This window comes from Xanthobacter agilis, from assembly GCF_021730435.1.
In the GTDB taxonomy this organism is placed as follows: Bacteria; Pseudomonadota; Alphaproteobacteria; order Rhizobiales; family Xanthobacteraceae; genus Xanthobacter; species Xanthobacter agilis.
On the sequence record NZ_JABWGX010000009.1, the window covers coordinates 115,343 to 162,794 of the forward strand.

Annotated in this window: 42 protein-coding genes (1 of these 42 only partly in view); 15 read left to right on the forward strand and 27 right to left on the reverse strand. The window is 67.7% G+C overall.

The features are described 5' to 3' along the window. Positions 1 to 276: the final stretch of a plasma-membrane proton-efflux P-type ATPase gene (locus HUW53_RS08810; RefSeq protein ID WP_237345380.1), read on the forward strand. 2,334 nt of this gene lie to the left of the window's left edge; the window shows 276 of its 2,610 coding nt (coding positions 2,335–2,610); its start codon lies off the left edge, out of view; it ends in the stop codon at positions 274 to 276. A 266-nt stretch (positions 277 to 542) separates the two neighbouring features. Here HUW53_RS08810 and HUW53_RS08815 read toward each other — a convergent pair whose 3' ends face one another. Further along, positions 543 to 2,816 carry a heavy metal translocating P-type ATPase gene (locus tag HUW53_RS08815; protein WP_237345381.1) on the reverse strand — a complete coding sequence of 758 codons (2,274 nt, stop codon included), beginning with the start codon at positions 2,814 to 2,816 and terminating at the stop codon, positions 543 to 545. A 72-nt stretch (positions 2,817 to 2,888) separates the two neighbouring features. Between HUW53_RS08815 and HUW53_RS08820 the strand changes: the two genes are divergently transcribed. Beyond that, positions 2,889 to 3,353 carry a MerR family transcriptional regulator gene (locus tag HUW53_RS08820; RefSeq protein ID WP_237345382.1) on the forward strand — a complete coding sequence of 155 codons (465 nt, stop codon included), beginning with the start codon at positions 2,889 to 2,891 and terminating at the stop codon, positions 3,351 to 3,353. A gap of 185 nt (positions 3,354 to 3,538) precedes the next feature. Beyond that, a complete protein-coding gene (chrA, locus tag HUW53_RS08825; RefSeq protein ID WP_237345383.1) occupies positions 3,539 to 4,771 on the forward strand; it encodes a chromate efflux transporter in 1,233 nt (410 codons plus the stop codon). A 28-nt stretch (positions 4,772 to 4,799) separates the two neighbouring features. Here chrA and HUW53_RS08830 read toward each other — a convergent pair whose 3' ends face one another. The 13 genes from HUW53_RS08830 to HUW53_RS08890 form a co-directional block, all read right to left on the reverse strand. Beyond that, a complete protein-coding gene (locus HUW53_RS08830) occupies positions 4,800 to 5,504 on the reverse strand; it encodes a nitroreductase (protein ID WP_237345384.1) in 705 nt (234 codons plus the stop codon). A gap of 146 nt (positions 5,505 to 5,650) precedes the next feature. Beyond that, entirely contained in the window at positions 5,651 to 6,955 is a 1,305-nt protein-coding gene (gene gabT, locus HUW53_RS08835) for a 4-aminobutyrate--2-oxoglutarate transaminase (protein WP_370877846.1), read from the reverse strand. A 143-nt stretch (positions 6,956 to 7,098) separates the two neighbouring features. After that, the gene (locus HUW53_RS08840; protein WP_237345386.1) at positions 7,099 to 8,529 is read right to left on the reverse strand and encodes a sigma 54-interacting transcriptional regulator; all 1,431 of its coding nucleotides are present in this window, start codon (positions 8,527 to 8,529) and stop codon (positions 7,099 to 7,101) included. Beyond that, entirely contained in the window at positions 8,526 to 9,752 is a 1,227-nt protein-coding gene (locus HUW53_RS08845) for a PAS domain-containing protein (RefSeq protein WP_237345387.1), read from the reverse strand. Before HUW53_RS08845 ends, HUW53_RS08840 begins: the two co-directional genes overlap by 4 nt. Positions 9,753 to 9,770: 18 nt before the next feature. Continuing rightward, the gene (locus HUW53_RS08850; protein ID WP_237345388.1) at positions 9,771 to 10,538 is read right to left on the reverse strand and encodes a gamma-glutamyl-gamma-aminobutyrate hydrolase family protein; all 768 of its coding nucleotides are present in this window, start codon (positions 10,536 to 10,538) and stop codon (positions 9,771 to 9,773) included. Next, a complete protein-coding gene (locus HUW53_RS08855; protein ID WP_237345389.1) occupies positions 10,538 to 11,299 on the reverse strand; it encodes a type 1 glutamine amidotransferase in 762 nt (253 codons plus the stop codon). The genes HUW53_RS08850 and HUW53_RS08855 overlap by 1 nt, the downstream gene beginning before the upstream one ends. A 94-nt stretch (positions 11,300 to 11,393) precedes the next feature. Further along, positions 11,394 to 12,914, reverse strand: coding sequence for an APC family permease (locus HUW53_RS08860; RefSeq protein WP_237345390.1), 1,521 nt, complete (start codon positions 12,912 to 12,914; stop codon positions 11,394 to 11,396). Positions 12,915 to 13,176: 262 nt separating this feature from the next. Then, positions 13,177 to 14,697, reverse strand: a complete 1,521-nt coding sequence (locus tag HUW53_RS08865; protein ID WP_237345391.1) for an aldehyde dehydrogenase family protein — start codon at positions 14,695 to 14,697, stop codon at positions 13,177 to 13,179. A 252-nt stretch (positions 14,698 to 14,949) separates the two neighbouring features. Further along, positions 14,950 to 16,437: a glutamine synthetase family protein gene (locus tag HUW53_RS08870; protein WP_237345392.1), complete on the reverse strand. Its 1,488-nt coding sequence runs from the start codon at positions 16,435 to 16,437 to the stop codon at positions 14,950 to 14,952. Between the two features lie 51 nt (positions 16,438 to 16,488). Continuing rightward, a complete protein-coding gene (locus HUW53_RS08875) occupies positions 16,489 to 17,808 on the reverse strand; it encodes a glutamine synthetase (protein WP_237345393.1) in 1,320 nt (439 codons plus the stop codon). 57 nt (positions 17,809 to 17,865) lie between these two features. Beyond that, on the reverse strand, positions 17,866 to 19,080 hold the full coding sequence (locus HUW53_RS08880) for an NAD(P)/FAD-dependent oxidoreductase (RefSeq protein ID WP_237345394.1): 1,215 nt from the start codon (positions 19,078 to 19,080) through the stop codon (positions 17,866 to 17,868). Between the two features lie 3 nt (positions 19,081 to 19,083). Then, on the reverse strand, positions 19,084 to 19,254 hold the full coding sequence (locus HUW53_RS08885; RefSeq protein ID WP_237345395.1) for a ferredoxin: 171 nt from the start codon (positions 19,252 to 19,254) through the stop codon (positions 19,084 to 19,086). Between the two features lie 60 nt (positions 19,255 to 19,314). Further along, positions 19,315 to 20,529: a cytochrome P450 gene (locus tag HUW53_RS08890; protein WP_237345396.1), complete on the reverse strand. Its 1,215-nt coding sequence runs from the start codon at positions 20,527 to 20,529 to the stop codon at positions 19,315 to 19,317. A 438-nt stretch (positions 20,530 to 20,967) separates the two neighbouring features. On the opposite strand from HUW53_RS08890, the gene HUW53_RS08895 reads away from it, so the two are divergent. The 9 genes from HUW53_RS08895 (at position 20,968) to HUW53_RS08935 (ending at position 28,174) form a co-directional block, all read left to right on the forward strand. Then, positions 20,968 to 21,723, forward strand: a complete 756-nt coding sequence (locus HUW53_RS08895) for an IclR family transcriptional regulator (RefSeq protein ID WP_237345397.1) — start codon at positions 20,968 to 20,970, stop codon at positions 21,721 to 21,723. Next, entirely contained in the window at positions 21,720 to 22,220 is a 501-nt protein-coding gene (locus HUW53_RS08900; RefSeq protein WP_237345398.1) for a TRAP transporter small permease, read from the forward strand. The genes HUW53_RS08895 and HUW53_RS08900 overlap by 4 nt, the downstream gene beginning before the upstream one ends. 97 nt (positions 22,221 to 22,317) lie before the next feature. Beyond that, a complete protein-coding gene (locus HUW53_RS08905; protein WP_237345399.1) occupies positions 22,318 to 23,604 on the forward strand; it encodes a TRAP transporter large permease in 1,287 nt (428 codons plus the stop codon). A gap of 23 nt (positions 23,605 to 23,627) precedes the next feature. After that, on the forward strand, positions 23,628 to 23,993 hold the full coding sequence (locus HUW53_RS08910; RefSeq protein ID WP_237345400.1) for a cupin domain-containing protein: 366 nt from the start codon (positions 23,628 to 23,630) through the stop codon (positions 23,991 to 23,993). 33 nt (positions 23,994 to 24,026) lie between these two features. Next, a complete protein-coding gene (locus tag HUW53_RS08915; protein ID WP_237345401.1) occupies positions 24,027 to 25,061 on the forward strand; it encodes a TRAP transporter substrate-binding protein in 1,035 nt (344 codons plus the stop codon). 81 nt (positions 25,062 to 25,142) lie between these two features. After that, positions 25,143 to 25,613, forward strand: coding sequence for a MaoC family dehydratase (locus HUW53_RS08920; RefSeq protein ID WP_237345402.1), 471 nt, complete (start codon positions 25,143 to 25,145; stop codon positions 25,611 to 25,613). Continuing rightward, positions 25,610 to 26,491, forward strand: coding sequence for an HpcH/HpaI aldolase/citrate lyase family protein (locus HUW53_RS08925; protein ID WP_237345403.1), 882 nt, complete (start codon positions 25,610 to 25,612; stop codon positions 26,489 to 26,491). Before HUW53_RS08920 ends, HUW53_RS08925 begins: the two co-directional genes overlap by 4 nt. Beyond that, a complete protein-coding gene (locus HUW53_RS08930) occupies positions 26,488 to 27,693 on the forward strand; it encodes a CaiB/BaiF CoA transferase family protein (RefSeq protein ID WP_237345404.1) in 1,206 nt (401 codons plus the stop codon). Before HUW53_RS08925 ends, HUW53_RS08930 begins: the two co-directional genes overlap by 4 nt. A 1-nt stretch (position 27,694) precedes the next feature. Next, a complete protein-coding gene (locus HUW53_RS08935) occupies positions 27,695 to 28,174 on the forward strand; it encodes a MaoC family dehydratase (protein WP_237345405.1) in 480 nt (159 codons plus the stop codon). Between the two features lie 66 nt (positions 28,175 to 28,240). On the opposite strand, the gene HUW53_RS08940 is transcribed toward HUW53_RS08935, so the two are convergent. The 9 genes from HUW53_RS08940 to HUW53_RS22060 all read right to left on the reverse strand — a co-directional run bounded on the left by HUW53_RS08940 (position 28,241) and on the right by HUW53_RS22060 (position 37,013). Next, complete coding sequence (locus HUW53_RS08940) at positions 28,241 to 29,008, reverse strand: TrmB family transcriptional regulator (protein WP_237345406.1); 768 nt, start codon at positions 29,006 to 29,008, stop codon at positions 28,241 to 28,243. 92 nt (positions 29,009 to 29,100) lie between these two features. Then, positions 29,101 to 30,027, reverse strand: a complete 927-nt coding sequence (locus HUW53_RS08945) for a carbon-nitrogen hydrolase family protein (RefSeq protein ID WP_272904135.1) — start codon at positions 30,025 to 30,027, stop codon at positions 29,101 to 29,103. Between the two features lie 35 nt (positions 30,028 to 30,062). Next, complete coding sequence (locus tag HUW53_RS08950) at positions 30,063 to 30,767, reverse strand: ABC transporter ATP-binding protein (protein ID WP_237345407.1); 705 nt, start codon at positions 30,765 to 30,767, stop codon at positions 30,063 to 30,065. Continuing rightward, the gene (locus HUW53_RS08955) at positions 30,760 to 31,500 is read right to left on the reverse strand and encodes an ABC transporter ATP-binding protein (protein WP_237345408.1); all 741 of its coding nucleotides are present in this window, start codon (positions 31,498 to 31,500) and stop codon (positions 30,760 to 30,762) included. The genes HUW53_RS08950 and HUW53_RS08955 overlap by 8 nt, the downstream gene beginning before the upstream one ends. A gap of 3 nt (positions 31,501 to 31,503) precedes the next feature. Then, positions 31,504 to 32,499 (reverse strand): branched-chain amino acid ABC transporter permease, encoded by a 996-nt coding sequence (locus HUW53_RS08960; RefSeq protein ID WP_237345409.1) that lies wholly within the window; start codon positions 32,497 to 32,499, stop codon positions 31,504 to 31,506. 3 nt (positions 32,500 to 32,502) lie between these two features. Next, the gene (locus HUW53_RS08965) at positions 32,503 to 33,354 is read right to left on the reverse strand and encodes a branched-chain amino acid ABC transporter permease (protein ID WP_237345410.1); all 852 of its coding nucleotides are present in this window, start codon (positions 33,352 to 33,354) and stop codon (positions 32,503 to 32,505) included. 161 nt (positions 33,355 to 33,515) lie between these two features. Next, on the reverse strand, positions 33,516 to 34,736 hold the full coding sequence (locus HUW53_RS08970) for an ABC transporter substrate-binding protein (RefSeq protein ID WP_237345411.1): 1,221 nt from the start codon (positions 34,734 to 34,736) through the stop codon (positions 33,516 to 33,518). 675 nt (positions 34,737 to 35,411) lie between these two features. Further along, positions 35,412 to 36,761: an NAD(P)/FAD-dependent oxidoreductase gene (locus HUW53_RS08975; protein ID WP_237345412.1), complete on the reverse strand. Its 1,350-nt coding sequence runs from the start codon at positions 36,759 to 36,761 to the stop codon at positions 35,412 to 35,414. 66 nt (positions 36,762 to 36,827) lie between these two features. Continuing rightward, entirely contained in the window at positions 36,828 to 37,013 is a 186-nt protein-coding gene (locus tag HUW53_RS22060) for a diguanylate cyclase domain-containing protein (protein ID WP_370877849.1), read from the reverse strand. Here HUW53_RS22060 and HUW53_RS08980 point away from each other — a divergent pair. From HUW53_RS08980 to HUW53_RS08985, 3 genes are all read left to right on the forward strand, one after another. Beyond that, the gene (locus tag HUW53_RS08980; protein WP_237345413.1) at positions 36,924 to 37,229 is read left to right on the forward strand and encodes a hypothetical protein; all 306 of its coding nucleotides are present in this window, start codon (positions 36,924 to 36,926) and stop codon (positions 37,227 to 37,229) included. The two genes, HUW53_RS22060 and HUW53_RS08980, sit on opposite strands and share 90 nt — an antisense overlap. After that, complete coding sequence (locus HUW53_RS22065; RefSeq protein WP_370877847.1) at positions 37,178 to 37,372, forward strand: hypothetical protein; 195 nt, start codon at positions 37,178 to 37,180, stop codon at positions 37,370 to 37,372. Before HUW53_RS08980 ends, HUW53_RS22065 begins: the two co-directional genes overlap by 52 nt. Before the next feature lie 1,067 nt (positions 37,373 to 38,439). Then, positions 38,440 to 40,107, forward strand: a complete 1,668-nt coding sequence (locus HUW53_RS08985; protein WP_237345414.1) for a methyl-accepting chemotaxis protein — start codon at positions 38,440 to 38,442, stop codon at positions 40,105 to 40,107. Between the two features lie 651 nt (positions 40,108 to 40,758). Here the strand turns inward: HUW53_RS08985 and HUW53_RS08990 are convergent. From HUW53_RS08990 to HUW53_RS09005, 4 genes are all read right to left on the reverse strand, one after another. Further along, entirely contained in the window at positions 40,759 to 42,372 is a 1,614-nt protein-coding gene (locus HUW53_RS08990; protein ID WP_237345415.1) for a methyl-accepting chemotaxis protein, read from the reverse strand. Between the two features lie 405 nt (positions 42,373 to 42,777). Then, on the reverse strand, positions 42,778 to 44,343 hold the full coding sequence (locus tag HUW53_RS08995; RefSeq protein ID WP_237345416.1) for an HlyD family type I secretion periplasmic adaptor subunit: 1,566 nt from the start codon (positions 44,341 to 44,343) through the stop codon (positions 42,778 to 42,780). Continuing rightward, on the reverse strand, positions 44,340 to 46,511 hold the full coding sequence (locus HUW53_RS09000; protein WP_237345417.1) for a type I secretion system permease/ATPase: 2,172 nt from the start codon (positions 46,509 to 46,511) through the stop codon (positions 44,340 to 44,342). Before HUW53_RS09000 ends, HUW53_RS08995 begins: the two co-directional genes overlap by 4 nt. Before the next feature lie 97 nt (positions 46,512 to 46,608). Then, a partial coding sequence (locus HUW53_RS09005) for a glycosyltransferase (RefSeq protein WP_237345418.1) occupies positions 46,609 to 47,452 on the reverse strand: 844 nt, incomplete at its 5' end.

The window sequence follows — 47,452 nt, forward strand, 5'->3', positions numbered from 1 at the left end:
TCGCGCGTTCAGGGCACGCTGTTCCTGCCGCCCTATCCGAGCTGGCAGGTGCTGACGGCGGTGATGGGCACGCAGGTCTTCGCGATCGTGATGTGCGCCTATGGCTGGTTCATGCCGGCGCTGCCGTGGCTGCTGATCGGCGTGGTGTGGGGCTATTGCCTGGTATGGACGCTCATCATGGACGTGGTGAAGCTGCTCTACTTCCGGGCGGTTGCCTATCGCGACCGGCAGATGAGCGCCATCAACGCCTCCATCGGTCAGGTGATGCCGGGCTGACCTCGTGACGCCGGTTGCCGCCGGCGTCACATGAGACATGCGAAGGCCGGCGGATGCTTTCGCCGGCCTTTTGCGTTGATGGACGTGGTGCGCCCTGTGGGGCCATGTTGCGCGTCCAAGCTGGCGGAAGCGTCGGCAGATCCGCCGGGCCGGAGGTCAGCGGGCCGATCGGACGCCACCACGCGTGCTGCGTTCCTCGCGAGCCTTTGGTCAAACGCGCGGGGTGTTTTCGCGGGCCTGTCGGGCACGGACCGAGGGCGATGGCGTCACTGCGGGCGGAAGCGAAGCAGGCGCAAGGCGTTCAAGGTCACGAGCACGGTCGCTCCGGTATCGGCGAGGATCGCTGGCCACAGGCCGGTGATGCCGGCGACGGTGGTTACCAGGAACACCGCCTTCAGTCCCAGGGCGATGGTGATGTTCTGGTGGATGTTGCCCATGGTCCGACGCGACAGGGCGATCATGTCCGGGATGTCCTGCACCCGTGCGTGGAGCGCGGCGGCATCGGCGGTCTCCAGCGCCACGTCGGTGCCGTCGCCCATGGCGATGCCGATGTCGGCGCTGGCCAGGGCCGGGGCATCGTTGATGCCGTCGCCGACCTTCGCCACCATGGCGCCGCGCGCCTTCAGGTCGCTCACGACGCGCTGCTTGTCGGCCGGCAGCAGTTCGGCGGCGACGGCGATGCCCAGGCGCGCGCCGATGGCGTCCGCCGTGCGCCGGTTGTCGCCGGTGAGCATCAGCGTGGTGATGTGCGCCGCCGTCAGGGCCTTGATCGCGGCCGCGGCGTCGGGGCGCGGCTCGTCGCGCAGGGCGATGGCGCCCGCCAATGTGCGCTCGACCACCAGCAGCGACACGGTCTTGCCGTCCGCATTCAGCGCCGCCACATGCTGCATGTCGGCCTCGCTCACGGGCACAAGCTCTGCCGCCGCGGCCGGAGCGCCGAGGAACACGACCCGCCCCTCCACCCGAGCGGTGACGCCCTTGCCGCCGTGGGCCCTGGCATCTTCCGCCGGCGGCACGGCGATGGCCTGCGCCGCCGCGTGCGCCACGATGGCGCGGGCCAGCGGGTGGCTCGATCCGGTCTCGACGGCGGCGGCAAGGCGCAGCACCTCGCCAGCCGGCAGGGCGAGGGCCATGATGTCCGTCACCTCGGGCTTGCCCGCCGTGAGGGTGCCGGTCTTGTCGAAGCAGACGGTAGTCACCTTGCGGAATGTTTCCAGCACCGCCCCGCCCTTCATGAGCAGGCCGCGCCGCGCGCCCGCAGAGAGGCCGGCGGCGATGGCGGCCGGCGTGGAGATGACCAGCGCGCACGGGCAGCCGATGAGCAGGATGGCGAGGCCCTTGTAGACCCATTCCGCCCAGGGGGCGCCAAAGGCGAGAGGCGGCACCACGGCCACCAGGGCGCCAACCGCCAGCACGGCCGGCGTGTAATAGCGCGCGAATTGGTCGATGAAGCGTTCGGTGGGGGCCTTCTTCTCCTGCGCTTCCTCCACCAGCCGCACCACGCGGGCGATGGTGTTGTCGGAGGCGGTGGCCGTCACTTGGACCCGCAGGGCGGCTTCCCCATTGACGGTTCCGGCGAAGACGACGGCGTCCACGCCCTTGCGCACCGGGGTGCTCTCGCCGGTCACAGGCGCTTCGTCGATGGCGCTGTCACCGGCGATGATGATGCCATCGGCCGGAATGCGGTCGCCAGGGCGCACCAGGATGGTGGCGCCCACGGCGAGGCTGTCGGCACTCACCGCCCGGACGGCGCCGTCGTGCTCCACCCATGCCGTCTTGGGCACGAGGTCGGAGAGGGCGGAGATGGAGGCGCGGGCCCGGCCGGCGGCGACCCCTTCCAGCAGTTCGCCCACCAGGAACAGGAACACCACGGCGGCGGCTTCCTCCGCCGCGCCGATGGCCACCGCGCCCACCGCCGCGATGGTCATGAGCATCTCGATGGTGAAGGGCATGCCGTCCACGGCGGCGGCGAAGGCGCGCCGGGCGATGGGCGCGAGCCCCACCAGCATGGCGAGGATGAACAGCGGGGTATCGAGCCGCGGCAGCAACAGTCCCGCGCCAAACGCCGCGCCCAAGGCGAGACCGCTCAGCAGGGTGAGCCGCGCCTTGGCCGAGCGCCACCAGGGGCCATCCATCGGAGCGCGGCTGTGGTTGTCCTCCGTGGCGGTGGAGGTCGCGGGGCCGTGCGCGGGGGCGTGGCTGCCGCAGCAGGCATCCCCAGGGTGCGCGTCGTGGCTGTCGCCATGGTCATCGTGATGGTCAAGACCGGCGCAATGGGCGTGAGCCTTCTGCGCCGGGTGCGCCGCGCCGCCCTGCGGAGCGATCGGAGCGATGGCATAGCCGAGGGTGCCGAGGCGCTGTTCCAGCTTTGCGATGTCGGTTTCCGGCTCATGATGCAGCGTCATCGTGCCGGCGGTCACGGACACGGATACGTCGGTGACGCCGGTGATGCGCCGCGCGGCACCGTCGATCTTGGCTGCGCAGGAGGCGCAGTCCATCCCTGTCACACGAAATCGGCTCTGCACAATGGGAGCGTTCATGATGCACCCCTTTCCCATAGGTCGCGGGCACCCTACATGCTCTAGTCACTAGAGGAGCAAGGGGGCAGGAAAATGAGCGTGGGCGTGTCCATTGGCGTGGCGGCCAAGGCGAGCGGGGTGAAGGTGCCCACCGTCCGCTTCTACGAGCAGATCGGGCTGATGCCGCCCATGGTGCGTACCGACGGCAACCGGCGCCTCTATGGGCCTGCTGACGTGAAGCGGCTGACCTTTATCCGCCATGCGCGGGAACTGGGGTTCGAGATCGATGCCATCCGCGAGCTTCTGCAACTTCAGGATCAACCCAACCAGTCCTGCGCGGTGGCGGATGACATCGCGCGGGGCCGGCTTGGCGAGGTGCGCCGGCGCATTGCGAGCCTCAGGGCGCTGGAGGCGGAGCTGGAGCGGATGGTGGGTGAATGCAGCCACGGTCGCGTGGCGGAATGCCGTGTCATCGAAGTGCTGGCGGACCATTGCGAATGCCGCTTTCACGCCCATGAGGCGGATGGAGCTGAGGCGGATGGAGCTGAAGGGGGCTGATTGAGCCACGCGCACCATAGGGGGTGATACCGGGATCCCGCGCTGTCGCACCCCGGGGAGAGGGGCGTCGATTTTTATAGTCGTATATCGTTATCGAATAACGATATAGTGGGGCTCCACGCAACGGACCTGTGGGCGGGGCTTTCTTCCGTCCGCGGACCCGCGCCGTTGGAGGAGCCTGTGTCATGTGCCGCGAGCGTGCCGTCGTCGGGCGCCAGCCGGGGGCCTGCGTCGCAGGTTCCGTGGTCGAGGTGTTCCGCGTCTTTCTGAAGCTCGGCCTGACGTCGTTCGGCGGTCCCATTGCTCATATCGGCTATTTCCGCGACGAACTGGTGCTGAAGCGGCGCTGGCTCGGCGAAGCTGCCTTTGCCGATCTCGTGGCCCTGTGCCAGTTCCTGCCTGGGCCGGCGTCGAGCCAGCTCGGCTTTGCGCTTGGCCTGCTGCGGGCCGGGGGGCTTTGGGGCGGGCTGGCCGCATGGCTGGGCTTCACGCTGCCCTCGGCCCTGGTGCTGCTGGCGTTCGGCCTCGGCGCCGCGGCCAGCGGCGGCGCTTGGGCGCAGGGGGCGCTGCACGGGTTGAAGCTGGTGGCGGTGGCGGTGGTGGCCCAGGCGGTGTGGGGCATGGCGCGCAATCTCGCGCCCGACCGGGCGCGGGCCGCGATCGCCCTTGGCGGGGTGCTTCTGGTGGTGTTCCTCGGCGGAGCGATGGGGCAGCTGGCGGCCATCCTGCTCGGCGCGCTTGCGGGAACCTTCCTGTGCCGCGACCCTGCCGCTCCGACCACCGGCGGGTTCGATGTCCCGCTGTCCCGTGGGCTTGGGCGTGCGTCGCTGGTGCTGTTCGTGGTGCTGCTGGTGGCGCCGCCGGTCCTCGTCGCCGCCGGCGCCGGACAAAGCGTGGCGCTGTTCGAGGCCTTCTATCGCTCGGGGGCCTTGGTGTTCGGTGGCGGCCATGTGGTGCTGCCGCTGCTTCAGGCGGCGGTGGTCACGCCGGGGTGGGTGAGCACCGAGGCGTTCCTGTCCGGCTACGGCCTCGCGCAGGCGGTGCCCGGCCCGCTCTTCACTTTTGCCGCTTATCTCGGCGCGATCATGGGGCCGGCGCCCCACGGCGTCCTCGGCGCGGTTATCGCTCTGGTGGCGGTGTTTCTGCCCGGCCTGCTGCTGGTGGCGGGCCTGCTGCCATTCTGGAGTGTGCTGCATCGGCGTCCGGCGGCTCGGGCCGCCATGCGCGGGGCCAATGCGGCTGTGGTCGGCATCCTGGGCGCCGCGCTTTACGATCCGGTGTGGACCGGCGCGGTCTTCATGCCGGCGGATTTCGCCGTCGCTCTCTGCGGCTTCCTGCTGCTCACCCGCTGGCACGCACCGCCGGTGGCGGTGGTGCTGCTGCTGGTGGGCGCCGGTGTGCTGCGGGCGCTGGTCTGATGGGGGCGATCCTCAGGCGAGGCGGTCCTCAGGCGAGGCTGTCCACGAAGCGGGTGAACCCCTCCACCGGCTCGCGTTCGGTGACGAATGTGTTCTCCGGCGCCGTGGGGTCCGCATGGCCCAACGCCATGCCGCACACGAGCATCTGAGTGTCGGGCATGGCCAGCCGGCGCGCGATGACGCGAGCATAGGTGTTGAACGCGGCCTGCGGGCAGGTGTCGAGGCCGAAGGCGCGCGCCGCGATCATGATGTTCTCCAGGAACATGCCGTAGTCCAGCCACGACCCGAGCTCCATGTCGCGATCGATGGTGAAGATCAGCCCCACCGGCGCATCGAAGAACAGGAAGTTGCGGGCATGCTGGGCATTCATGCGACCGGTGTCGCCACGGCCGATGCCCAGCGCGCCGTAAAGGTCCCAGCCCACCTTGCGGCGGCGGGCGAGATAGGGCTCGCGCCAGGCCCGCGGGTAATAAGTGTAGTCCGGCGCGCCGGGGTCGCCGGCAAGCGAGAGGGCATGGAGTTCGCCCGTCAGCGTCTTCAGCGGCGCTCCGGTGAGCACCAGCACTTGCCAGGGCTGGATATTGGAGCCGCTCGGTGCCCGCGCCGCCAGCTCCAGGATGGCAACGATGGTCTCCCGTGGAACCTCTGTCGGCAGGAAGGCGCGAACGGAACGGCGCGTGCGCAGGGCGCCGGATGCCGAAAGGGGCGGTTCGGGTGTGGCGGGCGCGTGCATCTCTTGGGGTATCCTCCCGTTTTCGGCCTCAGGGGCCGAAGGGAGACTGCCGAATTCCGCGCGCGCTTGAAAGGGGAGTGGTATTGATTTGCTGTCATGCGGGGCCGGCTGGGGCGCCCGGGCGGCGTGGGCCCGGGCGCCGCGCATCAGGCGGCCGCCTTGGTGCGGACCAGCTCCAGCACCGATTGGCGCAGGATGGCGAGGCCCTGGTCCAGCGTCTCGTCCGCGATGGTGAGGGGCATCAGCAGGCGGATGCCGTTGCCGTTGACGCCGCAGGTGAGGAGGATCAATCCCTTCTCGGCGGCCGAGACGACGAGCTTCTTGGCGAGGGCGGCGGCGGGGGCGCCGGTGGCCGGGTCGACGATATCGACCGCGATCATGGCGCCGAGGCCGCGCAGGTTCGCCACCGGGCTGCCTTCGGGCGCCATCAGCTCGCTGGTGATGAAGCCCCGCACCTTGCCGCCGATGGCCTCGGCGCGGGCGGCAAGCCCCTCTTCCTCGATCACGTCGAGGGTGGCGAGGGCCGCCGCGCAGGACACCGGGTGGCCGCCGTAGGTGCTGCCCAATCCGCCGACATCAAGGTGATCCATCACGTCGGCGCGACCAATCACGCCAGCCAGCGGGAAGCCGCCGCCCACCGACTTGGCGATGGACATCAGGTCGGGTGCGACGCCCGCATGCTCGGTGGCGAACATCCGGCCGGTGCGCGCGAAGCCCGTCTGCACCTCGTCAACCATCAGCAGCATGCCGTGCGCGTCGCACAAGCCGCGCAGCCATTGCAGGAATTCGGCGGGCGCCGGGTGGAAGCCGCCCTCGCCCTGCACCGGCTCGATGAGGATGGCGGCAACCCGCTCCGGGTCCACCTGATATTTGAACAGCGCCTCAAGACCAGCTTGCGCCTCGGCGACGCTCACACCCGCGGCGACGGCAGGGTAGGGGGCATGATAGACATCCGCCAGCAGAGGTCCGAAGCCCTTCTTGTAGGGCGCCACCTTGCCGGTGAGGGCGGTGGTGGCGATGGTGCGGCCGTGGAAGGCGCCCTGGAAGGCGATGACGGCCGGTCGGCCGGTGTAAGCGCGGGCGATCTTCACCCCATTCTCGACCGCTTCGGCGCCGGAATTGACCAGGAGCGTCTTGGCTGGCCCGGCCATGGGGGCGAGCGCGTTCAGCCGTTCGCACAGCCGCACATAGAGCTCGTAAGGGGCCACCTGGAACGAGGTGTGGGTGAACAGATCGAGCTGGGCGCGCGCGGCGGCGATCACTCTTGGATGGCAGTGGCCGACCGCGAGAACCGCGATGCCTCCGGCGAAATCGATGAAGGAGCGGCCTTCCACGTCCCACAAGGTGGAGTTGACGGCGCGCTCGGCGAAGACGGGACAGGCGTGCCCCACGCCCCGCGGCACGGCGGCGTTGCGCCGCGCAAAAAGATCATCGGTCCGGCTCAAGGTCATCCCCTTCTGGGTCTGGTTAGATGATCTGTCTTGCGCAATTTCCGTGCCAGAAATGAATGTCTTGGATTCTGCGCCATATCCGTCCGAAACAGGCCAAATGCTGCATGAATGCAGCACATCTTTCGGCACGAACGCATCAATACCTATTCCCGTGGCCGCGTGGTCTTGCGCACCAGGGTGGCGATATCCACGCCCAGCCGGCGGGCGGCCTCCCGTTTCGATCCGTAGCGGTCGAGGGCACGGCGGATCACATCATCCTCGAAGGCGCGGGTCAGCTCCCTCAAGGTGGCGCCGTCTTCGCCCGCGGGGAGGGCTGGAGCCGCGTCCTCGTGCTGCCGAGGGCGAACGCTGGCGCCGGTGTTGAGGCTTTCGGGGAGATGAATGGGCTCGGCCAGTTCGTCGGCCACGATGTCGAGATATTCCACGATGCTGCGCAGCTCACGCAGATTGCCGGGAAAATCGTGGGCGAGAATGGCGGCCCGGCAGGCGGGAGAAAGCCGCAGCGGCCGTCCGCGTTCACGATTTGCGCGGACCAGGAGGGCGTCCAGGATCTCCTCCTGGTCGGCCCGCGCCCGCAACGGGGGGATGTGCACCGGGAAGGTGGCGAGGCGGAAATAGAGGTCCTTTCGGAAGCTGCCCTCCTGCATCATGCGGCCAAGATCGCGGTTGGTGGCGGCCACCACATGGGTGTCGACCTTCTTGCTGACCGCGGAGCCCACCGATTGGATGGTTCCATCCTCCAGGAACTTCAATAGCTTGGCTTGGCTTGCCAGGGGAATTTCCCCGACCTCGTCGAGGAATAGCGTGCCGCCGCCCGCGCTTTCGATGAAGCCGCGCTTGCCGGCCTGGAGCGCGCCGGTGAAGGCGCCGCGCTCATAGCCGAACATCTCGGATTCAAACAGAGTTTCGGGGATGCTGCCGCAATTGACGTGCACGAACGGCCGTCCGCCGGTTCCTCCGGCGGCATGGATGAATTTGGCGACGGCGGTCTTGCCGACACCGGATTCGCCCAGCAGCAGGATGCGGAAGCGCCGCGCATAGGCGCGCTGGGCACGGCCGATCTGGTCCTTGAGATCAGGCGGGAAGGAGAGCTCGCCCTGCGCTTCCACTTCGGCGCGCCCCACGGTGCGGCTCTGCGCGCCGCGGCGGGCGCGGTCCCAGCCATCGGGGTCGTTCAGCCAATAGAGCGAAAAGCCGCGCAGTTCTCCATCGACGCTCAGGACGCGTCGGAGCGCCTGATAGACGCGGCCGGAGCCGCGCGCCCGCACGCTGCCCTGGGACTGGCCGCGCTCGGTCGCGGCCAGAAAGTCGTCCATGTCCAGGTTGGACTGCTGCAGGAAGGTGGCGAGCGGCAGCCGGCCGGGCAGCGGACCGCTGCCGGCCAGCTTTTCGGCCGAGCGGTTGGAGAAAACCACGGCCTCTTCCGGGTTCACGATGATGAGGGGGCCGGGCAGGAGGTTGGCGAAGGCCCGGAACTCCGCCGATGCGAGAAAGGCGTCGAAGGCCTCCCGCTCGACCAATACGCCGTCCCGGAGGATGACACGAAAGGATTGAAGCTCCGAAGGGTCGCTCACGTCTCCGCCGCCTCCCGTGCGCCATTGCGGCGGCGGCGGACCGGGCCGTCGGCCGGCGTCTTTCCGGCCTTGGCGGCGCTGGCGTCGAGGGGCCGCACCACCAGCACGTTCCAGAGGCTATCGCCGGTGCCGGGCACCTGGCGCCAGTGCAGGCGCAGCGCGCCGCCGCCGGTGGAGAGGCTGCGCCAGCCCCGGTCCGGGGTCGTGCCGGTCGCCATGGCCTTGCGCACCTTCAGGGCCAGGCGTCGCTCCATCGTCTCGCCGCTGCCATGGGCCGCGACGAAGGCTAGGTTGCGAATGACCACCGCGCCGTCGCCATCAAGGACGATCACGGCATCGGGCACCGCGTCGAACACCCGCCGCAGGGAGCCGAGGCGCTCGGCGCTGTCGGTCTCGCTCTGCCTTTGATCGGTGACGTCACGGCAGTTGCCCCACAATCGCCGCAGGAAGCCATCGACGATCTCGGCCCGCACATCGTTGCGGATGTAGACCGGGGTGCCATCGTGGCGGGAATCGATGCTGAGCGCGTCGTCGATCTCGTAATTGGCGTCGATGATCTGATTCACGAAGCGCTCGTTGGCGGCGCTGCGCGGCCATTGCAGGCGCACGTCGCGGCTGTTGAGGTCCATGTCGTCGGGCAGTTCGTAGAGGCGGGCCATGGGCGTGTTGCACATGCGCCAGACCGATTGGTTCTCGAACACCTGGCGGATCACCTCCGCCTTGGGCTGGGTGGTGTCCACCGGCTCCAGGAACACGATGGCCCAGTGGGCTTCGGTGGCGTTCCGCACGATGGCACCGAGCAGCCGGGCGTCGTCCTCCAACTCCTGGTGCTTCAGGCCCACCGCCCCGAAGTCCATCTTGGTGAGAGCGAGCGCAGTGCGTCCGTGCCAGGTCACATATCGCGGCTGCGCCAGGGTCCTCAGGCTGCGTCCCCCGCGTCCCACCAGCGTCAGCTCGCAGGCCGGCAGGTGGCCGCCATCGGCGGCATGGCGCAGCAGCGCCGCGACGGTATCGGCGGAGTCGGGCGTGTAGAGGGCGTCGATGGGCAGGCCCGCGATCAGGTCCGCGGGCAGGCCGACGGCGCGGTTCTGCCGTTCGTTGGCCCACAGCAACCGTCCGTCCTCCCCCACCACGTCGATCAGCAGATCGTCCAGGCTCTCCTGGGCGAGGGCGAAGGCCTGGCGCTCGTCCTCCATGAGCTGCAGGCCAGCCGGCTCGGGCATTCCATCTTGTCCTTACGTTCAGGTGGCGCCGCACGGCGCCGGGGTCGTCCGCCGCCGCCTCCGGTCCGCCGCCGCCGCGCCAAAGGCGGCGAAGAGGCGGGCGCCGGGGGGCGACAGCTCGGGACGATACTCCGGATGCCATTGCACGCCCACTGCGAATGGATGGTCGCTCACGCGCACCGCTTCCGGCGTGCCGTCGGGTGCCTTCGCCTCCACGGAAAGGCGCCGGCCGATGCGGGCGAGGCCCTGGTAATGAAGGGAATTCACCGCGAACCGCGCGCTGCCGAACACGTCGATGAGCGGCGAGCCGGGAACCAGCTCCACGTCGTGGAAGGGGGCGTATTGACGGTCCGTGGGGGCGTCCTCCGGGGCATGGTGGAGCATGCGGCCGGGCACGGCGCGCAGCTCCGGCTCCAGGGTGCCGCCTTGCGCCACGTTCAGCTCTTGGAAGCCGCGACAGATGAACAGGGCCGGCACATCCGCGGCGATGATGGCCTGGATCAAAGGCAGGGACAGGTCGTCGCGCGCCGGATCGAACGGGCCGGGCGCCTGGGGCGGCCCGCCCCACCGGTCGGGGTGGACGTTGGAGGGGCTGCCGGTGAACAGGAAGCCATCGAATGCCGAAACCACGGCGCCGATGTCGTCGCGGGCGATGACCGCGGTGAGGAGGGTTGGCAGGCCGCCGGCGAAGGCATGCACCGCCCGGGCGTATTTGTCGCCGACGATATGGTGGGGCAGGCCGGACAGGTCCCGGAGGTCGCCGACCAAAGCGATGAGCGGGCGCATCAGGCCCGCTCCGCGCGATCGGCACCGGTGTCGTCGACAAGGCCGGCGAAGCGCAGGAAATTGAGGACCATTCGTTCGCAGCCGGGAATGAAGCTGTAGGCGGAAGCCTGCGCGGGATCGATCACCAGCAGGCAGGTGGCCATGCGGTCGGCGGTGGATTCCGGGTGGAACTGCACCGAGAGCCAGCCGCCGCCATGGTCGATGGCGGCGGCTGGCAGGCCGGGCCGGGTGGCGAGGATCACCGCGCCGGGCGGCGGCTCGACCACACTGTCGAAATTGCCGAAAAAGAACGGCGATGCGTCGTCGAAGCCCGTGAACAGGGGGTGGCGGATGCCGGCCTCGGTGCGGGTCACCGGCAGCGAGCCCACATGTGGGGTGGGGGCGCGCTCCACCCGGCCGCCGAGCACGGTGGCCATGATCTGGTGTCCGCCGCAGATGCCGAACAGGGGTTTGCCGGTGGCGCGCCACTCCTTGAGAAAGGCGGCGATGGCCTGCTGCCAGGGATGGCCGTCGCCGACCGAGGCGAAGCTGCCCCCCAGCACCACCGCATCAATGGCGTCGAGGTCGTCGGGCAGGGGCTCGCCTTCGTGGGCGCGGACCGCGCGGACATTCAGGGCGTCGCCGACGCCGAGGCTGTCCAGCATGGCCTTGAAGGGGATCGTCTCGTCGTCCTCCCCCTGCACGCGGCGCCAGATCGCCTTGTCGTAGGTGCCGGCGGCGGCGAACTGGGAAATGAACAGAAGGGTGGGGCGCGTCATCATGGGGCTCCTGCGGGGCGGCGCCCGCAAGGGCGCGTCCCGCTGCAACACGGTCGGGGGCAGAGCGGCGGAGGCGCGGGCGCCTCCGCCGGGGATGTCAGGTCGGTTGGGACACGGCGGCGTCGCCCGCCGGGGCGGCGTTGAGCTTCCAGGCGTCGGCATAGGGCGCCGTGCCGCGCTCGTGCGAGCGGAACAGCAGCATGTAGGTGAGCCCCACCCCCAGCACGACCGCCACCGTCAGCGGGGTCCCGTAGTTGACGTACCAGGCGGCATCGGGCGAGCGCGGCCACATCAGGTTGATGATGGCGCCCAAGCCATAGGCCAGGGCGGCGAGGTTCACCGGAAGGCCGAAGGCGCCGAGGCTGAACTTGCCGGTGGGCACCCAGCCGCGCGAGCGGGCGTGCAGCGCACCCAGCACCACCATCTGGAACGACAGGTAAATGCCGATCACGGCGAAGCCGATGATGGTGGTCAGCGCATCCTGGACGAACAGGCCGAGGCAGACGATGGCGGACGGGATCACCCCGGCCATCACCAGCGCCGCCGACGGCACATGGTGGCCCGTTGACAGGCGGGCAAGCACGCTGGAGCCGAAGATCATCTTGTCGCGGGCGTAGGCGAAGATGAGGCGGCTGACCGCCGCCTGCAGCGACAGCACGCAGGAGATGAAGGAGACCATCACCACCACGATCACCGCCTTCGAGCCGATCGGGCCGAAGGAGGAGAGCAGGATTTCGCCGAGCGGATCGGTGACCTTGCCGGAGATGACGGCGCCGATGTCCGGCACCGCCAGGATCAGCGCGTAGCAGACGAACGCGGAGGCGCCGACGCCGATATAGATGGTCATGCGCATGGCCTTGGGGATGCGCCGGCCGGGATCGGGCGTTTCCTCCGCCACGTCGCCGCACGCCTCGAAGCCGTAGCAGGAGAACAGGCCCACCAGGGCGGCGGTGAGGAAAGCCGGCAGGTAGGAGCCGCCGCCCTCGACGCCGAGGGTGTCGAACACCACGCCCCACGGCTGCTCGCGGTGGAACATGAGCAGATAGACCCCCACCACCAGGGCGCCGACCAATTCGCAGATGAAGCCGAACATGGCCACCCGCGCCAGCAGCTTGGTGCCCATGAGGTTGAGCGCCGTGGACGCGGCGACCAGCGCCAGGGCGATCAGGGTGGTGGCGGTGGGCGTCACCTCAAATCCCAGCAGCAGGGCGAGGAACGGGCCTGCCCCCACCGCCACGGCGGCGATGGTGGTGAACAGCGCCCAGGCGTAGGTCCATCCCGCAAGCCAGGCCCAGCGCCGGCCGACCAAGCGGCGTGCCCAGGGATAGAGGCCGCCGGAGATGGGAAATTCGGACACCACCTCACCGAAGATGAGCGCGACCAGGAACTGGCCGAAGCCGGCGATGAAATAGGCCCACAGCATGGGCGGTCCGCCGGCGGCAAGGCCGAACGCGAACACCGAATAAACGCCCACCACCGGCGACAGATAGGTGAAGCCCAGGGCGAAATTCTCCCACAGCGACATGCTGCGGTCGAATTTCGATGTATAGCCCAGGGCTCGAAGTTGTTGCTCGTCTTCGGACAAGGTCGATGCAGCAGAGTTTGTTGCGTGACTCACGGTTGTTCCCCTCTTTGATTTTAACCGTTCCGTCCGGCGCGGTGAGCTGCGCCCACGCCCTGAAGCGGGAGTGGGGCGGCCGCCGTCGCCGTGGCCCGTCGTTGCGGAGCGTTGCCGCGCGACAGGGCCGAATGCTTGTGGGCGCAAGGTTTATGCCAGTGGAAAGTCCTTTTGTTTTTCAATATGAAAATGGAATACTTTTCATATCAGTGATGCGCGGATGCAGCGTTGCTGCGGCGTCGCCGCAGCACGGTCGCGATGGTCAGGCGAGGCTCATCCACACCGATTTGGTCTGGGTGTAGTGGGTCAGCGCCTCCAGGCATTTGTCGCGCCCGTTGCCGGAGCGCTTGAAGCCGCCCCATGGGGCGGTGGCGTCATAGTCGAAATAGGTGTTGATCCAGACCATGCCGGCGGCCACCTCGCGGGCGAAGCGGTGGGCCTTCCTGAGGTCCTGTGTCCAGATGGAGGCGGCGAGGCCAAAATCGGTGTCGTTGGCGACCGAGATGGCGTGCTCCAGGTTCTTCACCGGGATCACGGCCGTCACCGGGCCGAAGATTTCCTCGCGGGCGATGGTCATGGCATTGTCCACGCCCGTGAACAGGGTGGGCTCCACGTAGCAGCCGGCGTTGAGATCGCGCGGGATGCCGCCGCCGAACGCGAGGCTGGCGCCCTCCTGGCGGCCGCTCTCGATGAAGGAGAGCACCTTTTGCTGATGCCCCGCGTCCACCAGGGGCCCCATGGTGGTGGCGGGATCGAGCGGGTCGCCCGGACAGAACAGGGCGCGGGTGGTTGCGGTGAACTTTTCAACGAAGGCGTCGTGGATCGCCTCTTCCACCAGCAGGCGGGAGCCGGCGGCGCAGACCTCGCCCTGGTTGGCGTAGCTGCCGATGACGGCGTTGCGCACGGCGGTGTCGAGATCGCAATCCGCGAGCACGATCTGCGGGGACTTGCCGCCGCATTCGAGCGTCACCTGCTTCAGGTTGGAACGGCCGGCATATTCCAGGATGAGCCCGCCGACGGCCCCGGAGCCGGTAAAGCCGATCTTGTCCACGTCGCCGTGGAGCGCCAGCGCCTGGCCCACCTCCTCGCCGAACCCGGTGATCACGTTGAACACCCCGTCCGGCCCCCCGGCTTCGCTGAACAGGCGCGCCAGCAGCAGGGCGGAGAGCGAGCTTTGCTCAGCCGGCTTCAGCACCACGCTGTTGCCGGTGGCCAGCGCCGGGCCGAGCTTCCAGCACGCCATCATCAGCGGGTAGTTCCACGGCACGATGAGGCCCACCACGCCCAGGGGCTCGCGCAGGATGTAATGGAAGGCCTCCTGCGCCGTGTTGGTGACCGCACCCTCCATCTTGTCGATGGCCTCGGCGGCGAAGCGCAGGTTGGTGACGGCGCAGGGAATATCGAAGCCGGTGAGCGAGGACACCGGCTTGCCGATCTCCAGGGCGTCGAGCAGCGCGAATGCGCCGGCGTGGGCTTCGATGAGATCGGCGAAGCGCTGCAGCACCGCCATGCGCGCGCGTGGCGCCCGGCGCGACCAGGACCCGGACCGGAAGGCTCGGCGCGCGGCGGCAACGGCGACGTTCAGATCCGATTGCGAGCCCCGCGCGATCTCCGCCAGCGGCGCGCCGGTGGCGGGATTGACGGTGGTGAAGGTGCGCCCGTCGGCGGCGGGCCGGAATGCGCCGTCGATGAACAGGCGCGTGTCCAACGAGAGGGTCTTGGCGCGGGCGTGCCAGTCCTCGGCGGACCATGTCGCGACGGGCTTGGGGGAAGAGGTGCTCACGGGCGGGCATCCTGGCTTGGGGCGGGCGGAGGAGGGGGGAGGCCGCCCCGCGCGGGGCGTCCGGTCGCGGCCGGGAGCGGCGCCCGCTCGAACCAGCCGACGGGCGCCGCTCCAGCTGATCGAGATGGCGCGCGTGTCTCGCCGCGCCGGCATCCGCTTCGCGCGAAGACGCGTGGGAACGACATCCGCTCCAAGCGCTTGCGTTTCCACATGTTCTTCACGTGAACCGGACGCCGCTTCGCTTGAAAATCTCTAGGGGAAGTGATGCATGTAGCGGTTCAGATCCCAGTCGGTGACTTCCTTCAGGAACCGCCGCCAGTCGTCCCGCTTGAGCTTGTCGTAGAGCTCGTAGAGGCGGCCGGGCATGGCCTTCAGGATGAGATCGTCGGCCTTCAGGGCCTCCAGCGCCTCATGCAGGTCGAGGGGGATGGAGGGGATGGTCTCGGTGCCCGCCTTCATCACCTCCACCACGTTGCGGCTTTCCGGCGCGCCGGGGTCGATTTTGTTCTCGATGCCGTCGTCCATGGCCTTCAGCAGGGCGCTGCAGAACAGGTGCTGGTTCACCATGGCGTCCACGGCGCGGAACTCGAAGCGGTCCGGGGCCGAGATGCGGATGGAGCAGGAGCGGTTCTGCAGGCCCCAGTTGGCGCCGACCGGCGCCCACAGGCCAAGGTCGGCGAAGCGGCGGTAGGAGTTGACGGTGGTGGCCCCCAGCGCGGTGAGGGCGCCGATGTGTTTCAGCGCGCCCCCGAGCACATGATGTCCCAGCTCGGTCGGCAGCCAGCCGCCTTCAGTGTTCTCGAACGCATTCACGCCGCCCTTGGTGTAGGTGAACACCTCGTCCATACCGGGCAGCTCGCCTTTCACCAGCGGCACCAGGCGCCGTTCGCCACCGGTCCAGACCGAGCAATTGTGATGGCAGCCGTTGGCGGGCACGCCCATCATGGGCTTGGCCATGAAGCAGGCGACAAGTCCGTGCTGGCGCGCCACCTCGGCGCAGATCTGCCGGTAGGTGGTGAGGCGGTCACAGGTGGCGAGTGCGTCGTCGAACGCGAAGTTGAGCTCCAAAAGGCCGGGCGCGTCCTCGACGTCCCCCTGGATCATGTCGAGGCCCATGGCCTGGGCGTATTCGTACACCTGCATCCACACCGGGCGGACCGACTCGAACTGGTCGATGTGGTAGGCGCTGGCCTTGGTGATGCCCTCATAGGGGCGCTTGGCATCGCCGGTGGGGCGCAGCCACAGCATTTCCGGTTCCATGCCCACGCGCAGGTGCAGGCCGTCGTGCTTCAGGCGGAACTCGCGGTCGAAGCGCTTCAGGTTGCCGCGGGTGTCGCATTCGTAATAAGCCCCAGGGGTCTTGGGGTCCTCGAGGCCGTAGAACAGGGTGCAGAACACCCGCGCCACTTTCTTCTCCCAGGGGAGCTGGCAGAAGGTCTCCGGGTCGGGCAGGGCGAGGCACTCCCCGTCATTGGCGGAGAAGCCGATGAGGGTGCCGGTGATGTCCACCGTGAGGTCGGCCACCCCGCCGATCCAGGTCTGGATGCCCTTTTTCGCATTCTGTTCCCAGTGCCGGGCCGGCACCGCCTTGCCCAGCACCCGGCCGGTGATGGTGACATATTGGTAGTAGATGTATTCGACGCCGAGGCGATCGATCTTTTCGCGCACGCGGGCGACCCGCTCCTGTCGCAACGGGTCGGAGATTTCCCGAAAGACGTCGGTTTCCTGAAAGTGTTTCACGGTTCTTGACCCTCTGGTTATTTGGCTTTTTTTTGGTTTTTGCGGCGGCCATCAGCCTTCCAGGTAGCGCTCCACCTCCTGGGCGCTTACCGCGCGGGCGAGGCTTGCGTCTTCCACGGCGCAAATCTTCGCGAAATGCTCCACGAACCGGGTGCCGAACAGGCGCTTGGCATGGGCGCTGGCGGCGAGCCGCTCAGAGGCATCGCCGAGGTTGCGCGGCAGGCGAAGGGCGCCTTCCGGAATGTCGTCCGGCCCGTTGTCGGGGCTTGCCGGCGGGGGTTCGAGCTTGTCTTCGATGCCGTCGAGGCCGGAGCCCAGCATCAGGGCAAGGGCGAGATAGGGGTTGCAATCGGTGCCCGGCAGGCGGAACTCCAGCCGCGCGCTCGCTTCGGCGGAGGGCACCGAGCGCACCGCGGTGGTGAAGGTGAACTCGGCCCAGCTCACCGACTTCGGAGCCCACGAGCCGGGCGCGAAGCGGCGATAGGCATTCACGGTATGGGCACACAGGGCGAAGGCGTCCGGCACGGTGCGCGTCATGCCGCCGATGAAGGCGCGGGCGGCGGCGTTGGTGGTCGCGGCGGGGTCCGCGAACAGGTTGCGGCCGCTGGCCTTGTCCCAGAGCGAAAGGTGGATGTGGCCACCGATGCCGGGGTATCCGGCGCCCAGATACGGCATGAAGCTGGCGGTCTTGCGATGGCGCCGCGCATGGGCGCGGGTGGCGAGGCGGAAGAAGGCGGCGTCGTCGGCGGCCTTCAGGGGCTCCACCGCCCCCAACGTGGCCTCGAAGCAGCCGGGGCCGAGTTCTCCCCCCACCGAGAACAGCGCGATGTCGGTGGCGCGCAGGGTGGCCTCCAGGCCGGCGACAAAATCGCCGTGATTGGCGGCGGTCTGGCCGGACCAGCATTTGTTATCCGGCGCGAACGAGCGCAGCTCGGCGAAGCGCGTCGCGCGCAAGCTGTCCGCCGTCTCCTCCAGCACCAGGAACTCGAATTCGAAGGCGGCCCGCACCTCGAGCCCGAGCGCCGCCGCGCGCTCGACCTGGGCTCGCAGCACGGCCCGAGGCATCAGGGCCTTGGAAGGGCCGGACAGCTCCATGATGATGGCAGCGGCGCGCGGCTCGAACGGGTAGCGGCGCAGGGAGGCGGTGTCGACGGACACATCCTCGGTGAGATAGGGGCCGGCGCCGAACAGGGCGTCGGCGGAATCCCACAGCGCGATCACGTTGGCGAAGCGCGGCTCCCGGGCCCAGGCCAGGAAGGAATCGCGGGGCAGGCGCCGTTCACGAAAGACGCCGGAATGGTCGAACTGGCCGACATGGATCGTGTCGATCCCGTCCTCGTCCAGTTTCAGGGCAAGCTTCTCCGGTCCCATGAGGATCTCCCACTGGGTTAAAGGCTGTGTCGGAAGGGCGGCGCGCGGCCGCCCGCATCAGGCGTCGAGAAAGGCGCGGTGGCGCAGGGCGCGGCCCGGCGGCAGGGCGATGGCGAGCACGGCCACCGGCCGCCCGGCGCGCCGGTATCCGATCGCCACGCCGCGTTCGATGGTCTGCGGCGTGTCGAGCGCGCCTTCCAGCACCTCGATCCCGTCGGCGATGGCCGGCAGGCCGAACGACTGGATGCGCAGGCCGTGCTGGTCGCTCCAGAACGAGGGCAGGGGCCGGAACTCCGCCTCGGGCGGGGGCGCGCCGTTCAGGGTGGCCACCACCGTTTCGGCGGCCCGGCGGGCGGTCTGGCCCGGCACGCACCAATGCTCCACCCGGCGCGGCTCGGCGTCATAGAGCGGATTGGGGAAGCGGGCGACGTCGCCGATGCCGTAGAGGTCGCCGCGGCCTTCCACCCGCATGTGGTTGTCGCACAGGAGGCCGTTGGAAAGGTCGAGGCCCTGGCCCCGCAGCCAATCCACATTGGCAGAAGAGCCGATGGCCTCCACCAGCACATCCGCTTCCAGCTCGGTGCCATCGCTGAGCCTGACCCCCTTCAGCGTGCCGCTTCTGTCGCAGATGAGTTCCAAGACGCCCACCTTGGTGCGGAAGCGCACGCCGCGGGCGGTGTGCAGGCGCTGCAGGGCGGCGCCCACCTCGGCGCCGATGGCGCGGGCCATGGGCGCGCCTTGCGGTTCCACCACCGTCACGGAGCAGCCGAGCTTGGCTGCGGTGGCGGCAGCCTCGCAGCCGATGAAGCCGGCGCCAACCACCACCACGGCGTGCTCCGGCCGGAGCGCCTGGCGGAGCGCCGCCGCATCCTCCAGCGTCCGCAGGACGAAGCGTTGCCGGTCGCCGCCGGGGAACGGCAGGCGGCGGGGCGTGAGGCCGGTCGCCACCATCAGCGCGTCATAGGGCAGCGTGCTGCCATCCGAGAGGTGGACCAGGCGCGTGCCGAGATCGGCGGCGACGGCGGGGGTGCCGAGGCGCCAGTGTGCGGCGGCGACCTCTGGCTTCAGGCGGAAGGCGGTCTTGGCGAAGGCATCGGGGATGTCGCCAAGGTCTTCCAGCAGCTCCTTGGAGAGCGGCGGACGGTTGTAGGGCGGGTGCCGTTCGGCACCGACGATGGTCACCTGGCCGGGGGCGAGGCCAAGGCTGGTGAGCGCTTCGGCGGCCCGAAGGCCGCCCAGGGATGCCCCCACGACGACGACGCGCGGAGCCATGCCTCAGCCCTCAAGGGTGATGGCTTGCTCCGGGCATACGTCGGCGGCATCCTCCGCCTGCTGGCGGAGGCTGTCGTCGATCGTCTCGACCCACTTGAGGCTTCCGTCCTCGGCGAACGAGAAAAGGTCCGGCGCCGCGATGACGCACTGGCCATGGTATTGGCACTTCTTCATATCCACGCACATGCGCATGGCACTTCCCCTCAGCTTCTGGATGGCAGGCTTGTTCTTGATTCAGACTTCGGGGTCGAAGGCGATCGGCAGGCTGATCGCCCCGGTATTGCCGCTGTCGGGCAGCCATTTCGGCTCGCCGCCGAGGCGCATGTTCTTCAGCCGCCGGGCAAGGATGGCGAGGGCCTCGGTCATGTCGCCGCGGGCGATGAAGTGGCCGAGGCAGTGATGGGCGCCGCCGCCGAAGCCGAAGTGGGGCTTGCGTTCGGCGGTAATGTCGAAGCCGGCGTCGGGGAACGCGCGCGGGTCGGAGCAGGCCGCCTGGCTGAACAGGTGCAGCGTGGTGCCCTTGGCGATGTCGATGCCTTCATAGCTGAAGTCGGTGACCGCCTCGCGCGTGACCCAGGTGATGGTGGGACGCACCCGCATCACCTCCTCCACCGCCGCGCGGCCAAGCTCCGGCTGCGCCGCCAGCAACGCCCACTGGGCCGGGTGCTGGAGGAACATGTCGATGGCGAGGCCAAGCTGATTGCGGGTGGTGTCGATGCCGCCGAAGATGGCGAGCACCACCATGTCGACCATCTCCTGGTCGGATAAGGCCTGCTGGTCCTCCTGATTGGTCTTGATGAGCAGACTGAGGAAATCGGTGCCGAGATCGCGGGCGCGGCGATCGGCAATGAGGTTGGCCGCATAGTCGAACAGCTTCTGGGTGGCGGCGTCGATGCGTGGAATGTCCTGCTTGAAGGTCACGCCGAGGGCGAGGCCCATGTCGGCGGCGATATCGGCAAGTTCGCGCCACACCTCATGGGGCAGGCCGAGCAGCGTGCAGATGACGCGCGTGGCATAGGGCTCGGCGAAATCCGCCATGAATTCGCAGGAATCCTTCTTGGCGAAGGTGTCGATGAGCTCATTGGCGAGGACGGCGAAGGCCGGCTGGAGGCTGGTGACCAGCTTCGGCGAGAAGGCCGGATTGGCGAGGCGCCGCAGCCGGGCATGGTCGGAGCCCTCCTGGCTCAGGAGCATGCGGCTCCACCAATCGGCGAACTTGCCGGTGGCGTCATTCATGGCCGGCCAAGCGTAACTGCCCTGGCGCAGGCGGGGGTCGCGCATCAGCTTCTGCACTTCGTCATAGCGCAGCACCGCGATGCCGTAGGGCGTGCGGGCGCACCAGCTCTGCTCGCGCGCGTCCGCAACTTCCGGGGACCGAATGGAAAAGGCCGGATCCTTCACATCGAGAAATGGAAGGTCTTCGACCCGCGTTGCCAAAGTCATCGTCATATCCCGCTCCGTCTTCTTGTTGATGAGGGAATGGCAACAACCATGCCAGGGCTGAGCGGGAGCCTTAATGGATTGTAAAATAACGATAAAAAAATTCGGGTATGGCGAGCGGTCGGCGGAATGGGCGGGTGTTGATGCGCCAACTCATCGCAAGGCGCTGCACCTTCGCAGCGACGGTGGAATGGCCGCAGCGCAGCATCTGTCCCGGTGTTGGCGGCGGCATGGAAATTCGGCCAGTGGCGCGTTCAAGGGTCCGCCTCTTCGGTCTTTGATGCAAAAATGAATATGTGCTGCATGAACGCATCGTGGCGATGCTGCTCCCGTGGGGAAGCCGGTCGGCGGGCGGCGGCATGCGCCGCAGTGCAAACATCCATTGGTGTTGCGCTGCAATATAATACCCCTCTTGACTCTTTCGTTCGCATATCTGAAAAAAAGTTCATGATTGTGAAACAGGCTGAAAACCTCCTCGCCATTCTTGAGCTGTTCGCAAAGGTGCGGCGGCCGCGCACGCTGTCGCAGATCAGCGAGGCGCTGGCGCTGCCGAAATCCTCCACCTTCAACCTGTTGGAGACGCTGGAGGCGGGTGGCTTCATCCACGAAATGCGCCTGTGGGGGGGCTATTACCCCACCCGGCGCCTGCTGGCCCTGGCCCAGGACATCGCCGAGAACGATCCGTTCATCGATCGGCTGCGACCGGTGCTCACCTGGCTCCAGGAGCAGACCGGCGAGACGGTTCTGCTGGCCCATCGTTCCGATGCCGAGATCGTCTATCTGGACGCCTTGGAGAGCCGCCATCCGGTGCGCTACTTCGCCCAGGCCGGGGAGCGCCGGCCGATCCAGGTGACATCGGCCGGCAAGGCCATTTTGAGCTGCTACACGCCGGAGGAGCGGGCGCGGCTCTACGCCTCGCTGCCGTTCCAGAAGTATCGCGACGCGACCCTGCCGGATGCCGCCGCGGTGGAGGCCGACATCGTCGCCTCGGCCGAGCGCGGCTGGTTTGAGAACCTGTCGGAGTTCACCGCCGACGTGCTCGGCGTGGGCATGCCGCTGGTGCTCGACGGCGAACGCCTCGCGGTCTCGGTGGCGGGCCCGAACTACCGGCTCATGGACAAGCGGGCCGAGACCGCCGCGCGCATAGCCGAGGCCATCGACAAGATCCGCTCGAGCTTCGAAGGACAGGGAGACGCCCCGTGATTTTGGCAGTATCCCGGGCGCTCGCCCGGTTTGAAAAGGTCTTGCTGACCATCGCCGCCGCCTTTCTGTTCGCGATGATGCTGATCGTCTTCGCGGACGTGGGGCTACGCTATCTCTTCAACAGTCCGCTCGGCTTTTCCTATGACCTGATATCGCTCTACCTGATGGTTGGGGTATTCTTCTTCAGCCTGTCGAATACCCTGCGCCATGACGAGCATGTGCGGGTGGACATTCTCTATCTGCAGGCGCCGCCGGTGCTGCGCCGCCTGTTCGACCGCATCACCTATGCCTTGTCGGCGATCCTGTTCGCGGTGGTGCTGTGGACCGGCCTTCTGCGGGCCATCGCCAGCACGGCGCAACTCGAAGTGATGGCGACCTTGATCCCCTGGCCGATCTGGCTGGCCTATTGGATCGTGCCCATCGGCACCGCGCCGATCCTGCTGCTGTGCGTGCTCAGGGTGCTCCATCCGGAAATCAAGAGCGAGCATCACCTGTGACCTTCCGGCGCCCGGTGCGCCGGGGCCGATGCGAGCGCCGCGGCTCCGTCGCGATGCTCGCGGACCCAATAGAACCAAGAACAGTCGAGGAAACGCCATGACATCGGTCCTGGTCATCGGGTTTTTATTCGCGCTGCTGGCCATCGGCACGCCGGTGGGGTTTGCGCTCGCCATCGCCGGCGCGACCGGCCTGCTCGCCATCGCCGGAACGACGGCCGTGGTTGGCGTGCTGGAGACGACGCCGTTTTCCGTCACCAATTCCTATGAACTCATCGCCATCCCCATGTTCATCCTCATGGCGGAACTGGTGGTGGCGAGCGGCATTGCCGATGGTCTGTTCCATGCCATGTCGGTTTGGATCGGACGGGTGCGCGGCGGGCTCGCGGTGGCAACCGCGCTGGCCGGCGCCGGCTTCGGCGCCATCTCCGGATCGAGCACGGCGGCGGCCGCGGCGCTGTCCGCCACCTCCATTCCCGCCATGATGCGGGCTGGCTACGAACCGCGCTTCTCCTGCGGCGTGGTGGCCATTTCCGGCACGCTGGCGATGCTCATTCCCCCGTCGATCGCGCTGGTGCTGTACGGCATCATCGCCGAGGTCTCCATCGCCGACCTGCTGATCGGCGGTGTCATTCCAGGTCTCCTGGTCACGGCGGCCATCATCGCCACGGTCTATGTCCTCATCTGGCGGGACCCCGCGCTGGCGCCGGCCGGTCGCAGCTACACATGGCGCGAAAAGGCGGCGGCGGTGCGGGAGGTGGGGCCCATGCTGGCGCTGCTGCTGATCGTCACCGGGGTGATCTATCTCGGCATCGCGACGCCCACCGAGGCGGCGGCGCTCGGCGCTTTTGGCGCACTGATGCTCACGGCGGCGCTCGGCAAGCTCACCTGGCCCACACTGGTGGCGGTGCTCACCCGCGCCGCGCGGGCGACCTGCATGATCTTGATGATCGTCATCGGCGCCAGCATCTTCGGCTTCTTCCTCACCCTCACCCAGGTGACCCAGAGCACCGTGATCTTCGTGACCTCCCTTGATGTCTCGCCTTATGTGGTCATGGCCTTGATCGTGGCCATCTACATCGTGCTCGGCTGCTTCATGGACCAGCTCGCCATCCTGATCCTGACGGTGCCCATCGCGGTGCCGGCCATCAAGGCGCTGGGGTTCGATCCGGTGTGGTTCGGCGTGATCGTGGTGGTGACGGCGGAGGTGGGCATGATCACGCCGCCGCTCGGGCTCAACGTGTTCGTGGTCTCGCGCTACAGCGGGCGGCCCCTGAGCGAGATTTTTTCCGGCATCACGCCCCACGTCATCGCCCACATCATCGTCATCGGGCTGCTCATCGCCTTCCCGGCGCTGGTGCTGTGGCTGCCGGGCACCATGAAATAACGCAAGAACTGGAGGAACGCCCGATGGCGACACGCCGATACCTGGTCCGTGAAAGCGAGGTTGAAACCTATTCTCCCGCCAATCATTCGGGCACCGTGAACCGTCGCCTTATCAGCCGCGAAACGGTGGGTGCCGAGCAGGTGGAAGTGCTGCTAGGCACCATCGAGAAGGGGGCCGGCGCCCATCCCCACCATCACGATGGCATCGAGCAGGTTTGCTATGTGCTCGCCGGGGAGGCGACCGCCGAGGTGGATGGCCAGACCCTGCATCTTGGCCCTGGCGATGTCTGCTTCTTTCCCGCCGGCAAGGACCATGTCTTCACCGCCGCGAGCGAGGCGCCCGTGCGCGTGCTCGTCATCTATGCCCCGCCCTACGCCGAGAAGGTCTGAGCCCATCAGGCCCCGACATTTGGAGGAAACCCCATGACCCGTCGATTGCGCCGCTCTGTTCCGTTGGCCGCCGCCGTCTTTGCCGCCGCTCTGGTCTCCGCCCAGGCGGCGGAGGTGTCGCTGAAGCTGGCGGATTCCCTGCCCGCCGGCCATTCCATCACCAAGAAGGCGACCCAATACTTCTTTGACCGCGCCAAGACTTTGTCCGGCGGCAAGGTCGAGTTCCAGCACTTCCCGGCTGAGCAGCTCGGTAAGGCGAAAGACCTTTTGACCGTCACCCAGACCGGTCTTGCCGACATCGGCTACATCGTGCCGAGCTATGTGTCGGAGAAGATGCCGCTGGGCGCCGTTGCAGAGCTGCCAGGCGGCTTCAACTCCTCCTGCGAGGGGGCGAAGGCGTTCTGGGCCCTGGCGAAGCCGGGTGGCCTGCTGGACACCTTGGAATTCAAGCCCAATGGCGTGCGCGTGCTCTATGTGGTGGCGCTTTCGCCCTATCAGGCCATCTTTTCCGAGAAGGCCGGCTTCAAGAGCTTCGAGGATTTCAAGGGCCGCAAGATCCGCTCCAATCCCGGCCCGATGGAGCTTGCCCTGCGGGATCTCGGCGCGGTGCCGATCCGCATGACGCCGCCGGAAATCTTCGACGCCATGACCAAGGGCACCATCGACGGCGCCCTTCTGCCCTACACCTCCACCTTCTCCTATGGCCTCAACGCGGTGGTGAAGTCGGTCACCGTGGGCCAGAACTTCGGCACCGTGGGCATCACCTATTCCATCAACGCCAGCAAATGGGCGAGCCTGCCGAGGGATGTGCAGGAGGCGCTCACCAAGGCCGGCGACGAGACCGTGGGCCACGCCTGCGCCCAGTTCGACCAGGAAGAAGCGGAACTCGCCACCAGGCTCAAGGACACGGGCACGCTGATGGTCACCTTCACACCCGAGCAGGAGAAGGTGCTGGAAGCTAATTTCGCCAGCGTGTCCAAGGACTGGGCGCAGAATCTCGAAAAGCGCGGCAAGCCCGCCGACAAGGTGCTCGCGGCCTTTCGCGCCGCTATCGCCGCGCAGCGCTGAGACATCGCGCAAGGTGGATCGAACGGGCGCGGGCGACGGCCCGCCCGCGCCGGATTTCCTCTGTGTTCAGGATTTGCGTCCATGGCGGGGCTCTATTTCGAAGACTTCGTGCCGGGGCGGGTGATGCCCCACGCCATCACCCGCACGGTGACCGAATACGACAACATGATGTTCAGTTGTCTCACGATGAATCCGCAGCCGCTGCACATCGACCGGCACTTCGCGGCCAAGACCGAGTTTGGCCAGCCGCTGGTGAACAGCCTGTTCACCCTCGGCCTCATGATCGGCATCACGGTCGCCGACACCACGCTCGGCACCACCATCGCCAATCTTGGCATGAGCGACGTGCGCTTCCCCAAGCCGGTGTTCCAGGGCGATTCCCTGCGGGTCGAGACCATGGTGGTCACGAAGCGCGAGAGCCGCTCGCGTCCCGAGGCCGGCCTCGTGGAGTTCGAGCATCGCGCCTTCAACCAGGATGGCGCCGAGGTGGCCGTGTGCCGCCGCCAGGCGCTGATGCGCAAGCGTCCGGTTCAGGCGAGCATCCCGGCATGAGCACCTGGCCCCGCTCCTACCTGTTCGTGCCCGGCGACGCGCCGGAGAAGATGGCCAAGGCCGCCGCCGGCCTCGCCGATGCGCTCATTCTCGATCTTGAGGATTCGGTTGCTCCGGCGCGCAAGGACGCGGCGCTTGCGGCGGTGTGCGCTTTTCTTTCAGCCCGCGTGGACGGGGTGGGGCCGCGCTTTTATGTGCGGCTCAACGGCACCGATCCAGAGCGCGCGCTGAAGGAGCTGACCGCCCTGCCGCTTCGGGCCGTCCGCGGCCTCGTCTGGCCCAAGCTGTCCGCCGTGCGCCAGCTCGATCCCGTGGCCTACGGGCTCGATGCCCTGGAGGCCCGCGACGGCCTGCCGAAGGGCGCCGTCGGCATCATCGGCATCGTCACCGAGACCGCTGCCGCGCTCCTCAACGGCGCGGACCTTGGGCGGGGGCATTCGCGCCTTCAGGGCTACACCTGGGGCATGGAGGATCTGTCCGCCGACATCGGCCGCGCGCCGCTGCCGGGGGCGACAGACGCCGGCGCGGCCTTGGCGGAGCAGGCGCGTCTGTTCTGCCTGCTCACCGCGCGCGCCGCGGGGATCGCCGCCATCGATGCGGTGGATCCGGACTTCCGCACGCCCGATCGGCTGGCGGCGGATACCGCCCGCGCGCGGGAGCTGGGCTTCACCGCCCGCATGGCCATCCACCCGGCGCAGATCACGCCTATCCATCAGGGGCTTGCGCCCGATGCCGTAACCCTCGACTGGGCGCGGCGGGTGCTGGAGCTGGCGGCGGCGCATCCCGGCGCCAGCGCCTTTCAGCTCGACGGCCGCATGGTGGACCGCCCCCACATCCGCACCGCCGCACTCATTCTCGAACGGAGCCGCGTGCCATGACCCCCCTTCTCACCGGCATCCGGGTGGTGGAGATCTCCTCCATCGTGCTCGGCCCGTTCGCGGGACAGATCCTTGCGGACCTCGGCGCGGACGTCATCAAGGTGGAGCCGCCAGGCGGGGAACTGGCGCGTTCCGTTCATCCCACCGAAGGCGCCGGCATGAGCGCCATGTTCCTCAACAACAACCGCAACAAGCGCAGCATCTGCCTCGATCTCAAGTCGGAGGGCGGCCGCGCGGTGCTGGCGCGTCTCATCGCCGATGCGGACGTGCTGCTGCACAACATGCGGGTGGACGCCATCACCCGCCTCGGCTTCGGCTTTTCCGCGGTGAAGGCGATCAATCCGCGCATCATCTATTGTTCCGCCATCGGCTTCGGCCAGGATGGGCGCTATCGCGACCGGCCGGCCTTCGACGACGTGATCCAGGCCGCGAGCGGGCTCGCCATGCTGCCGGCGCATGCGGGCGGAGAGCCGTCCTATGTGCCAAGCGTCATCGCCGACAAGGTGGCCTCGCTCTATGCCGCCTATGGCATTCTTGCCGCGCTTGCGGCGCGCGAGCGGGGCACCGTCGAGGCGGTGGAGGTGGAAGTGCCCATGTTCGAATCCCTCGTGAGCTTCCTGCTCAACGAGCATCTGGCGGCGGCCACCTTCGGCGCGGCGCCGGAGGGGGCGGGATATCACCGCCTGTTTTCACGCAATCGCAAGCCCTACCGCACCCGCGACGGATGGGTGGCGGTGCTGCCTTATACCGGCGAGCAATGGCGACGCATCCTCGAGGAGATCGGGCGGGCCGACGTGATCGCGCAGAGCTGGTTCGCGGACGCGGGCGAGCGCAGCCGGCGGGTGGACGAGCTTTATGGCATCGTCGCAGCCGCGATCCCCGGCCGGACCACCGGCGCGTGGCTGGAGACCTTCGCGCGCCTCGACATTCCCCATTCCAGGGTGAACGACCTCGACGACCTTCTGGTCGATCCGCATCTGGCCGATGTCGGCTTCTTCGCGCCGGGCGGACAGGCGCAGGCGGGAGCGGCGCGGGCCCTGCGCCAGCCCGTGCTTTACCGCGACGCCCCGGCCGCGGACGACCGGGGCGCGCCGCGGTGCGGAGCCGACACCGCGGCCATTCTCGCCGCGCTCGGCTATGCGCCGGAGGAGGTGCGCCGGCTTGCCGCCGAGGGCAGCATCGGCATGGATGGGGAGGGATGAGATGACGGCGAATGACGCAGGCTACCGCAGGATCGGCACCGGGTTCCATTATGAGGACCTGAGCATCGGCATGACCTTCCGCACGGCGGGGCGCACGCTCACGCAAGCGGACCTTTCCAACTTCTGCAACCTCACCTGGATGACGGAGGAGCTGTTCACCGATGCCGATCACCGGGCCGACATGGCGCTGCCGGCGGCGGTGGTGCCGGGGGCCCTCGTCTATGCCTTCGCGGAGGGCCTGCTGCTGCCCATGATGCAGGGCACGGGCCTCGCCTTCCTGGAAGCGGATGTGCGGGTGAAGGGGCCGACCGTGGTGGGCGACACGCTCACCGTCTATTGCGAGGTGAGCGAGATGCGGGTGACCTCCCGCGGCGATCGCGGGCTGGTGCGCACCTTCAATTCGGTGCGGCGGAGCGACGGCACGGAGCTGCTCACCTACAACCCGCTGCGCATGCTGAAGCTGCGTGGTGGCTGGGTCTGAGCGCCCCTATCGGCGCCGGTCCCGGACGGGTGCCGATGGCCGGCGGCCTGAAGCGTGCGGGGCGCTTCAGGCTCCGCCGCCGGCGGATGCCGCGGCGCCCGCCGGCGTGGAGATGGCCCACATGGTCTCGAACATCACCGATTGCAGGCGCGCGAAGTCTTCACTTTCGATGATGAGACCATAATTTTCTCGCTTGGAGGAGATGATGGAGACCTTGTCATCGTAAATGTATTGGGTGATGCCAAGGGTGATGGGCTCTGGCGTGTAGCGTAATTCGCGCATCTGCGTGTGACCCGATGGCCAGATCTTTTCCACATCCTTGTTGCGCGAGCGCAGCACCTTCAGGGCGATGCCGCGCTTCACCCGTTCGGCGATATAGACATCCATCTCCTTGAGGCCGGGGGTCTCGATCAGCTCGTTCATGGACAGGAAGCCGCACAGGGTCTTGCTCTGGCAGGTCAGGGTGTCCCACAGCACGGTGTTGATGCCGTCCTCCCCCTCGTAAAAGCGGATCTGCGGCTTGCCCTTGGCACGGTTGTAGAGGGAGCGGATCTGCGGCATCACGTCGGAGATGACCTGCCGGCGCAGCTCCAGGCGCTGGAGCATGCCCACCGGGTCCTCCGCCACCACATATCTGCGGCCCGCGCGCTCCTCGATGCGGATGAGTTCCTCCTGCTCCAGGCGCGGGAGCACATCATAGGCGGTGGTGCGGGCAAGGCCGGCGCGGGCGGCGACCTCCTGCACGGGCGCCTCGCCCAGCTCCACCGCCGCGAGGTAGAGCTTGAAGAGCTTTCCGGTGATGCCGATCTTGGCGAGCTTGTCTTCCATGTCCATGACGCGTGTCTCTCACGGCCCAGAAGGGCTGGGTCGTGAGCATGAGGGGATTCCGTCGTCGGCGCATCTCTTGACTGCGCGGACGGTCGGGCTCAGGCCGTGATGCGCACCGCCTTTTGCGGCGCTTCGTTCACGGCGAGGGTGAAGACGTCCGGCCGGGCATAGTGGCCGGCCACGTCGAAATCGAACTTGGCGCGCGCCAGCTCGTCCATGTCCAGCTCCGCGGTGAGCAGGGTTTCCTCGTCGAACACGGGCCCCGCCAGCACCCGGCCGAGCGGGTCGATGATGGCCGATCCGCCATGCATGAGGAGGGCCTGCGGGTCATCGGTGACGGCGCAGCGATAGTCTTGCGGGAAATCGGCCCGCCGCACCACCTGGCAGGAGGTGAGCACGAAGCAGCGGCCTTCGAGCGCGATGTGGCGCATGGTGGGCAGCCAGGTCTCGCGGTCGTCGGCGGTGGGCGCGCAATAGAGCGAGATGCCCTTGGCGTACATGGCCATGCGCAGCATGGGCATGTAGTTTTCCCAGCAGATCACCGCGCCGATCTTGCCGATGGGTGTTTCCAGCACAGGCAAGGTGGACCCATCGCCGAAGCCCCAGGCAAGGCGCTCGGCGGCGGTGGGCATCAGCTTCCTGTGCTTGCCGAGCAGCGCGCCGTCCGGGCCAAAGAACAGGGCGGTGCAATACATGGTGCCGAGATCGCGCTCCATGACGCCGATCACCACATAGGTTCCCGCCTGCGCCGCCGCCTGGCCCAGGCGCTCGGTCTGCGGCCCTGGCACGGTGATGGCGGCATCGAAATAGCGGCGGAATTCCTCGCGCCCGCGCGCGGTGCGCACGCCGATGGAAATGTCGAAGTCGGAGCCCTTCGGGTAGCCGCAGAGGAACGCTTCCGGAAACACCACGACGGCGCAGCCGGCCGCGCCGGCCTTGGCGATCCAGGCCTCGGCCTTGGCGAGGGAGGCTTCCATGTCGAACGGCACCGCGCCCACCTGGGCCACGCCGGCTTTGACTTTCATGTCTTTTCTCCTGGAGGATCTTGTCGCCGAGGCGCTCACACGCCGAGATAGGCGCGCCTGACGCCGTGGTCGGCGGACAGCGCCTGCGCATCGCCGGACAGCACCACATGGCCCGCCTCCAACACGTAGCCGCGATGGGCCACGGAGAGGGCGAGCACGGCGTTCTGCTCCACCAGCAGCACCGCGACGCCCTGGCGGTTGATCGCGCCGATGGCCGCGTGCAGCTCATCCACCACGATCGGGGCGAGGCCGTGGCTGGGCTCGTCGAGCAGGAGCAGCTTGGGATTGCCCATCAGCGCACGGCCGATGGACACCATCTGTTGCTCGCCGCCGGACATGGAGCCGGCCATCTGGCCCTGCCGCTCCTCAAGCCTGGGAAACAGGGCAAAGACGCGCTGGATGCGCTGGGCGATGTCGCCGGCGCCGCGATGGAAGAAGGCGCCCATCTTGAGGTTGTCCAGCGTTGTCATGCGCGGGAACACATGGCGGCCCTCCGGCACATGGCCGAGCCCCAGGGCGGGGATGGTGTGGGCCGGGCGGCCGATCAGCTCGGTGCCTTCGAAGGTCACCGAGCCGCGCGCCCTGGCCACAAGCCCGGAGATGGTGCGCAACAGCGTGGTCTTGCCGGCGGTGTTGGCGCCGAGCACGGCCACCGTCTCGCCCGCCTTCACCTCCAGGGTGACGGAAGACAGAACGTCCGGCCCGCCATAGGCGGCGCAGAGGTTGCGGATTTCAAGCATGGGCGGCCTCCTTTCCGGCGGCGCCGTGGCCGAGATAGGCCTCGATGACCTGCGGGTGGGCGGCCACCTGCGCCGGTGTTCCATCGGCGATGAGGCGGCCGAAATTCACCGCCAGCAGGCGGTCGCACAGGGCCATGATGGCCCGCATGTGATGCTCCACCACCAGGAAGGCCAGGCCCTCGGCCTTGAGCGCGCGGATCACGGCCATCACCTCGTCCATCTCGGCCGGGGTCAAGGCCGCCATCACCTCGTCGAGCAGCAGCACGCGCGGTTCGGTGGCGAGCGCCCGCGCCATTTCCACGAGTGCCTTCTGGGGGAAGGTGAGGTCGGCCACGTCCGCATCGGCGATGGGGGTGAGGTCGAGCTTTCGCAGCACCGTGTCGGCCTTCGCCCGCGCGCCCTTAAGGTCGTGGCGCAGGAGGGCGGCGGTGGTGACGTTCTCCTTGACGCTCATGTCAGGGAACAGGGCGGCGTTCTGGAAGGTCTTGGTCATGCCCAGGCGCGCCACCTTGTGCGGCTTGAGGCCACAAACCCGCTCGCCATCGAGCCATACAGTGCCCGAGGTCAGCGGCTGGAGGCCGACCAGGGCGTTGAAAAGCGTGGTCTTGCCGGCGCCGTTGGGGCCGATGAGGCCGACGATCTCCCCGGCATTCAGCGAGAAGGAAACGCCGTCCACCGCCTTGAGACCGCCGAAGGTGACGCAGATGGCGTCGGCTTGGAGCAAAGGCTGCATGACTCAGGCTCCCGTGGCGGCGGCGCGCCGCGTTTTCGCCCAGGGGGTTCTGAGCCAATAGGCCATCAGCCCGCGCGGCTGGATGAGGATGGCGCCGATGAGGATGACGCCGAACGCGAACTGGGACAGTCCCGCCGCCTGCGAGGACAGGACCGCATTGGCCACTTCTTCCAGCGGGATCAGGAACAGGGCGCCGACAAGCGGCCCGCCCAGGGTGCCGAGCCCGCCGACGATGGCGATCATGGCCATGCGCACGGAAATACCGGACAGGGAGAAGATGGAGTCCGGATCGAAGAAGAAGGTGAATTGCGCGAACACCGTGCCGCACACGGCGGTGAGCGCGGCCGAGATGACGCTGGCGGTGAGCTTCACGCGGAAGGTGTCCACCCCCGCCACCTCGGCGGCGGCCTCGTTCTCCCGTACCGCGCGCAGGCGATAGCCGATGGCGCCCGAAGCAAGCAGGTGGAACACGGCGCACACCGCCACCAGCAGCCCCAGGATGATCCAGTAATAGGATGCGACCGAGCGGAACGCGAACAGCGCCGGCTGGCTACCCATGAAGGGAATGGACAGGCCCACTGGCCCGCCGGTGACATCGCCAAGGCTGTTGGCGATCACCCGCATGACCTCCGCGAAGGCGAGGGTGGCCAGCGCGAAGTAATGGCCCTTGAGCCGGAAGGTGGGGATCGAGAGCAGGGCGGCGGCGCCACCGGCCACCACGGCGCCGACCCCCATGCCGATCCACGGCGTCACGCCGAGCTTCAGGAACAGCAAGGTCGAGGTGTAGGCGCCGAGCCCGAAGAAGGCGGCGTGACCGAGCGAGATCTGATTGGCGAGCCCGCCCACGATGTTCCACGACTGCGCCATGGCCGCGAACAGCAGCACCATGGCGGCGACGCGGATGAGATGTCCGCGCGGATCAAGCGCCAGCGGCAGCAGCGCGGCCGCGAGGAAGAACAGGAGCAGGGCCGCGCGGGAGGGGGAGAAAAGGTTCCGCATGGCTCAGGCGCCCTTGATGAGGCCCTGCGGGCGCAGGGCGAGAACGGCGATGAAAATCACGAACAGGCAGAGGTTTTGCAGTTGGATGGGGAACACGAGCGCCGACAGCGATTGCACGATGCCCACCATGATGCCGCCCGCGAGCGCCCCGGCCACGGAGCCGAGCCCGCCCAGCACCACCACCGTGAACATGAGCACCACGAATTGCCCGCCCACCGTGGGGCTCACCGTGATGTAGGGCAGGATGACCGCGCCGCCGAAGGCGGTGAGCGCCACGCCGAGGCCGAACGCCAGCGCATAGGTGCGCCGGGTATCGACCCCCACCAGGGTCGCGGCCATGGGGTCCTGCGCCACGGCGCGGATGGCGCGGCCGCTCCAGGAGCGCTCCAGGAACAGCCAGAGCGCGCCGGCGAGCACCACGGCCGCCACGAACGCGAACAGATAGGGCGCGCCGACGAAGATATCACCGAGCCGATAGCCCTCCACCTGATAGGGCACGCTTACCGAGCGGTAGTCGGAGCCGAAGGCCATGAGCGCTGCGTTCTCGATCACGATCATGAGGCCGACCGTAAGGAACACCTGCGCCGCCGGCGGCGCCTTCAGCACCCGCTGCACCAGCGTGCGTTGCACCAGATAGCCGATGGCGAAGACGATGACGAAGGACAATGCCGACCCGAGCAGCGGGTCGAGCCCGAGATAGCGCCAGGCGAACCAGGCCACATACATGCCGAGCATCAGGAATTCGGCATGGGCGAAATTGACGACGCCAAGGACGCCGAAGACGAGCGACAGTCCGGTCGAGATGACGCCATAGACGCCGCCGAGCAGGATGCCGTCCACGAGAGCCTGGATCATGCGAGCCCTTGCTGCTGGAAGTGGGGTGCCGCCAATGGGGCGGGGGCGGGTTCAAGGGCGGGGAGGGGGCAAGGGGGGGGCCTCCTCCCCGCCGGCATGCCGGGGCAGTCCCGGCGTGGGCGGCCGGCCCGGTCAGGGCCGCTCGCCGTTCAGGGCCAGCCTCACTCCACCGTCTTGCCGCGCCAGACGGGCTTTTCCGTCGCGGCCTTGGGCGGATAGACGGTGACCGGTGCATCCCCGCGCCACTGCACCATGATCGGGAAGGAGGAGGTGTTGAGGCCGGTCTTGTCGAAGGTGATGCAGCCGCCCGGCACACCGGCGGCAAGGCCCCCGCAATAGTCGAGGGTGGCGAGCGCGTCGCGCACCTTCTGCGGGTCGGCGGACTTGGCCTTCTCCATGGCCTTGGCCACCGCATCCAGCGCCGCCGCGTGGATGATCGCCTCATGGGTGATGAAGGTGCCGTACTTGTCTTTGTATGTCCTGGCGAGGTCCGGGATCATGTCGCCGGACGCCGCGGCTACCGAGAGCACGCCATCGGCATAGGCGCCGAGGCCCTTCTTGAAGTCGGGAATGATGTAGCCGGCGGCGCCACCGATCACCGGAATATCGATATTCTGCTGGCGCAGGGCGCGGATGATGAGCAGGCTGTCGTTGAGATAGGAGACCGGAAAGGCGATCTGGGCGCCGGAGGCGCGCAGCTTGTTCACCAGCGGCGACACGTCGGTGATGCCCAGCGGATAGGCCTCGTCCAGCACCACTTCGACGCCGGCGGCCTTGGCTGCCTCGCGCAGTCCCTTGGCCTGGGCGGTGCCGTAGGCGGTGTCTTCGTAAAGGATGGCGACCTTGTCGATCTTCTCGCCCGCCGCCTTGGCGATGGCGGTGGCGTAATCGAACTGGGCCGCGCCGAACGCCGTGCCCTTGGGCGACACCTGGAACACATACGCGTAGCCGCGCCCGGTGATCTGGTCCGCGAACGCGAAGGTTACGAGCGGGATCTGCGCGCGTTCGGTGACTTCGGACGCGGCAAGGGTGGTCGACGACACGAACGCGCCCACGACGGCGCTCACACCGTTTTGCGAAATGAGGCGCTGGGTGGCGGCGGCCGCGGTGTTGGGGGTGGGCACGTCGGCCGCCACCAGCTTGATCTTGGCGCCGCCCAGGGCCTGGATGCCGCCCGCCGCGTTGATGATTTCGGCGGCCAGCTCGGTGCCGCGCTGGGCGCCGATGCCGAACTGGGCGTTCGGGCCGGACAGCGGCTGGATCACGCCTACCAGCACGTCATCGGCGGCGCGGGCGGGGGCGGCAAGAAAAGCGAACGTGGCGGCCCCCACGGCGAGCATCAGGCCCGCCGTGCGGCGCCGGTCGAGAGGTGCGGACATCATGGGGGTCCCCTTCGGCATTGGCTGCGATGGGGAAAGGCTAAAGTGTGTCGGAGTTTTCCGTCAATAAGCGGCTCAATCAAATTTTGTGCAGGAGCTGACGCGGTTGGGGCGAATTGAAATAAACAATTGAAATTAATAATAAATATATGACACAAATTTGTTCAATGCGCTCTCATTGCAGCTATTTATGTGCCGAATATCTGTGTCGGAAAGTTCGACGATGTGGGCGGGGGATCGCGGTGGCTGTGCCTGGGGATCGGTCCGCATTTTTCGACACCGGCTGTCGCCAATGGGACGGAATTTGCCTCTTGGCGTCGCGCCATACGGCCGGCGGACGACCACTGACCCATGATGGAGGTTGCCGCATGGTCCGCGCGCCGTCGCGGCTGCTGCCGGGACACTGCTGCCGGGACACTGCTGCCGGGACACTGCTGCCGGGGCTTGGCGCGCATCCTCGCGCGGCTGGGAAGGTCTGGCGTGGGCGAAGCTGGTCGCCTGTCGGTGCCGCGCGCAAGGTGCTCGCGCCTGTCTCCGGCTGGCTCTCGACGGGGCAGTCCCGTGCGCCAGGCGCGCGGACCCGCTTGGCGCCGGTCAACGGCCGGGGCCGACTGTCTCAGGTCCGGCGCGGCTTGAGCGAAACGGCCTGGGACCGAACGGAAGCCGGGGGCGGGGGTCTCAGATGTTCAGGGCGTCTCGCACCCGGTACCAGCTTTCCACCACGGGAACGGCGCGCGCGGCGAGCGGGTGGGCCGGATAGGCCGGAAAGGGCAGGTCGTCGAAGGCGGTGTGGCCCTCCGCCGAGCCCACCAGCTGAAGCGCCACCTTGTGGCCGAAGTAGGTCGCCCGCGAAACCCCGGTGCCGCAATAGCCGATGGCGTAATGGATGCCGTCGCGGGTGCGGCCGAGATGGGGCACTTCATCATACGTGTAGCCGATGCGCCCGTCCCAGGCATGGGTAACCGCGATGTCCGCGAGCTCCGGAAAGGTGGCCAGCAGGTCGCGCGCGAGGTGGCTGTAGGCGGCGGGTGTCCCGGCGCGCGCCAGGCGTCCCACGCGCCCGCCCCAGACGATGCGCCGTTCCCCTGGCGCCGCACGGAAATAGGAGAACACACGGTTGGTGTTGCCATAGACCCGGCCGCTCGGCATCAGCGGCGCGAACCGCTCCGGGGGGATTTCCGCGGTGGCGATCAGCGCCGAGCCCACCGGCACGATGCGCCGGCCAAGCTCCGGCAAAAGCCCGTCCGTATAGCCGTTGGTGGCGATGATGACGTCTCGGCAGCGCAGCGGACCACGCGCGGTGGACAGGCTGAAGCCGTCCGTCTCCGCCCGGATGCCGGTGACGCCGGCTCCGCCACGCACGGTGCCGCCCAGGGCTTCGATGCGCGCCATGAGTCCCTTGTGATAGAGGCCGGGATGGAGGCTGGCATCGGCCGGCAACACCGATCCGCCATGGAACAGATCGCTGCCGATCTCCCGATGCTGCTCGGCGCGCGGTACCATGAAGCTCTCGACGCCCGCGAGCGCCTTGAGGTCCTCCATATCGCGGGCCATGGCGTCGTAGTGGGCGGGACGAATGGCGCCGCGAAACCGTCCGCAGCGTGTGAAGCCGCACGGGATCGCCTCCCGCCCGATGAGCGCCTCGATGTGATCGAGCATGGCGACGCCCTCGCGCAGCAGGGCTTGTGCCTTGGCGCGCCCCCGTAGGGCGATGAGATGTTGCACGCGGAATTTCTGATTGCCGCTGCCGATCTGGCCGCCGTTGCGGGTGGAGGCGCCAAAGCCGGGCGCGCCGCGCTCCAGCACCAGGGGGCGGCGTCCATTGCGCAGCAGCGCGAGGGCCGCCGACAGGCCGGTGAATCCGGAGCCGACAATCACCACGTCCGCATGCGCCGGCAGGGACGTCGGCCCGGCCTCGGGTCGTGGCGCGGCCTCCCACCAATAGGGCGCGAAGGTGAGCGATGCGCCGGCCGCTTCCCGTCCCCGTGCCAGTGCGTCAAGGGTGGGGGGTGACGCCGCCTCGCGCATGATGTGTGCCTTTCCGCCTCGATCCGGCCCGTTCCGCCAGTATCCCGCCTTTTTACAGTGATGTTTCTAATGAGGCAATTTTCTTGTCTTTGACGAAACAATAACGGGTGGTGCCGGGTGCGGGCTCAGGCGGCGGAGTCTCTCATCGCCGGCGGCCTGGCCGTGGCGGTCGCTGACCTTCCTGAAGCGATCGATGTCGATGATCAGCACGGACAGATCCGCGTGATGCCGCATGGCGTGGCGGATCCGCATGAGCGCGATGACGTTGTCGCGGCCAAGGCGCTCTCCCTGAACAGCTTGCGGAAAGAATGCCATGCGGATCGCGGCGACGGTAATGCCCGCAAAGGTTCCGTCCGGGTTCGAGATCCGCCGGTTGAGGGCGACGCTCGTTTCGCCACTGCCCAGGCGGCTGCCAAATGCCGGCTGAGAAAGGCGCCGCGCTCCGGCTCAATTTGGAACTGGAAATAATCCCGATCCGCGACATTTGCCGGTGCGATCGAGCAGCCGCCTGCCGCCTGCCGGGGCAGGTCGTCCCAGCGGACGAGGAGCGCCACCGATTCCAGGCCGATCAGCGAAAGCGCGACGATGTGGAGGTTGCGGTGGATGTTTGACGCCAGGATGTGAAGGACATTCTCCGCCGAAAGCTCCGCCAGAAGCCAAGTCGCCTGGTAGGAGCGCTACACGGCATAGCCCTGGACTGCGGCGATGGCGGCGATGAGCGTTGCCGCCAGGGCCGGGAAGATGGGGCCCCTCACCAGGCGCTTCCATCTTTCGTCCATCTGGCTTGTCTTCCTTCCGCGTAGCCGTCCCGCCCATTCTTCTCGTATCGCGGGTCGCCCACCGATTGACGCCTTTTCAGTCCCTTCTGGCGGAGGTTTTCGATTTTTTTGATCCATGAGCGCGTGCAATCGCCGACCGGGTTGGGCGGTGCGAAAAATCGGTGGACGGTGGGCGAGGCTGGCGTGTCCGTCCGCCCGACCATGCGGCCGATCCCCAGGGCATATGGCGCGGCATTGGGCATCGAGGACCACCGTGGCCGTCGCGCCGCGAGGCGGTGCGCCCAGCCGTCGCGGGCTTGCAGTGCGGGCGTTCGGCACCGGGGAATGACATGGGCGCCGCAGCGCTGCCGGACTCCTGAAGCCGAAAAATGCACTGTATGCTGCATCTTTAGTGCTCAATGAGCCGCGCTGCAGGCATGAACCATGTTGGAAGACAGCAGCGCCTAGCAATAAGTTGCATTCTCTAATATTGACGCTGAGATAGAGTGCGATGTCATGGACGGGGCATTGATGCGGGTAACGTTGAAAACGCGGTCGAGGCGGTGACGACGTTGCCTGTTAAGCATCGCCCTACGAGTGGAGGGGTGTAGGTTGTTTGTTATTCTATGTACAACCTATGCGTGAATTAAACCTATATCTCGTTGAACATAAGATTGGCGCGACTGACCGCCGACCGCCGCGCCGTTACACCTGCGTTGTAATTTGAGGCGGGATTTTCATCTTATCTCTGAAAATGCCATGGCAGTGCATGCTATGTCGAGTATCTGACAAATGGGGGTGAAGTCATGTCTGCAATCAACGATGCTTTTCCGATCGCTAGCGACATTCCGGCGCCCATGGTGTCAGGTGCGGGCGGGGGTGGAATCTTGTCTCGCTTCAGGATTCTCACGAAGATATTGATGGTTGTTGGTCTTCTGGCGGTGGTGGCGGTGGCCATCACGGTCATCGGGGTGAGCGCGCTGCGTGGTCTCAACGCCACGGCGCAGCAGATGAGCGAGATGTCGGATTCCGCCCTGACCGGTGCGCGACTTTCCATTGGCATTACTGCTCTCAGCCGGGGTGAATACAGGATTGCGATCGATCCCAGCGAACAAACCCGAAAGGACATTCTCAATCAGGTTGCGGTCGAGCAGGTGAATTTCCGTCAGCGGCTGGACCAATTGTCGGGAAGTCTCAGCGACGAGGCCGATCTTGAGCGCGTGAGGGAGATCCGCGCGCGGTTCGATACCTATTTGGAGTATTTGAAGGACACCGCTCAGACCGCTGAGAGGGTCCAGGATCAGCACGTCAGCGAGGCCACCGCAGTGTTGCGAGAGTCGGCGATCCGAGGCCGTGCGGCCGCCGAGGAGGTGCGCAAGAGCGTCGCGGCGCTGGTCGGCTCCCTTGATGAGAAGCGGAAGCAGTCGGTGGCAACGACCGAGGCGGAATATCTGCGCTCCTCCACGCAGATGGTGGTTGGCGCCAGCCTGGGCGTCCTGGTGGCGCTGGTGGCTGGATACCTTATTGGCCAATACGGAATTTCCCGTCCTATTCGGGCTGTGGTCGCGGTGCTGCAGCAACTGGCCCGCGGTGATTTTTCAGCCGCGGTGGCGGGCGCGGACCGCGCCGATGAGGTGGGCGATGTGGCCCGCACGGCGCTGGTGTTCAAGCAGCATGGCGAGGAGAAGCTGCGGCTGGAGCGCGAGGCCGAGCAGGCCAAGCGCGACGCGGAGGCGGACAAGCGCGCCACCATGGAACGACTTGCCGCGAATTTCGAAGCTTCGGTGGGCGGTATCGTCGATATCGTGTCGTCGGCGGCCACGGAACTGGAGGCGGCGGCCCAGACCCTGACGGCCTCGACGGAAGAGACCTCGGCGCAGAGCGTCGCGATGGCCTCCGCTTCCGGCCAAGCCTCGACCAATGTGGAGACCGTGGCCGCCGCGGCCGAGGAATTGTCCAGCTCCATTTCCGAGATCGGGCGGCAGGTGGAGGAATCCGCGCGCATGGCCCGCGTGGCCGCCGCCGATTCGGTGGCGACCACCGGCAAGATGCACACCCTCTCGGCCGCCGCTGCCAGCATCGTCGCGGTGGTGGACCTCATCAGCGCCATTGCGCAGCAGACCAATCTGCTGGCCTTGAACGCGACCATCGAGGCGGCGCGCGCGGGTGACGCGGGCAAGGGCTTCGCTGTGGTCGCATCGGAGGTCAAGAGCCTGGCGGAGCAGACCGGGAAGGCGACCCAGCAGATCGCGGATCAAATTACCGCCATCCAGACATCGACCCGCGATTCGGTGGAGGCCATGGCCACCATCAACAAGGCCATCGACGACATCAACGGCGTATCGAGCCTCATCGCGGCGGCGGTGACCGAGCAGATGGCGGCGACCGGCGAAATCGCCCGCAATGTGCAGCAGGCGTCGCTTGGCACCCGGCAGGTTTCGGAGAGCATCGACAGTGTGAGCGTGGCCGCGCGGGATTCCGGCGCCGCGTCCAGCCAGGTGTTGTCATCGGCGGCGGAACTCGCCCGACAGTCCGAGCGCCTGCGCGGGGAAGTGGGCTCCTTCCTGTCGAACGTGCGCGCGGCCTGAGCCGCAAGCATACGGAAGGGGGCGCGACCCGTGCCTCCTTCCGCGAACCCAAGACGCGTCGGCCGGGATAGGGGCGTGAGAGCCGGGGCATGGGCCACGCCTGTCCTCACGAGGCAGCCGCGTTTGACGAACCGCGGAATCGGCACGCGACAGCGGGGCCGACGTGGCGGTATCTTCAGTACGACGGGAGCGGGGTCCGTTGGCGCGGCTCCCGAAGTCGCTCCCTGATTATCGCCCGCCCACACCGACCTTGGCGCCGGTCCACATGGTGTTCGGCCGCCGCATCCGCGACGCTCCGGCTGAACGGCTGCGGGGCAGGTGCCCCCTTGTTCCCGGCCCTTCCAGTCCGGGAACATGGGTCGCGGTCCCTGGTTGCGGACTTTCGGAAGAACGCCCCGCGTTGGTCGCATCCGCTCTTGATGTGCGGTCATTCCCGCGCGGCTCGGAGCGCAAAGGAGCCAACCGTGTTCGGAGCCGTCCGTTCGCGGCCGTCCCCCTCGGTCCAAATCAAGTACAGGTCGGCCGGAGGTCGCCGCGCTTTAGCCAGCCTCCCGCGTGGGGCGCGATGATCCGGCGTTGATCCCGGCGGCGGCAATCCGCCCGGAGGCGATGTGCCTTGAGGCCCCTCGGCGCCGCTGCCGGGGCCTGCGCTCACTGGAGCATCGGCGGCTCGATGCCCTTCGCGGCGCGATGGTGGGCCTGGAGATCGGCGGCGAGCAGATCCAGAATGCGCTGCACCTCATGGCTCGCTGTGTTGAGCGCTTCCAGGGCCTGCAGGGCCTCGTCGGGCCGCCTCTCCTCGTGGTGCCGAAGCGCGAGCTGAGCTGCGGCGTGCACCTGCTTATGCGGCTCGACCAGGGAGGCGAACGTCGGCAGCCGCCGGATTTCGGGGATATTCACGGCCTCGTACCACTTGCCCAGGCGGCAGTGCTGGTGATCAGGCACCTCGTGCGCGTGCCATTCGGCGTGGCCCATCAGCACGTCCACCACATGCTTCTTGAAGAGCACATGGTCGATCTTGGCCATTTCGCACAGGGCCACGGGGGAGTCCGCGTTGAACCAGTCGCGCGCGGAGTTGGAGAAGCGGTCGTTGCTGCTCTGGAGGCTCGATGCCATGCGCATCAGCATCTTCTCGTTGTCGGTCGAGAGGTCGGCGCTCTGGCACACGCGGGCGCCGATCTCCTCGCTGGCGATCTTCTGCTGGGTCAGGACGGAGGCAATGGCATCCGTGCTGCGGGCGACGGTGTTCACGGTGCCGTCGATGGCGGCCACCGCGGCGGAGACCTGCTCGATGTCCTGCATGCTGGCGGCCACCGCCTCCTCGGAGCGGGCCATGGCTTCGCCCATGCGGGTGATGACCAAGCGCATGCCATCGACGCGCTTGCCAATCTCCTCGGTGGCGGCACCGGTCTGGTTGGCGAGGGCCTTCACCTCCTGGGCGACAATGGCGAAGCCCTTTCCGGCCTCGCCGGCGCGCGCCGCCTCGATGGTGGCATTGAGGGCGAGCAGGTTGGTTTGCTTGGCGATGGTGTCGATGCCCTTCAGCACGTCGGCGATCTGGTCGAACGCGGCCACCAGCTCGATGGACCGCTTGCGGGTCTCGTCCGTTGCATCGCTGATGGCGACGGTGGTCGCGCGCAGGTTTTCCACCGCGCCTGTTGCCTCATTCGAGGCGTGGCTCGCATTTTGCGCGTCGCCGAAGGCCTCGTTGCTGGAGCGCGCGATTTCCTCGATGCTGGTCACGAGCTCGCTCACGGCGGAGGCCACGCTTTGCGCGCCTTCCGTGGTCCGGCGCGTGTTGCGCGTGAGCGTGGCCAGCTCAATGGACACCTCGTTCACATTGGCAACGGTGTCCGCGAGATTCTTCAGGTTCCTAAGGTCGCGCTGATGGGCGTCCTCGATGATCTTCCGGGACAGGGCGCGCACGGCGACCGTGCTTTCCACCGCCGCGACCGCCGAGGCGAAGCGGCGCCCTACGGTCTTGAGCGCCGCGGCGCGGCCCGGAATGAACACCTGCTTCGAATAGCGCAGGCAGGTATGTTCCATGGCCACGTCGAGAGCGTCCAGGAGCACATTCGCCGCCAGCCCGTCGTCGAGCAGGCGTTCGACCGATGCGTTGGAGGGCGCGCGATAAAGACCGGCGATGGCCTCGCTCACCCGGACGGCGAGCTGTGGCTCCATGTTGGCGGTGGCCGCGGCGATGCCCATGGCGATCTCGGGCGCACCTGCGGTTGAATCATAGGAAGAATGGAGGATGGCGGACATGAGGCGCTCCCGTTTTCGTTAGCGTGGTCTTTTCCTCGCGAGGGCATTGACGATTCGCGGAAAGCCCACAAACTTTCGTTCTCTCTTCTATGCCGTGATCGGGGTGTGAAACGCCTCCGGAATTTCCCTATTTCGCGATGGGGTTTACGGCTGTGGACAGACCATCGGAGCGGTCAATGTCAGGCGCCGCCGGCACTTCGCCGAGGTTGCGCGCTGCAGTGCCGGTCGGAGGGGCCGGTTGCGGTCTGGGCTGATATGACCCTGCGGCATGGCCCGTTGCCCCGACAGAGGGTTCGTAAGCCACCGCCCATCGTGGCGGCAGAGGTTTCAGGCGTGGGTAGCCGATCCTTGTCGCGGACTATCCCCGGCGCGGCGACGCCGGCGGCCGGTGCGCGGCGCGCGTTCTCATCGCTCGCGCATGGCTCTGGAACCGACGTCGACGAGGGGGGAGAACAGGTATTCGAGAATGCGGCGCTCGCCGGTCTTGACCTCGGCCTGGGCGGTCATGCCCGGCGAGAGGGGCACCGCCACGCCATCGACGACGATGGATTGGCTGTCGAGGGCGATGGTGACCGGGAACACCAGGTTCTGCATGGCCTGGGTGCCGCCAACGCCCTTGGTGCGCGGGGCGGTTGTGGGGGAGCTGAGGCTTTGCTCCACGTCGGGTGAGGAGACCGCATCATGGGCGACGCGCACCACCGTGCCTGAGAGGGTGCCGAAGCGGGTGAAGGGGAAGGAATCGATCTTCACCACCGCCGGTGCCCCTTCATGCACGAAACCGATGTCGCGGTTGGGCATGTAGACTTCCAGTTCCAGCCGCGAGCCCTTGGGCACGATTCGCAGCACCTCTTCCCCGGAGGTCACCACCTGCCCGGCACCGATGACGGCAAGCGCGGTGACCGTTCCGGCGATGGGGGCGGTGATGGTCATCTGTTCCAGCCGTGCCCGCGCCTTGGCGAGGCGCTGGTGGGTCTCCTCGATCTGGCGCTCCACGTCGGCCAGGCGCTGCGCATTTTCGGCGACGAAGGCGCTTTTCGCGCTCGCCCGGTTCTGGTCGATCACGTCCAGCGCGGCGTGCACCTCCGCGAGCTGGCCTTCCTGGACCCGCAGATTGACGCCCTGGGTCTGGCGCACCTCCTGGGCATCCAGCAATTGCGCCTTGGAGCCGACCGCCCGCTCCATCAGCTCCGTGCGCATGCCGATGCGGGTGTCCTGGGTCGCGAGCAGCTCGCGCTGGGCGTCGATGGTGGCCTTCAGGCGCTCCTCTTCGGCCAGCTTTTGCACGCGCTGGGCGTCGAGCGTCAGGATCTGGGTGGCCAGACGGTCCACGTCGCCTTTCAGCACGCGGGTTTCGCGGTCCCGCACCGTTTGCGGGATCTCGTCGTCCCAGTGCGGCACCTCGGCCGGCGCGCCCTGTTCCACCGCCGCCAGCACCGCCCGTCGCCGCAGGGCTTCGCCTTTGAACGACTGGAGCGCCGACGCAAGCCCCGCCTCGTCCGCCTGCGCTTCGCGTGGATCGAGGCGGATCAGCAGCGCCCCCGCCGCGACCTGCTGGCCGTCCCTCACGTCGACGGCCTCCACGCGTCCCCCGTCGAGCGGCTGCACCACCTTCACCCGCCCGGTGGGCTGGATCTTGCCGCCGGCCACCGCCATCACGTCCACCTTGCCCACCCAGCTCCACGCCAGGGCGATCAGGGCGAGGGCGCAGATGCTGATGAGCAGGGTGAGGCGGATGGGGGAGGGTGGGGTGTCGAGAATCTCCAGTGCCGCCGGCAGGAACTCCCGGTCCGCCCCCTTGCGCGGCGCGCCCTTGGCCGGACGGCGCGGCGCGGCGCCGGCAGATGTACTCTTGGTAGACGGACTCTCGGCAGATGTGCTCTGGGCGGGCGGGCTCTCGGTGGGCGCTCTCTCGGTGGGCAGGCGTGTGGTGGGCGGGGTCCCGGTGGGAGCGGCGTTGGCCGGCGTGCTCATTGCGAACTCCTCGCCGTCTGCATCGCCCACAGGCGCGCATAAAGCCCGTTTGGACGCGCCAGCAGCTCGTCGTGGGTGCCGACCTCCACCACCCGGCCGTCGATCATGCCGATGATGCGGTTGCAGTCGCGCACCGCCGCGAGGCGGTGGGCGATGATGAGCACGGTGCGGCCATGCACGATATGGCGCATGTTGGCCTGGATCACCCGCTCGCTCTCATAGTCGAGGGCGCTGGTCGCCTCGTCCAGGATCAGGATCGGCGGATTGGTGGCCAGCGCGCGGGCGATGGCGATGCGCTGGCGCTGCCCGCCCGACAGATTGGCGCCGCGCTCCTCGATCACCGTGTCGTAGCCCTCCGGCATGCGGGCGACAAATTCGTCCACTCCGGCGAGCCGGGCGATCGCCATCACCCTGGCGCGGGGCATCGCCGGATCGGCCAGGGCGATGTTTTCGTGCACGGTGCGGTTGAACAGCAAGTTTTCCTGAAGCACCACCCCGATGTGCCGCCGGAGCCAGGACGGGTCGGCCTGGGACAGGTCGCTGCCGTCCAGCAGCACCTGTCCTTCACTCGGCAAATAGAAGCGCTGCACCAGTTTCGTGAGGGTGGACTTGCCCGAGCCGGAAGGGCCGACGATGCCGATCACCTCCCCCGGCCGGATGCCGAGCGAGACATGCTTCAGCACGTCCGGCAGGCCGGGCCGGTAGCGGAACGTCACGTTGCGCAATTCGATGGCGCCGCGCGGCGGCGGCGGGGCCGAGCGGGTCGCCGGCATACGCTCGGGCGGCGTGTTGAGGATGTCGCCCAGGCGCTCCACCGACACTTGAACCTGCTGGAAGTCCTGGAAAATCTGCGACAGGCGCAGCACCGGCTGGGCCACCTGGGAGGCGATCATGTTGAAGGCGATGAGCTGGCCGATGGTGAGGTCGCCCTCCATGACCGCCTTGGCGCCGAAGAACAGGATGAAGGCCGTGGACAGCTTCGACACATATTGGATGGCATTCTGGCCGAGCGACGCGAGCTGGGTCGCGCTGAACGAGGTCGTCACATAGGCGGCGAGGCGTTCCTCCCACTCGTTTTGCACGATGGGTTCCACCGCCGCCGCCTTCACGGTCTGGATGCCGACGACGGTTTCCACCAGGAACTGCTGGCTGAGGGCCCCGCGATCGAACTTCTCCTTGATCTTGGTCAAGAGCAGCGGGCGCACCGCCAAGCTGATGAGAAGATAAAGCGGAATGGTCGCAAGCACGACCAGGGTCAGCCATGTGCTGTAAAGAAACAGAACGGCGATGAAGATGAGGGCGAACAGGCAGTCGAGGACGGCGAACAGGCCCTGACCGGTGAGGAAGGAGCGGATGGTCTCCAGCTCCCGCACCCGCGCCACGGTCTGGCCCGCCGAACGGGTCTCGAAATAGCCCACCGGCAACCGCAGCAGGTGCTGGAACAGGCGTTGCCCCAGCTCCACGTCGATGCGGTTGGTGGTGTGCGAGAGCGCATAGGTGCGTAGGTATTGGAGGATCACATCGAAGGCGCCGATGATAACGAGGCCCACCACCAGGACGGTGAGGGTGGACATGCCCTGGTGCGCCAGCACCTTGTCGACCACCACCTGGAAAAACAAAGGGGTCACCAGCGCGAACAGCTGGATGAACAAGGACGCCAGGAGCACATGGCCGAGGGCTGAGCGGTAACGCCAGATGGAGGGCAGGAACCAGGCAAAGCCGAAGGTCTCGGGTGCGGCGCCGGCGCCGCGGAAGCGGCGGGTGACGCGCAGGGCCATGGGCGCCAGGGCGGCGGCGGCCTCGGCACCGTCCAAGGCGGTTTCCACCCGGCTCACCGGATCGATAATGCGGTATCGCCCATCGGGCAGACGCCCACCGAAGACGCGGAAGGCGCCGTCCTTGTTCTGGAGGATCGAGGGCGCCGGCAGGCCGGCGAGGCCATCCGGCAGCTTCAGGCGGCCGATGGCGGCCTTGAGGCCCAGCAGGCGCGCCGCCCGCACCACATGCTCCGCGTCCGCCACGCGTCCACTGCCCAGAGCCAGGTCGCGGCGCAGCGCCTGCGCCTCGGCCGGGATGCGGAAAAAGGCGGCGATGCCGCACAAGGCGATCAGTCCGCCATCGGCGGGCTCCTGGGCCACGATCGCGTCGGGCGAAGAGCGGGAGTTCATGACGCCATCCATCCTTCGTCGGCCGCTACCGGACGGCACAAGATCGCCGGCCGTCGGGCCGTCGGCGCGCGGTGCGCGGTGCTCCATTCCAAGCTCATCATGAGATTATCGCCCTCTCGGTGACCTTATCATGCCGCCGAGTCATCCTCAGAAGTCCCAGCTTGGCCAGCCATGCGAGCAGCCGCAGGGCGTGGGCGTGGCGATCGGGCGCTATTCCGGCAACAAGTGTCGCCGCTGGGGCTGGCCCTTCGGCGGCGGCGGCGAGGATGGTTTGCAGCTCGTCCGCCGTCGGGCGGACCATATCGGCGAAATTCACCATCTTGAGGCCGAGCGCGGCGCGCGCACGGGCCTGGGCGTGCGCGGCATCGACTTCCGCCAGCTCGAGAACGGTGTCGGCGCGCAGGGCATGGGTGGGGTAGGCCGCGAACGCGGTGAAGGGGTCGGGCCGTGCCGGCCAGGAGCACGGCGCGGCGGGGGCGATGGCGCGATGGGCATTCCGGACCTCTTCCAGCTCGCGCCACAGGCGCTCGTAGCGGGGGATGATCGCCGACCAGTCGTAGATGTCCCGCGCCCGGGCGCGCCCGGCCTCCCCCATGCGCCGTCGCAGCTCGGGCGCGGTGAAGAGGGTGTGGAAGGCCTGCGCCGCCGCTTCCACGTCCACCGCCACCACTGCGGAGGTGAGCCCGCAATAGACGTCGTAGCTGTCGAGCCCCAGCGCATGGCGGGCGGCAAGATCCTGGCCGAGGCCGGGCGCCGGCATCAGGGTGGGGATGCGGAAGCCGTCGATGCCGTCGCGTACGGTGTCGCGATAGCCGTCCCAATCGCTCACCACCACCGGCAACCCCGCCGCCATGGCCTCGACCGGCGTCAGCCCGAAGGTCTCCTGAATGTTGTCGGAGAGGGAGCAGAACACGTCCGCCGCCGCCCAGGCGGCGCGCCGC

Bases quoted from the DNA above. Each gene is read 5' to 3' on its own strand.
- HUW53_RS08890 (WP_237345396.1), bottom strand. From the start codon at position 20,529: ATGACGATGACTTTGGCAACGCGGGTCGAAGACCTTCCATTTCTCGAT.
- chrA (WP_237345383.1), top strand. From the start codon at position 3,539: ATGTGCCGCGAGCGTGCCGTCGTCGGGCGCCAGCCGGGGGCCTGCGTC.
- HUW53_RS08845 (WP_237345387.1), bottom strand. From the start codon at position 9,752: ATGCCCGAGCCGGCTGGCCTGCAGCTCATGGAGGACGAGCGCCAGGCC.
- HUW53_RS09000 (WP_237345417.1), bottom strand. From the start codon at position 46,511: ATGAACTCCCGCTCTTCGCCCGACGCGATCGTGGCCCAGGAGCCCGCC.
- HUW53_RS08925 (WP_237345403.1), top strand. From the start codon at position 25,610: ATGAGCACCTGGCCCCGCTCCTACCTGTTCGTGCCCGGCGACGCGCCG.
- HUW53_RS08945 (WP_272904135.1), bottom strand. From the start codon at position 30,027: ATGAAAGTCAAAGCCGGCGTGGCCCAGGTGGGCGCGGTGCCGTTCGAC.
- HUW53_RS08875 (WP_237345393.1), bottom strand. From the start codon at position 17,808: ATGGGACCGGAGAAGCTTGCCCTGAAACTGGACGAGGACGGGATCGAC.
- HUW53_RS22060 (WP_370877849.1), bottom strand. From the start codon at position 37,013: ATGCGGATCCGCCACGCCATGCGGCATCACGCGGATCTGTCCGTGCTG.
- HUW53_RS08880 (WP_237345394.1), bottom strand. From the start codon at position 19,080: ATGGCTCCGCGCGTCGTCGTCGTGGGGGCATCCCTGGGCGGCCTTCGG.
- HUW53_RS08855 (WP_237345389.1), bottom strand. From the start codon at position 11,299: ATGATGACGCGCCCCACCCTTCTGTTCATTTCCCAGTTCGCCGCCGCC.
- HUW53_RS08975 (WP_237345412.1), bottom strand. From the start codon at position 36,761: ATGCGCGAGGCGGCGTCACCCCCCACCCTTGACGCACTGGCACGGGGA.
- HUW53_RS08915 (WP_237345401.1), top strand. From the start codon at position 24,027: ATGACCCGTCGATTGCGCCGCTCTGTTCCGTTGGCCGCCGCCGTCTTT.
- HUW53_RS08930 (WP_237345404.1), top strand. From the start codon at position 26,488: ATGACCCCCCTTCTCACCGGCATCCGGGTGGTGGAGATCTCCTCCATC.
- HUW53_RS08955 (WP_237345408.1), bottom strand. From the start codon at position 31,500: ATGCAGCCTTTGCTCCAAGCCGACGCCATCTGCGTCACCTTCGGCGGT.
- HUW53_RS08830 (WP_237345384.1), bottom strand. From the start codon at position 5,504: ATGCACGCGCCCGCCACACCCGAACCGCCCCTTTCGGCATCCGGCGCC.
- HUW53_RS08815 (WP_237345381.1), bottom strand. From the start codon at position 2,816: ATGAACGCTCCCATTGTGCAGAGCCGATTTCGTGTGACAGGGATGGAC.
- HUW53_RS08940 (WP_237345406.1), bottom strand. From the start codon at position 29,008: ATGGACATGGAAGACAAGCTCGCCAAGATCGGCATCACCGGAAAGCTC.
- HUW53_RS08885 (WP_237345395.1), bottom strand. From the start codon at position 19,254: ATGAAGAAGTGCCAATACCATGGCCAGTGCGTCATCGCGGCGCCGGAC.
- HUW53_RS08990 (WP_237345415.1), bottom strand. From the start codon at position 42,372: ATGTCCGCCATCCTCCATTCTTCCTATGATTCAACCGCAGGTGCGCCC.
- HUW53_RS08960 (WP_237345409.1), bottom strand. From the start codon at position 32,499: ATGCGGAACCTTTTCTCCCCCTCCCGCGCGGCCCTGCTCCTGTTCTTC.
- HUW53_RS08910 (WP_237345400.1), top strand. From the start codon at position 23,628: ATGGCGACACGCCGATACCTGGTCCGTGAAAGCGAGGTTGAAACCTAT.
- HUW53_RS08905 (WP_237345399.1), top strand. From the start codon at position 22,318: ATGACATCGGTCCTGGTCATCGGGTTTTTATTCGCGCTGCTGGCCATC.
- HUW53_RS22065 (WP_370877847.1), top strand. From the start codon at position 37,178: ATGCCGGCTGAGAAAGGCGCCGCGCTCCGGCTCAATTTGGAACTGGAA.
- HUW53_RS08970 (WP_237345411.1), bottom strand. From the start codon at position 34,736: ATGATGTCCGCACCTCTCGACCGGCGCCGCACGGCGGGCCTGATGCTC.
- HUW53_RS08920 (WP_237345402.1), top strand. From the start codon at position 25,143: ATGGCGGGGCTCTATTTCGAAGACTTCGTGCCGGGGCGGGTGATGCCC.
- HUW53_RS08895 (WP_237345397.1), top strand. From the start codon at position 20,968: ATGATTGTGAAACAGGCTGAAAACCTCCTCGCCATTCTTGAGCTGTTC.
- HUW53_RS08935 (WP_237345405.1), top strand. From the start codon at position 27,695: ATGACGGCGAATGACGCAGGCTACCGCAGGATCGGCACCGGGTTCCAT.
- HUW53_RS08995 (WP_237345416.1), bottom strand. From the start codon at position 44,343: ATGAGCACGCCGGCCAACGCCGCTCCCACCGGGACCCCGCCCACCACA.
- gabT (WP_370877846.1), bottom strand. From the start codon at position 6,955: ATGACCTTGAGCCGGACCGATGATCTTTTTGCGCGGCGCAACGCCGCC.
- HUW53_RS08820 (WP_237345382.1), top strand. From the start codon at position 2,889: ATGAGCGTGGGCGTGTCCATTGGCGTGGCGGCCAAGGCGAGCGGGGTG.
- HUW53_RS08965 (WP_237345410.1), bottom strand. From the start codon at position 33,354: ATGATCCAGGCTCTCGTGGACGGCATCCTGCTCGGCGGCGTCTATGGC.
- HUW53_RS08985 (WP_237345414.1), top strand. From the start codon at position 38,440: ATGGTTGTTGGTCTTCTGGCGGTGGTGGCGGTGGCCATCACGGTCATC.
- HUW53_RS08950 (WP_237345407.1), bottom strand. From the start codon at position 30,767: ATGCTTGAAATCCGCAACCTCTGCGCCGCCTATGGCGGGCCGGACGTT.
- HUW53_RS08850 (WP_237345388.1), bottom strand. From the start codon at position 10,538: ATGCGCCCGCTCATCGCTTTGGTCGGCGACCTCCGGGACCTGTCCGGC.